56 protein-coding genes and 1 pseudogene (2 of these 57 only partly in view) are annotated in these 54,091 nt (G+C 72.1%); 28 read left to right on the top strand and 29 right to left on the bottom strand.

The annotated features are described in order from the left end of the window. The 3 genes in view from Aau02nite_RS37415 to Aau02nite_RS37405 are tightly spaced (at most 60 nt apart) and all read right to left on the bottom strand, a layout consistent with a single transcriptional unit that may run on beyond the window. On the bottom strand, window positions 1-892 hold the 5' portion of the coding sequence (locus tag Aau02nite_RS37415; RefSeq protein WP_212993355.1) for a glycosyltransferase. The gene continues 392 nt to the left of window position 1, outside the view; 892 of the gene's 1,284 nt are visible here — the first part of the coding sequence; the start codon lies at window positions 890-892; its stop codon lies off the left edge, out of view. Continuing rightward, window positions 889-2,976 carry a glycosyltransferase gene (locus Aau02nite_RS37410; RefSeq protein WP_212993354.1) on the bottom strand — a complete coding sequence of 696 codons (2,088 nt, stop codon included), beginning with the start codon at window positions 2,974-2,976 and terminating at the stop codon, window positions 889-891. The genes Aau02nite_RS37415 and Aau02nite_RS37410 overlap by 4 nt, the downstream gene beginning before the upstream one ends. A gap of 60 nt (window positions 2,977-3,036) precedes the next feature. After that, complete coding sequence (locus Aau02nite_RS37405) at window positions 3,037-3,723, bottom strand: cellulose binding domain-containing protein (RefSeq protein ID WP_212993353.1); 687 nt, start codon at window positions 3,721-3,723, stop codon at window positions 3,037-3,039. A gap of 80 nt (window positions 3,724-3,803) precedes the next feature. Here Aau02nite_RS37405 and Aau02nite_RS37400 point away from each other — a divergent pair, with 80 nt between their 5' ends. The 11 genes from Aau02nite_RS37400 to Aau02nite_RS37350 all read left to right on the top strand — a co-directional run bounded on the left by Aau02nite_RS37400 (window position 3,804) and on the right by Aau02nite_RS37350 (window position 18,772). Then, entirely contained in the window at window positions 3,804-4,592 is a 789-nt protein-coding gene (locus Aau02nite_RS37400) for a class I SAM-dependent methyltransferase (protein ID WP_212993352.1), read from the top strand. A 158-nt stretch (window positions 4,593-4,750) separates the two neighbouring features. Then, on the top strand, window positions 4,751-7,702 hold the full coding sequence (locus Aau02nite_RS37395) for a glycoside hydrolase family 3 protein (protein ID WP_212993351.1): 2,952 nt from the start codon (window positions 4,751-4,753) through the stop codon (window positions 7,700-7,702). Between the two features lie 90 nt (window positions 7,703-7,792). Continuing rightward, entirely contained in the window at window positions 7,793-8,797 is a 1,005-nt protein-coding gene (locus Aau02nite_RS37390) for a LacI family DNA-binding transcriptional regulator (protein ID WP_212993350.1), read from the top strand. Window positions 8,798-8,931: 134 nt separating this feature from the next. Beyond that, entirely contained in the window at window positions 8,932-10,239 is a 1,308-nt protein-coding gene (locus Aau02nite_RS37385; RefSeq protein ID WP_212993349.1) for an extracellular solute-binding protein, read from the top strand. Then, on the top strand, window positions 10,236-11,141 hold the full coding sequence (locus tag Aau02nite_RS37380) for a carbohydrate ABC transporter permease (RefSeq protein WP_212993348.1): 906 nt from the start codon (window positions 10,236-10,238) through the stop codon (window positions 11,139-11,141). Before Aau02nite_RS37385 ends, Aau02nite_RS37380 begins: the two co-directional genes overlap by 4 nt. Before the next feature lies 1 nt (window position 11,142). Beyond that, window positions 11,143-12,030, top strand: coding sequence for a carbohydrate ABC transporter permease (locus Aau02nite_RS37375; RefSeq protein WP_212993347.1), 888 nt, complete (start codon window positions 11,143-11,145; stop codon window positions 12,028-12,030). Between the two features lie 10 nt (window positions 12,031-12,040). Next, window positions 12,041-14,296 carry an alpha-xylosidase gene (gene yicI / locus Aau02nite_RS37370; RefSeq protein WP_212993346.1) on the top strand — a complete coding sequence of 752 codons (2,256 nt, stop codon included), beginning with the start codon at window positions 12,041-12,043 and terminating at the stop codon, window positions 14,294-14,296. A 256-nt stretch (window positions 14,297-14,552) separates the two neighbouring features. After that, the gene (locus Aau02nite_RS37365) at window positions 14,553-15,776 is read left to right on the top strand and encodes an ABC transporter substrate-binding protein (RefSeq protein ID WP_246595730.1); all 1,224 of its coding nucleotides are present in this window, start codon (window positions 14,553-14,555) and stop codon (window positions 15,774-15,776) included. After that, the gene (locus Aau02nite_RS37360; protein WP_281421133.1) at window positions 15,773-16,732 is read left to right on the top strand and encodes a carbohydrate ABC transporter permease; all 960 of its coding nucleotides are present in this window, start codon (window positions 15,773-15,775) and stop codon (window positions 16,730-16,732) included. Before Aau02nite_RS37365 ends, Aau02nite_RS37360 begins: the two co-directional genes overlap by 4 nt. A 2-nt stretch (window positions 16,733-16,734) precedes the next feature. Further along, complete coding sequence (locus Aau02nite_RS37355) at window positions 16,735-17,568, top strand: carbohydrate ABC transporter permease (RefSeq protein ID WP_212993345.1); 834 nt, start codon at window positions 16,735-16,737, stop codon at window positions 17,566-17,568. A gap of 34 nt (window positions 17,569-17,602) precedes the next feature. Next, window positions 17,603-18,772 (top strand): ABC transporter ATP-binding protein, encoded by a 1,170-nt coding sequence (locus Aau02nite_RS37350; protein WP_212993344.1) that lies wholly within the window; start codon window positions 17,603-17,605, stop codon window positions 18,770-18,772. 45 nt (window positions 18,773-18,817) lie between these two features. On the opposite strand, the gene Aau02nite_RS37345 is transcribed toward Aau02nite_RS37350, so the two are convergent. Beyond that, a complete protein-coding gene (locus Aau02nite_RS37345) occupies window positions 18,818-19,369 on the bottom strand; it encodes a TetR/AcrR family transcriptional regulator (protein WP_212993343.1) in 552 nt (183 codons plus the stop codon). Between the two features lie 102 nt (window positions 19,370-19,471). Here Aau02nite_RS37345 and Aau02nite_RS37340 point away from each other — a divergent pair, with 102 nt between their 5' ends. Both Aau02nite_RS37340 and Aau02nite_RS37335 read left to right on the top strand, forming a co-directional pair. After that, on the top strand, window positions 19,472-20,365 hold the full coding sequence (locus tag Aau02nite_RS37340; RefSeq protein ID WP_212993342.1) for an NmrA/HSCARG family protein: 894 nt from the start codon (window positions 19,472-19,474) through the stop codon (window positions 20,363-20,365). 47 nt (window positions 20,366-20,412) lie between these two features. Next, window positions 20,413-21,177: a dihydrodipicolinate synthase family protein gene (locus Aau02nite_RS37335; RefSeq protein WP_212993341.1), complete on the top strand. Its 765-nt coding sequence runs from the start codon at window positions 20,413-20,415 to the stop codon at window positions 21,175-21,177. Window positions 21,178-21,499: 322 nt separating this feature from the next. Here the strand turns inward: Aau02nite_RS37335 and Aau02nite_RS37330 are convergent, their stop codons facing one another. Continuing rightward, window positions 21,500-22,462 carry a DUF1963 domain-containing protein gene (locus Aau02nite_RS37330; protein WP_212993340.1) on the bottom strand — a complete coding sequence of 321 codons (963 nt, stop codon included), beginning with the start codon at window positions 22,460-22,462 and terminating at the stop codon, window positions 21,500-21,502. A gap of 82 nt (window positions 22,463-22,544) precedes the next feature. Beyond that, window positions 22,545-23,018: a DUF6194 family protein gene (locus Aau02nite_RS37325; RefSeq protein WP_212993339.1), complete on the bottom strand. Its 474-nt coding sequence runs from the start codon at window positions 23,016-23,018 to the stop codon at window positions 22,545-22,547. A 57-nt stretch (window positions 23,019-23,075) separates the two neighbouring features. Here Aau02nite_RS37325 and Aau02nite_RS37320 point away from each other — a divergent pair, with 57 nt between their 5' ends. Further along, window positions 23,076-23,825: a MerR family transcriptional regulator gene (locus Aau02nite_RS37320; protein ID WP_281421132.1), complete on the top strand. Its 750-nt coding sequence runs from the start codon at window positions 23,076-23,078 to the stop codon at window positions 23,823-23,825. Next, a pseudogene (locus tag Aau02nite_RS47580) lies at window positions 23,822-23,962 on the top strand (hypothetical protein); the annotation flags it as partial. The gene Aau02nite_RS37320 and the pseudogene Aau02nite_RS47580, both read left to right, overlap by 4 nt. 165 nt (window positions 23,963-24,127) lie before the next feature. Here the strand turns inward: Aau02nite_RS47580 and Aau02nite_RS37310 are convergent. Beyond that, on the bottom strand, window positions 24,128-25,552 hold the full coding sequence (locus Aau02nite_RS37310; protein WP_246595728.1) for an APC family permease: 1,425 nt from the start codon (window positions 25,550-25,552) through the stop codon (window positions 24,128-24,130). A 111-nt stretch (window positions 25,553-25,663) separates the two neighbouring features. Here Aau02nite_RS37310 and Aau02nite_RS37305 point away from each other — a divergent pair, with 111 nt between their 5' ends. Both Aau02nite_RS37305 and Aau02nite_RS37300 read left to right on the top strand, forming a co-directional pair. After that, a complete protein-coding gene (locus tag Aau02nite_RS37305; protein ID WP_212993338.1) occupies window positions 25,664-26,071 on the top strand; it encodes a universal stress protein in 408 nt (135 codons plus the stop codon). Then, complete coding sequence (locus Aau02nite_RS37300; RefSeq protein WP_246595727.1) at window positions 26,071-26,454, top strand: VOC family protein; 384 nt, start codon at window positions 26,071-26,073, stop codon at window positions 26,452-26,454. Before Aau02nite_RS37305 ends, Aau02nite_RS37300 begins: the two co-directional genes overlap by 1 nt. A 3-nt stretch (window positions 26,455-26,457) precedes the next feature. Here Aau02nite_RS37300 and Aau02nite_RS37295 read toward each other — a convergent pair whose 3' ends face one another. Then, a complete protein-coding gene (locus tag Aau02nite_RS37295; RefSeq protein ID WP_246595726.1) occupies window positions 26,458-28,335 on the bottom strand; it encodes an FtsX-like permease family protein in 1,878 nt (625 codons plus the stop codon). 10 nt (window positions 28,336-28,345) lie between these two features. After that, on the bottom strand, window positions 28,346-29,089 hold the full coding sequence (locus Aau02nite_RS37290) for an ABC transporter ATP-binding protein (RefSeq protein ID WP_212993336.1): 744 nt from the start codon (window positions 29,087-29,089) through the stop codon (window positions 28,346-28,348). A gap of 200 nt (window positions 29,090-29,289) precedes the next feature. On the opposite strand from Aau02nite_RS37290, the gene Aau02nite_RS37285 reads away from it, so the two are divergent. After that, window positions 29,290-29,661, top strand: coding sequence for a hypothetical protein (locus Aau02nite_RS37285; protein ID WP_212993335.1), 372 nt, complete (start codon window positions 29,290-29,292; stop codon window positions 29,659-29,661). Window positions 29,662-29,715: 54 nt separating this feature from the next. Here Aau02nite_RS37285 and Aau02nite_RS37280 read toward each other — a convergent pair whose 3' ends face one another. The 3 genes from Aau02nite_RS37280 to Aau02nite_RS47575 all read right to left on the bottom strand — a co-directional run bounded on the left by Aau02nite_RS37280 (window position 29,716) and on the right by Aau02nite_RS47575 (window position 30,463). Next, window positions 29,716-29,871, bottom strand: coding sequence for a hypothetical protein (locus tag Aau02nite_RS37280; RefSeq protein WP_212993334.1), 156 nt, complete (start codon window positions 29,869-29,871; stop codon window positions 29,716-29,718). Between the two features lie 78 nt (window positions 29,872-29,949). Continuing rightward, window positions 29,950-30,111 (bottom strand): hypothetical protein, encoded by a 162-nt coding sequence (locus Aau02nite_RS46935; RefSeq protein WP_246595725.1) that lies wholly within the window; start codon window positions 30,109-30,111, stop codon window positions 29,950-29,952. A gap of 220 nt (window positions 30,112-30,331) precedes the next feature. After that, the gene (locus Aau02nite_RS47575; RefSeq protein WP_281421130.1) at window positions 30,332-30,463 is read right to left on the bottom strand and encodes a hypothetical protein; all 132 of its coding nucleotides are present in this window, start codon (window positions 30,461-30,463) and stop codon (window positions 30,332-30,334) included. Between the two features lie 38 nt (window positions 30,464-30,501). Between Aau02nite_RS47575 and Aau02nite_RS37270 the strand changes: the two genes are divergently transcribed. Next, window positions 30,502-31,662, top strand: coding sequence for an LLM class flavin-dependent oxidoreductase (locus tag Aau02nite_RS37270; protein ID WP_212993333.1), 1,161 nt, complete (start codon window positions 30,502-30,504; stop codon window positions 31,660-31,662). 38 nt (window positions 31,663-31,700) lie between these two features. Here the strand turns inward: Aau02nite_RS37270 and Aau02nite_RS37265 are convergent, their stop codons facing one another. Further along, the gene (locus tag Aau02nite_RS37265) at window positions 31,701-32,633 is read right to left on the bottom strand and encodes a GNAT family N-acetyltransferase (protein ID WP_212993332.1); all 933 of its coding nucleotides are present in this window, start codon (window positions 32,631-32,633) and stop codon (window positions 31,701-31,703) included. 182 nt (window positions 32,634-32,815) lie between these two features. On the opposite strand from Aau02nite_RS37265, the gene Aau02nite_RS37260 reads away from it, so the two are divergent. Beyond that, window positions 32,816-33,931, top strand: coding sequence for a M20 family metallopeptidase (locus tag Aau02nite_RS37260; RefSeq protein ID WP_212993331.1), 1,116 nt, complete (start codon window positions 32,816-32,818; stop codon window positions 33,929-33,931). On the opposite strand, the gene Aau02nite_RS37255 is transcribed toward Aau02nite_RS37260, so the two are convergent. The 4 genes from Aau02nite_RS37255 to Aau02nite_RS37240 form a co-directional block, all read right to left on the bottom strand. Continuing rightward, a complete protein-coding gene (locus tag Aau02nite_RS37255) occupies window positions 33,873-35,147 on the bottom strand; it encodes a zinc-dependent alcohol dehydrogenase (protein WP_212993330.1) in 1,275 nt (424 codons plus the stop codon). The genes Aau02nite_RS37260 and Aau02nite_RS37255 overlap by 59 nt on opposite strands. Before the next feature lie 39 nt (window positions 35,148-35,186). Further along, entirely contained in the window at window positions 35,187-35,828 is a 642-nt protein-coding gene (locus Aau02nite_RS37250) for a cysteine hydrolase family protein (RefSeq protein ID WP_212993329.1), read from the bottom strand. Between the two features lie 66 nt (window positions 35,829-35,894). Then, window positions 35,895-36,335, bottom strand: coding sequence for an SRPBCC family protein (locus Aau02nite_RS37245; protein ID WP_212993328.1), 441 nt, complete (start codon window positions 36,333-36,335; stop codon window positions 35,895-35,897). A gap of 33 nt (window positions 36,336-36,368) precedes the next feature. Beyond that, entirely contained in the window at window positions 36,369-37,286 is a 918-nt protein-coding gene (locus tag Aau02nite_RS37240) for a nucleoside hydrolase (protein WP_212993327.1), read from the bottom strand. Between the two features lie 111 nt (window positions 37,287-37,397). Here Aau02nite_RS37240 and Aau02nite_RS37235 point away from each other — a divergent pair, with 111 nt between their 5' ends. Further along, window positions 37,398-38,354 (top strand): TIGR03885 family FMN-dependent LLM class oxidoreductase, encoded by a 957-nt coding sequence (locus tag Aau02nite_RS37235; RefSeq protein WP_212993326.1) that lies wholly within the window; start codon window positions 37,398-37,400, stop codon window positions 38,352-38,354. Window positions 38,355-38,357: 3 nt separating this feature from the next. On the opposite strand, the gene Aau02nite_RS37230 is transcribed toward Aau02nite_RS37235, so the two are convergent. Together Aau02nite_RS37230 and Aau02nite_RS37225 are read right to left on the bottom strand one after the other, a co-directional pair. Beyond that, a complete protein-coding gene (locus tag Aau02nite_RS37230) occupies window positions 38,358-39,020 on the bottom strand; it encodes a lysophospholipid acyltransferase family protein (protein ID WP_212993325.1) in 663 nt (220 codons plus the stop codon). 1 nt (window position 39,021) lies between these two features. Continuing rightward, window positions 39,022-39,579 carry a TetR/AcrR family transcriptional regulator gene (locus Aau02nite_RS37225; protein WP_212993324.1) on the bottom strand — a complete coding sequence of 186 codons (558 nt, stop codon included), beginning with the start codon at window positions 39,577-39,579 and terminating at the stop codon, window positions 39,022-39,024. 109 nt (window positions 39,580-39,688) lie between these two features. Between Aau02nite_RS37225 and Aau02nite_RS37220 the strand changes: the two genes are divergently transcribed. The 3 genes from Aau02nite_RS37220 to Aau02nite_RS37210 all read left to right on the top strand — a co-directional run bounded on the left by Aau02nite_RS37220 (window position 39,689) and on the right by Aau02nite_RS37210 (window position 43,629). Beyond that, on the top strand, window positions 39,689-40,015 hold the full coding sequence (locus Aau02nite_RS37220; RefSeq protein ID WP_212993323.1) for a YciI family protein: 327 nt from the start codon (window positions 39,689-39,691) through the stop codon (window positions 40,013-40,015). 193 nt (window positions 40,016-40,208) lie between these two features. Then, window positions 40,209-41,411, top strand: a complete 1,203-nt coding sequence (locus Aau02nite_RS37215) for an alginate lyase family protein (RefSeq protein ID WP_246595724.1) — start codon at window positions 40,209-40,211, stop codon at window positions 41,409-41,411. 16 nt (window positions 41,412-41,427) lie between these two features. Further along, window positions 41,428-43,629 (top strand): RICIN domain-containing protein, encoded by a 2,202-nt coding sequence (locus tag Aau02nite_RS37210; protein ID WP_212993322.1) that lies wholly within the window; start codon window positions 41,428-41,430, stop codon window positions 43,627-43,629. Window positions 43,630-43,688: 59 nt separating this feature from the next. Here Aau02nite_RS37210 and Aau02nite_RS37205 read toward each other — a convergent pair whose 3' ends face one another. The 4 genes from Aau02nite_RS37205 to Aau02nite_RS37190 are packed head-to-tail and all read right to left on the bottom strand — an operon-like array spanning window position 43,689 to window position 46,775. After that, window positions 43,689-44,462 carry an ABC transporter permease gene (locus Aau02nite_RS37205; protein ID WP_212993321.1) on the bottom strand — a complete coding sequence of 258 codons (774 nt, stop codon included), beginning with the start codon at window positions 44,460-44,462 and terminating at the stop codon, window positions 43,689-43,691. Beyond that, entirely contained in the window at window positions 44,459-45,379 is a 921-nt protein-coding gene (locus Aau02nite_RS37200) for an ABC transporter ATP-binding protein (protein ID WP_212993320.1), read from the bottom strand. Before Aau02nite_RS37200 ends, Aau02nite_RS37205 begins: the two co-directional genes overlap by 4 nt. After that, window positions 45,376-46,242 (bottom strand): DUF4097 family beta strand repeat-containing protein, encoded by an 867-nt coding sequence (locus Aau02nite_RS37195; protein ID WP_212993319.1) that lies wholly within the window; start codon window positions 46,240-46,242, stop codon window positions 45,376-45,378. Before Aau02nite_RS37195 ends, Aau02nite_RS37200 begins: the two co-directional genes overlap by 4 nt. A 32-nt stretch (window positions 46,243-46,274) precedes the next feature. After that, entirely contained in the window at window positions 46,275-46,775 is a 501-nt protein-coding gene (locus Aau02nite_RS37190) for a hypothetical protein (protein ID WP_212993318.1), read from the bottom strand. A gap of 392 nt (window positions 46,776-47,167) precedes the next feature. Here Aau02nite_RS37190 and Aau02nite_RS37185 point away from each other — a divergent pair, with 392 nt between their 5' ends. Together Aau02nite_RS37185 and Aau02nite_RS47570 are read left to right on the top strand one after the other, a co-directional pair. Beyond that, window positions 47,168-47,530, top strand: coding sequence for a PIG-L deacetylase family protein (locus tag Aau02nite_RS37185; RefSeq protein WP_246595723.1), 363 nt, complete (start codon window positions 47,168-47,170; stop codon window positions 47,528-47,530). Next, the gene (locus Aau02nite_RS47570; RefSeq protein ID WP_212993317.1) at window positions 47,527-48,135 is read left to right on the top strand and encodes a class I SAM-dependent DNA methyltransferase; all 609 of its coding nucleotides are present in this window, start codon (window positions 47,527-47,529) and stop codon (window positions 48,133-48,135) included. The genes Aau02nite_RS37185 and Aau02nite_RS47570 overlap by 4 nt, the downstream gene beginning before the upstream one ends. Window positions 48,136-48,212: 77 nt before the next feature. Here Aau02nite_RS47570 and Aau02nite_RS37175 read toward each other — a convergent pair whose 3' ends face one another. From Aau02nite_RS37175 to Aau02nite_RS37165, 3 genes are read right to left on the bottom strand one after another with little or no spacing between them, the layout of a single operon-like run. Beyond that, complete coding sequence (locus Aau02nite_RS37175) at window positions 48,213-48,398, bottom strand: hypothetical protein (RefSeq protein WP_212993316.1); 186 nt, start codon at window positions 48,396-48,398, stop codon at window positions 48,213-48,215. 14 nt (window positions 48,399-48,412) lie between these two features. Continuing rightward, window positions 48,413-49,192 (bottom strand): manganese catalase family protein, encoded by a 780-nt coding sequence (locus tag Aau02nite_RS37170; protein ID WP_212993315.1) that lies wholly within the window; start codon window positions 49,190-49,192, stop codon window positions 48,413-48,415. Between the two features lie 56 nt (window positions 49,193-49,248). Next, on the bottom strand, window positions 49,249-49,896 hold the full coding sequence (locus Aau02nite_RS37165) for an ATP-binding protein (RefSeq protein ID WP_246595722.1): 648 nt from the start codon (window positions 49,894-49,896) through the stop codon (window positions 49,249-49,251). 30 nt (window positions 49,897-49,926) lie between these two features. Between Aau02nite_RS37165 and Aau02nite_RS37160 the strand changes: the two genes are divergently transcribed. Then, window positions 49,927-50,565, top strand: coding sequence for a response regulator (locus tag Aau02nite_RS37160; protein ID WP_212993313.1), 639 nt, complete (start codon window positions 49,927-49,929; stop codon window positions 50,563-50,565). Between the two features lie 36 nt (window positions 50,566-50,601). On the opposite strand, the gene Aau02nite_RS37155 is transcribed toward Aau02nite_RS37160, so the two are convergent. The 3 genes from Aau02nite_RS37155 to Aau02nite_RS37145 form a co-directional block, all read right to left on the bottom strand. Then, on the bottom strand, window positions 50,602-51,864 hold the full coding sequence (locus tag Aau02nite_RS37155; protein WP_212993312.1) for an Nramp family divalent metal transporter: 1,263 nt from the start codon (window positions 51,862-51,864) through the stop codon (window positions 50,602-50,604). Window positions 51,865-51,928: 64 nt separating this feature from the next. Then, window positions 51,929-52,684 (bottom strand): cytochrome c oxidase assembly protein, encoded by a 756-nt coding sequence (locus Aau02nite_RS37150; protein WP_212993311.1) that lies wholly within the window; start codon window positions 52,682-52,684, stop codon window positions 51,929-51,931. Beyond that, window positions 52,681-53,175: a DUF2243 domain-containing protein gene (locus Aau02nite_RS37145; RefSeq protein ID WP_212993310.1), complete on the bottom strand. Its 495-nt coding sequence runs from the start codon at window positions 53,173-53,175 to the stop codon at window positions 52,681-52,683. The genes Aau02nite_RS37150 and Aau02nite_RS37145 overlap by 4 nt, the downstream gene beginning before the upstream one ends. Window positions 53,176-53,318: 143 nt before the next feature. On the opposite strand from Aau02nite_RS37145, the gene Aau02nite_RS37140 reads away from it, so the two are divergent. Further along, window positions 53,319-54,091: the 5' portion of a manganese catalase gene (locus tag Aau02nite_RS37140; RefSeq protein ID WP_212993309.1), read on the top strand. The gene runs 142 nt beyond the window's last position; 773 of the gene's 915 nt are visible here — the first part of the coding sequence; the start codon lies at window positions 53,319-53,321; its stop codon lies off the right edge, out of view.

Genomic DNA, 54,091 nt, shown 5'->3' with positions numbered 1-54,091 from the left:
CGAGGGAGCGCAGCGCCGTCAGCACCGTGGCCAGCACGTCGCCGCGGGCGGACAGGAAGCTGCCGAAGCTGACGTAGACCACCGGCCGGTCGTCCGCGTCGAGCCAGGCCCGGATGTCGTCGGGCACCGTCTCGGTCCGCACCGCCGAGCCGAGGAAGACGTGCGGCGGCAGCAGCGTGGTACGGGCCCGGTCGTGCAGCGCCTCCGGGTAGTTGAACAGCAGCCGGTGGCCGTGCTCGGCGAGCGCGTCGGACACCAGCGGTGCCGTGCGGGACAGGCTGCGCAGGGCCACGTTCCACTCGGCGGTGAACGCGGAACGTACGTCGCGGCAGGCCTTGTGCAGTTCGGCCAGTTCGGCGGGCGCCGGGGTGAACGCGGCCGGCCAGTCCGTCGGGAAGCCGTAGACCTCGCCGCCGACCGGGAGGGCCGACGGGTGCCCGAGGACCACGTCCGCGTGCGGCACCTTGTCGGCCGACAGCGCGAGGCGGGCGCTGAAGGCGAGGTGGTCGACGATGACGTGGTCCGGGCGTACCCGGGCGACGGCCTCACGGACGGCGTACGCGCGGCCCACCGGGTCCCAGAGCAGGTCCGCGCGCCGGGCCCGGGCCTGGTAGAGCAGGGTCTCCACCAGGCCGCGCCGGGTCGCGGCGAAGAAGCCGCGCAGTGCCTCGTCCTCGCCGGGCGGTTGCTGCTCGGCTCGGATGACTCTGGGGTTGGAACCGCGGCCCAGCGGCAGGTCGGTCCACTCGAAGCCGGCCGCCCGCACGATCGGCGCGGTCGCGGGGCCGGTCGCGACCACCACCCGCTCGCCGGCGTCGCGCCAGGCGGTCGCGAGGGTGACCAGCGGCAGCAGGTGTGAGGCGTAGTCCGGACTGATCACCAGCAGTGTCACGGCTTGCCGACCTCCTTGGTCACAGCGGTGTAGATCGTGCGCAGGGCGGTGGCCATCGCGCTGACCGTGAAGCCCGCGCGGATCCGCTCCCGGGCCCGGACCACCCGCGCAGCCTGGCCCGGTGCGGCGGCAAGATCAAGCCCGGCCGCCACGGCCGCGGCGAGGTGCTCAGGACTGCTGGTGTCGACGAGCAGCCCGGTGTGCCCGTTCTCGATGTAGGTGGGCGGTCCGCCGGCGTCCGGGCCGACGACCACCAGGCCGGCGGCGAGCGCCTCCAGCAGGGCCAGGCCGAACTCCTCCTTGAGGCTGGCACACACGTACACGCCGCCGGGGCCGATCGCCGGGGAGCCGCCGAGGCGGGCCAGCGTGAGCCAGCGGGCGACCTCGTCGTTGGGGCGGTGCCCGGGCAGCAGCAGGCCGTCCGCGGCGGAGGTGCCGGCGACGACCGCGGCGATCAGGTCGAGCTGCTCGCGTTCGTCCGGCGACGGCTCGCCCAGGTCACCGCCGACCAGCACCAGGTTGCTGCGCTGCCACAGCTCGGGGCGGCCGGCCCAGGCCCGTACCAGGGTCGCCATGCCCTTGACCCGGTGCAGCCGGCCGACGCTGAGCACCAGCGGCAGGCCCTGCCGGTGCGGCGGCAGGGCCGAGACCAGCGCGGTGAGCTCGGTGGGCTCGGCCGCCGTCTCGGCGGCCTCGATGACGGCGAGGTCGATGCCCTCGGGCACGACCGTGTAGCGGTCCGGCTCGGCGCCGACGTCGATGCCGATCAGGCGCCGCAGGTCGTCGCGGACCTGCGGCCGGGGGAAGAGCACGACGTGCGCCGCGTCGGCGGTCAGCCGCCGGACCAGCCGGGAACGGAACCAGAAGTGCTCGCGCTCGTCCATCGCGCCGAAGCCCTCGCGGTTCAGGGCGCCGCTGCGGTCGAGCGCGTCGATCGCGCCGTGCGGGTCCGGGGCCAGGGTGAACACGACGGGGATGCCGAGTTCGGTGGCCGCCTCGGCCGCCGCGAGGCTGCCGACGTCGGCCATCCGCAGGTGCAGCAGGTCGACCCGGTGGGCGCGCAGCAGCCGGCGGATGCCGCGGCGGGCCGCGACCCAGGTGGGCCAGGCCGCCGCCGCTCCCACGGCCGGGCTGAGCAGCGGTACGGCCGCGAGCTGGTGGCCGGGTCCGGGTCGCAGGGAGTGGAAGGCAGCCGTCGCCGTGCCCCGGGAGAGGGTCAGCGCGCGGGCGATACCCGGTTCGGTGGCCAGCGCGTCGCCGAGGCGGACCAGCAGCGTGGCGATGCCGCCGTTGTCGCCCGCTCCGGCCCGGCTGAGCTGCCGGTCCAGGTCGGCGTGCAGGAACAGCTGGGCGACGGTCAGGCCGTTGTCCGGTACGCCGCCCGCCCCGGCCGACACGAGTCCCAGGTCGAAGGCCGCGAGCCGGGCCACGGCGCCGAGCTCACCACCGGCCGCGAGCAATTCGCCGACGGTCCGCGCCGCGGCCAGCTCGCCCAGGCGATCACCGAGCGCGGCCGTGGCGGCGACCCGCACCGGCGGTGCCTCGGCCGGGTCCAGCGCGATCTCGCCCACTGCCCGCCCAGCGTGCTCCCCGCCGAGCAGTCCGAGCGTCTCGACCAGCCGGGTACGGGCCGGTGGTTCGCGCTCGCCGGCCAGCGCCACCAGCACCGCGCTCAGGATCGCGACATCACCCGGCCCGCACGTGGCACCCCAGCGGGCAAGGGTCCGCTGGGCCAGCATCCCGCCGAAGCCACCGGCCGCGACGGCCGCGACCAGCGGGTCCAGCGCGTCACCGCGCGGCGGCTGGGTCATCAGCGCCCACGAGGCATGTTCCCGCAGGAAGCCACGGGGGTGGCTGAGCAGCTGGGTCAGGACCGAGCCGGCGTTGTCGTCACCCACCGCGCCCAGCGCGTGCACGGCGGCCACCGCCGTGAGCTCGTCCGGGCCGGCGATCGCCGCCCGGAGCATCTCGACCGTGCCGGGACCACCGGCCGCGGCGGCGGCGCGGACGCCGTCGCCCAGCACTTCCACCAGGCGGGGAGCCTGTCGCACCTGCTGCAGGGCCGAGACCAGAGTCGGGGGCATGTCCGGTCTTCGGTGCCGGGCCCGCCCGCGGATGCACCCGGGGGAGTGGTGAGAGCGGGGTCACCGCACGCCGGTGCAGCTCCCACCGTTGACGGTGCAGGCCGACGGCAGGTTGCCGGAACCGGTGCGGGAGAAGTGGAAACGCAGCGCGACCTGCCCGCGGGCGGGGACCGGCGCGCCGGAGGTCCAGATGTAGCGGTCGCCCGAGCGGCGCAGGGTCGCCTGGGGCGCCGACTCGACCCAGGACGTGATCAGGTCGCCGACGGCCGCCGGGAACCGCAGCTCGACCCGCCAGCCGCTGTCCCGCCCGGACGAGTTGGTGACCAGCACCTCCCCGATGAACGCGTTGTCGTACGAGTCGGCCACCCGGTACCGGCCGGTCACCGGGCCGGGGGAGGGCGCCGGTGCGGTGGTGGTGGCCCGGCCGGAGGTGCGCGCCGGGCGCGGCGACGCGGGGACGGTCGCCGGTCTCATCTGCCGGCCGGGCTGCGTGCCCGGCGCGGCCGAAGCCGGCGCGGACGGCCGGGCCGGTTCGGACGGGGTCTGGATGGGGCCGGGCAGGAACGGCGCGGGCGGCGGCGCTGCCCGCACGTCCGGTGCCGTGGTGAACCTGGTCGCGGCGATGATCAGCAGGGCGATCAGCGCGCACACGCCGAGCAGCGTCGGCAGCCAGGGCAGCAACTGGCGCAGCGCCGGGCCGCCGGGGGCTCGCCCACGCTGCTGGTGTTCTCCCCGGATCTCCCGCATCGAGGGTGAACACTATCGAGATTCCGGCATCCGGCAACCGGTGCGTGACGGGCGTGCGGGCCGGTCGTAAGGTCGTCGCCATGGGCCACGAGGTGTGGGCGGTCGGCGACGCGTACGAGGCGTACGTCGGCCGGTGGAGCCGCCCGGTGGCCCGCGAGTTCGTCGGCTGGCTCGCCGTGGACGCCGGCCGGACCTGGCTGGACGTGGGCTGCGGGCCGGGTGCCCTCACCGCCGCCGCGCTGGGCACCGCACCGGCCCGGGTCACCGGGGTCGACCGCTCGCCGGGCTTCCTGGCCGATGCCCGTTTCCGGGCGGGCGGCCCGCGGACCGGGTTCGCCGCCGGTGACGCCCGCGCGCTGCCGGTGCCGGACGGCCGCTTCGACGTCGTGGTCAGCGGGCTCTGCCTGAACTTCGTGCCCGAGCCGCGGCTCGCCGCCGCCGAGTTCGCCCGGGTCACCGCGAGCGGGGGAATCGCCGCCGCGTACGTCTGGGACTACGGCGACGGCATGGCGATGATGCGGCACTTCTGGGAGGCCGCCGCGGCGCTCGACCCCGGCGCCGTGGCATTCGACGAGGGCCGCCGTTTCCCGCTGTGCGCGCCCGGACCGCTCGCCGAGCTGTGGTCCGGCGCGGGCTTCGCCGCGGTCACGACCAGGGCCATCGAGGTGCCGACGGTCTTCACCGGCTTCGCCGACTTCTGGCAGCCGTTCCTCGGCGGACAGGGCGCCGCCCCCGGTTATGTCGCCTCCCTGACCGAGCAGCAGCGCACCGCCCTGCGCGAGCGCCTGCGCTCCCGGCTGCCGGCCGGGCCCGACGGGTCCATCCGGCTCACCGCCCGGGCCTGGGCCGTGCGGGGCACCCTCCCCTGAGGAACGGTTTCGGCGGCGTTTCCGCCGGGCGGCATCCGATGGTTGCCCCGCCATCGCCCGGCCTCTATGGTCGGTATTCATTCCCGTCATTGCCGATCGGTACCGCCGGGATCATCGTCGAAGCGCTTCGACGAGCCGCGCACGGCCAGGAGACAGACATGCGAAAACAACCCCTTCGGCGCGCTCTCGCCGTGGTCGCGCTCGCGGTGCTCACACTGCCGGCAGTTCCCGCCGCGGCCGCCGCCGAGCCGTCCCACCCGTTCCGGAACCCGCACCTGGCCCTCGACGCCCGGGTGGGTGATCTGCTCGGCCGGCTCACCCTGGACGAGAAGATCGCCATGCTGCACCAGTACCAGCCGGCCGTGCCGCGGCTGGGCATCGAGATGTTCAAGGCCGGCACCGAGGCGCTGCACGGGGTGGCCTGGTCCAACGACATCGACGCCGGGGGAGCGGTGGTGACCGCCCAGGGCACCGCCTTCCCGCAGGCCGTCGGCCTGGCCAGCACCTGGGACCCGGCCCTGCTGCGCCGGGTCGGCGCGGTGGTGGGTGACGAGGCCCGCGGCTACCACGCGCAGAACCCGCGGGTGTTCGGGCTCAACCTGTGGGCGCCGGTGGTGAACCCGCTGCGCGACCCACGCTGGGGCCGCAACGAGGAGGGCTACTCCGAGGACCCGCTGCTGACCGGCGCGATCGCGACCGCGTACGGGCGGGGACTGCAGGGCGACGACCCGGACCACCTGCGGACCGCGCCCACGCTCAAGCACTACGCGGCCTACAACAACGAGACCGGCCGCGACGTGACGTCGGCCAACGTGCCGCAGCGGGTGCTCAACGAGTACGAGCGCCCGGCGTACCGGATCCCGCTGCAGGCGGATGCCGCGACCGGGGTGATGGCCTCCTACAACCTGGTCAACGGCCGTCCGGCCACTGTGGACCCCGATTTCTCGGACCTGATCCGGGGCTGGAGCGACCGGCCCCTGTTCAACGTCAGCGATGCCGGTGCGCCGTACAACCTGACCCGCTCGCAGGCGTACTTCGCCACCCAGCCCGAGGCGAACGCGGCGGTGCTCGAGGCCGGGCTGGACAGCTTCACCGTGGACGACGGCAACGGCGGGCCGACGGTGGCCGCGATCAAGGACGCCCTGGCCCAGGGGCTGCTCAGCGAGGCGGACATCGATGAGGCGGCCGGGCACGCGCTGAGCATCCGGTTCCGGCTCGGCGAGTTCGACCCGGACGGCGGCCCGTACGCGTCGATCACCCCCGCCGTCATCGACAGCCCGGCCCACCGTGCGCTGGCCCGCGAGACCGCCGGCAAGGCCGCGGTGCTGCTCAAGAACTCCCGCGGCGCGCTGCCGCTGCGGCCCGGCGGCAAGGTCGCCGTCGTCGGCCCGCTGGCCGACACCCTCTACACCGACTGGTACGGCGGCAAGCTGCCCTACGAGGTCACCACCCTCGACGGCATCCGCGAGCGCGCCGCCAGCGTGACCACCAGCAACGGTGCCGACCGGATCGCCCTGCGGGACAACGCCACCGGCCGGTACGTCACCGCGACGGGCACTACCGACGCCGACGCGGTCACTGCCACGGGCACCACGGCCGGGCCCGCCGCGCAGTTCGACCTGGTCGACTGGGGCGAGGGTGTCGCCACACTGCGCAGCGTGGCGACCGGCAGGCTGCTCGGCTATAACTGGGGCCCGCTGGTGACCCGCGACGAGCAGCCCGGAGGCTGGTTCGTGCAGCAGCAGTTCCAGCCGCAGCGCCAGGCCGACGGCAGCTACGTGCTGCGCTACACCGGGTACGAGACCCGGGAGAGCTGGTTCGGGCCGAACACCTACGTCACGGTCGGTGCCGACGGCCGGTTGACGCTGGGTTCGGCCACCGCCGAGGGTGCCGCGCACTTCACCCGCGAGGTCGTCCGCAGCGGGGTCGAGGACGCTGTCGCCGCCGTGCGGGACGCCGACGACGCGGTGGTCGTGGTGGGCAGCAACCCGTTCATCAACGGCCGGGAGATCCGCGACCGGACCACGACCGCGCTGAGTTCGAGCCAGCACGCGCTGGTCGCCGCGGTGCTCGAGGCCAACCCCCGCACGACGGTGGTGCTGCAGACCAGCTACCCGGACTCGATCACGTGGGAGCAGGAGCACGTACCGGCGATCCTGTGGACCACCCACGCCGGGGCCGAGACCGGGCACGCCGTCGCCGACGTGCTCTTCGGTGACGTCAACCCGGCCGGCCGGGTCACCCAGACCTGGCCCCGCTCGGACGGCCAGCTCCCCGCCGACCTGCTCGACTACGACATCATCACCTCCGAACAGACCTACCTCTACAGCCGGCAGCGGCCGCTCTACGCGTTCGGGCACGGCCTGTCCTACACGAAGTTCCGCTACTCGCCGCTGCGCACCCGCAGCGCCGGTGGCACCGTGACGGTGCGCGTCGACGTGACGAACACCGGCCCCCGCGCCGGGGACGAGGTCGTGCAGCTCTACAGCCACCAGCGCACCTCGCGGGACAAGCTGCCGGTCAAGCAGCTGCGGGCGTTCCAGCGGGTGAGCCTCGCGCCCGGCGCGACGAAGACCGTGACGCTGCGTTTCGCGCTCGCCGACCTCGCGCACTGGGACGTCACCCGGAGCCGCTGGGTGCAGGAGTCGTCCGTGCACGACCTGCTCGCCGGGTCCTCGTCGGCGGACATCCGGCAGCGCGGCTCGCTGCGGGTGCGGGGCGAGACCATCCCGGCCCGGGACCTGACCCGCAGCACCCGGGCGGAGAGCTTCGACGCGTACGGCGGGGCGCAGCTGGTCGACGAGAGCAAGCCGCGCGGCACCGCGGTGGGCGCCACGAAGGCCGGCGACTGGATCGCGTTCAAGGACTCGCGGCTCGGCCCGGTCTTCACCGCCCGGGTGGCCAAGGCGAGCCCGGGCCCGGGCACCGTCGAGGTCCGGCTCGGTTCGCCGACCGGCCGGTTGCTCGGTACGGCCACTGTGGCGAGCACCGGCGACAAGTACACCTATGCCACGGTCACCGCGCGGCTGGAACGGATCCGGGGCCGCCACGACGTGTACCTGGTCCTCGGCGACGGGGTCCGGCTGGCCACCTTCCGGGCCGCCGGGTGATCACGGGCACCCCGGCGCGGCGGTGCCGGGGGCCACGTGGTGACGGTCAGTAGGATCGGCAGGCCGACAGCGAGCAGAACGGGGAGGGCGATGCCGACGATCAGCGACGTCGCCCGGGCGGCGGGCGTCTCGATGAGCACGGTCTCGTACGTGCTCAGCGGGCGCCGGCCGATCTCCGCCGAGACCCAGGCCCGGGTCAAGGCGGCCATCGCCGAGCTGGGTTACCACCCGCACGCCGGGGCCCGCGCCCTGGCCAGCAGCCGGACCAGCGTGCTGGCCCTGGTGGTGCCGTTGCGGGTGGACGTGAGCGTCCCGGTCATCATGCAGTTCGTGACGGCGGTGGTGACCGCGGCCCGCACCTACAACCACGACGTGCTGCTGCTCACCAAGGACGAGGGCACGGCGGGCCTGGAACGGGTCGCCGGCGCCACCATGGTCGACGCGCTGATCGTGATGGACGTCGAGCGCGACGATGTCCGGATCCCGGCGCTGGGCCGGCTCAAGCAGCCGTCGGTGCTGATCGGGCTGCCCGACGACGCGGCCGGCATCGCCTGCGTCGACCTGGACTTCGCGGCCACCGCCGCCGAGTGCCTGCGGCACCTGGCCGGGCACGGGCACCGCAGGATCGCCCTCGTCGGCCCCTCGCCGGCGGTGTACGAGCGCGGCACTACGTACGCCTCGCGGTTCCTGACCGGCTTCACCGACGCCGCCGCCGAGCTGGGGCTGGACACGGTGGCGCATCCCTGCGGGCCGGGCGCCGCGGGTGTGCGCGAGTGCCTCGCCGAGATCGACGCCGAGCTGCCGGAAGTCTCGGCCCTGGTGGTGCACAACGAGGAGGCGCTGGTGCCGCTGCTGGAGGAGTTGCGGGCCAGCGGCCGCCGGGTGCCGGAGGACCTGTCCATCGTCGCGGTGTGCCCGCGCGACGTCGCGGTGGGCCTGCCAGTGCGGCTGACCTCGGCCGACATCCCCGCCCACGACGTCGGGACGCTGGCCGTGGAGACGGCGATGAACCTGCTGGACGGCCGCCGTACGCCGGGGACCCGGTTGCTGGCGCCGACCATCGTCGAGCGGGACAGCTGCTCTTCCCGCGACTGAGGAAATCTCCCCGTCACACTGTTGACATAGCGGTGAGCGGTTCCCTAGCGTCTGCCCAAGCCCCATCGTCGAAGCGCTTCGACGACCGCTTGTCGAAGCGCTTCGACGGACATGGTTTCCCCTGGGAGGACGGCATGGTCAGATCCCGAATGAGCCTCGCCGCGGGAGCGCTGCTGATGGCGGCGTCCCTCGGCCTCACCGCATGCAGTGATTCCGGCTCCGGCGACGAAGGCGCCGACGCCAAGTCTTTGACCCTGTGGCACTACGAGGGTCCCACCAGCGCCATGGGCGTCGCCTGGGCCAAGGCGATCGAGCTGTTCAAGGCGAGCCACCCCGGCGTGGAGGTGAAGTTCGAGGAGAAGAGCTTCGAGCAGATCCAGCAGAACGCCGGGATGATCCTCAACTCCGACAGCACCCCGGACATCCTCGAATACAACAAGGGCAACGCCACCGCCGGCCTGCTGTCCAAGCAGGGGCTGCTGACCGACCTCACCGAGGAGTCGGAGAAGCGGGGGTGGGAGAAGAAGCTCAGCCCGAGCCTGCAGACCACCACCAAGTACGACGACGACGGCATCATGGGCAGCGGCAAGACGTTCGGGGTGCCCAACTACGGCGAGTACGTGATGGTCTACTACAACAAGGACCTGTTCACGAAGCACAAGGTCGCCGTGCCCACCACGCTGGCGGAGTTCGAGGCCGCCATGGACACCTTCGTCAAGGCCGAGGTCACGCCGCTGTCGGTCGGCGGCGCCGAGTATCCGGCTCAGCAGATCTTCTACGAGCTGGCGCTGTCCAAGGCCAACCGGGCCTTCGTGGACGACTACCAGCTCTACAAGAACAAGGTCGATTTCCAGGGCCCGGAGTTCACCTTCGGCGCGCAGACCTTCGCCGACTGGGTCAGGAAGGGCTACATCGCCAAGAACTCGGCCGGCATCAAGGCCGAGGACATGGGCGTCGCCTTCACCCAGGGCAAGTTCCCGATCATGATCTCGGGCAGCTGGTGGTACGGCCGGTTCGCCTCGGAGATCAAGAACTTCGAGTGGGGCACGTTCCTGTTCCCCGGCAACACGCTGCACCCCGGCTCCAGCGGCAACCTGTGGGTGGTGCCGGCCAAGAGCAAGGCCAAGAGCCTGGCGTACGACTTCATCGACATCACCATGCAGCCCGAGGTGCAGAACCTGCTCGGCAACAACGGTGGTGTCCCGGTCGCGGCGGACACCGCGGGGATCACCGACGCTAAGAACAAGGAGCTCATCGACAACTTCGCCAAGATCTCCTCCAGTGACGGGCTGGCGTTCTACCCGGACTGGCCCGCGCCCGGCTACTACGACGTCATGGTCGGTGGCGTGCAGGGGCTGATCAACGGCTCGAAGACCCCGCAGCAGATGCTCGACGAGGTCGCCAAGCCGTACCAGGACAACCTCACCGACCTCGGCAAATGAGCCGGCAGGGAGGCCGGTCCACCGCCGGGTTCGGTTGGTACCTCGTCCCGGGGGTGCTGGCCTCCCTCGCGGTGATCGTGGTGCCGCTGGTGATGACCGTCGGCATCAGCTTCACCCGCTGGTCCGGCATCGGCAGTCCGGTGTGGGTCGGCTTCGAGAACTACACCCGGCTGTTCCACGACGAGCGGTTCTGGGCCTCGTTCGGGCACATCCTGCTGCTGATCCTGGCCATGGCGGTGGTGCCGACGCTGCTCGGCCTGCTGCTGGCGGCGGTGCTGTTCGACTACATCGCCAAGATCTTCGGGCCCCGCTGGGCCAGCGTGTTCCGCTCCGGCTTCTACCTGCCGCAGGTGCTGCCGGTCGCGGTGACCGGCATCGTCTGGGGCTGGATCCTGCACCCGAGCTACGGCGCGCTGAACCGGATCCTGGACTCCGTGGGGCTCTCCTCGCTGAGCCGCAACTGGCTCGGCGACCCGAAGTACGCGCTCTACAGCGTGATGGCGGTGATGGTCTGGTTCCAGCTCGGCTACCCGATCGTCATGTTCATGTCCGGCCTGCAACGCATCGACCCCGAGCTGTACGAGGCGGCCGACCTGGACGGGGCCGGCTGGTGGCAGCGCTTCCGGCACATCACCGTCTATCTGATCAAGCCGGAGTTCTACGTGGTGCTGGTGACCACCACCATCGCCGCGCTGAAGATCTTCGGGCAGATCTTCGTGTTGACCCGGGGCGGGCCGAGCAACGCGACGCTGGTGCCGTCGTACTTCGCTTGGCAGAACTTCTTCCAGAAGGCCCAGGTCGGCTACGGCTCGGCGATCTCCACCGTGCTGACGGTCCTGATCGTGGTGCTGGCGTTCGTCTTCCTGCGCTTGCAGACCCGCGACGAGCGCAAGGGAGTGTGAGATGACTGCCCTGGCCACTGCCCCGGACACCAGGACCGAGAGCAAGACCTCGCCGGGGGTCAACCGGCGGCGGTACCCGGCTCGCTACATCGTGCTGGGCGTGCTGCTCGTCCTGCTGCTGCTCGTCGTGGCGCCGCTGCTGGTCGTCGCGCTCAACGCGGTCAAGAGCCCGTCGGACTACGCGAGCAACGGGCCGCTGTCCATCCCGAAGTCGCTGCACTGGGACGGCATCGTCGACTTCTGGCAGCGGGTGGACTTCAGCCGCAAGCTGCTCAACAGCTTCATCACCAGCGCCGTCGTGTCGGTGCTGGCCGTGATCCTGTCGGTCCTCAACGCGTACGCGCTGGGCATCGGCCGGGTCCGCGGCCGGGTCTGGTTCCTGGTGTTCTTCCTGGTCGCCAACCTGCTGCCGCAGGAGGTGCTGGTCTACCCGCTGTACTACCTGTCCAAGAGCCTGCACCTGTACGACAGCCTGTTCTCGATCATCATCATCTTCACGGTGATCCAGAGCGCGTTCGGCACGTACCTGCTCTCCTCGGTCTACGCCGAGTTCCCGACCGAGCTGCTCGACGCGGCCGCGGTCGACGGGGCCGGCCGCTTCCGCACGCTGTGGCGGGTCGTCGTGCCGGTCAGCCGGCCGACCCTGGCGGTGCTGTTCACGTTCTTCTTCATCTGGACGTGGAACGAGTTCTTCCTGCCGCTGGTCTTCCTGATCTCCAACGCCAACCAGACCGTCCCGGTCGCGCTCGGCGTGCTCCAGGGCGACCGGCAGATGGACGCCACCACCACCAGCGCCTCGGCGCTGATCGGCATCCTGCCCGCGATGCTGTTCTTCCTCATCTTCCAGCGCACCCTCACCCGCGGCATCACCGCCGGCGCGATCAAGTAAAGGATTGTGCATGAAGTTCACCGACGGTTACTGGCGTAAGCGTGACGGCCTGACGGTCCTGCATCCGGTGCAGCTGCAGGACACGGCGGCCGGCGCGGGCACGCTGACCGCCTTCGCCACCGCCAAGCGGGTGCAGGGACGCGGGGACACCCTGGACGCCCCGATCATCACGGTCACCTGCACCGCGCCGCTGCCCGACGTCATCCGGGTGTCGATCAGCCATTTCGCCGGCTACCGCCCGCGCCGGCCGGACTTCGAGATCGCCGCGGACCCGGACTTCCGCGCGGAGGTGCACGGCAACGAGCTCACCTCGGGGGCGCTCACCGCCCGGTTCGCCGACGGCGACGCCTGGCGGCTGGACTTCCTGGCCGGCGGCCGGCGCCTGACCGGCAGCGGCTCGAAGGGCATGGGGGTCGTCGACACCGCCGAGGGCGAGCACTACGTGCACGAGCAGCTCGACCTCGGCGTGGGGGAGGCGGTCTACGGGCTCGGCGAGCGCTTCGGGCCGCTGGTCAAGAACGGCCAGACCGTCGACATCTGGAACGAGGACGGCGGCACCAGCAGCGAGCAGGCGTACAAGAACGTGCCGTTCTACCTGACCAACCGCGGCTACGGCGTGCTGGTCGACCACCCCGGCCGGGTGTCCTTCGAGGTCGGTTCCGAGCTGGTCTCGCGCACCCAGTTCAGCGTGGCCGGGCAGTCGCTGTCCTATCTGGTCATCTACGGTCCCACCCCGGCCGACATCCTGCGCAAGTACACCGCGCTGACCGGCCGCCCGGCCCTGCCGCCGGCCTGGTCCTTCGGACTGTGGCTGACCACCTCGTTCACCACCTCCTACGACGAGGAGACGGTGACCGGCTTCGTCGACGGGATGGCCGAGCGGGACCTGCCGCTGAGCGTCTTCCACTTCGACACGTTCTGGATGCGCGAGTTCAGCTGGTGCGACTTCGAGTGGGACGCGCGGATCTTCCCCGACCCGCCGGGCATGCTCAAACGGCTCTCCGACCGGGGGCTGCGGACCTGCGTGTGGATCAACCCGTACATCGCGCAGCGCTCGTCGCTGTTCGCCGAGGGGATGGCCGCGGGTTACCTGGTGCGCAAGCCCGACGGTGACGTCTGGCAGTGGGACCGCTGGCAGGCCGGCATGGCCCTGGTCGACTTCACCAACCCGGACGCCTGCGAGTGGTACGCGGGCAAGCTGCGGGCGCTGCTGGAGATGGGCGTCGACGCGTTCAAGTCCGACTTCGGCGAGCGCATCCCGCTCGACGTCGTGTGGCACGACGGCTCGGACCCGGAGCGGATGCACAACTACTACACCCAGCTCTACAACCGGGTGGTCTTCGACGTGCTGCGCGAGCACCGCGGTGAGGGCGACGCCGTGGTGTACGCCCGCTCCGCGACCGTCGGCGGCCAGCAGTTCCCGGTGCACTGGGGCGGCGACAACTCCTCGACGTACGAGTCGATGGCGGAGAGCCTGCGCGGCGGGCTGTCGCTGGCGGCCTCGGGCTTCGGCTTCTGGAGCCACGACATCGGCGGCTTCGAGGGCCTGCCGGACCCGGCGGTGTTCAAGCGCTGGATCCCGTTCGGCCTGCTCTCCTCGCACAGCCGGCTGCACGGCAACCAGACGTACCGGGTGCCGTGGCTGTTCGACGAGGAGGCCGTCGACGTGCTGCGCTCGTTCACCCGGCTGAAGCTCTCGCTGATGCCGTACCTGTTCGAAGCGGCCGGGCGCGCGCACCGCGAGGGCCTGCCGGTGATGCGGCCGATGATCTTCGGCTTCCCGGACGACCCAGCCGTCACGCATGTGGACCGGCAGTACCTGCTCGGCGACAACCTGCTGGTCGCGCCGGTGTTCAGCGAGGCCGGGGACACGTCGTACTACGTGCCGGCCGGGCGCTGGACCCGGTTCGGCACCGCGGAGATCGTCGAGGGACCGGGCTGGGTGCACGAGACGCACAGCTTCGCGAGCGTGCCGCTGCTGGTGCGCCCGGACTCGGTACTGGCGATCGGGGCCCGCACGGACCGGCCGGACTACGACTACCGCGACGGCATCACCCTGCAGCTCTACGAGCTGGCCGAGGGCACCCGGACGACGACCGTGCCGGGGCCGGCGGGGGAGCCGGCGACGACCTTCGCGGTGACCCGGTCGGGCGGCAGCGTGCGGGTGGTCCGGACCGGGGCGGCGGCACCGTGGCGGGTGCGGGCCGGTGACGTGGTCGCCGAGGTGGCCGCCGACGTGGCGACCTGCGAGCTGCGTCTGCCGTAAAGGTCGGACATCAGGCCGGTGGGGCGGGCAATTCCCGCCTCACCGCCGCGTTTCGGGCGTGCTGCCACGTAGTCACCGTCCATGAACACGTCGTTACAGAAGATTGCTCTCCTCCACTCGCGCCTGCCAGCGATATCTGGCAATGTCGTGGTCAGGGCTGTGAGCTGGGCCACAAGTGCCAGCGGTTTGCCCGGACGGAGGATCGATGATGATTCCACGACCGACGACGCCCCGGCGGCCGTCACGGTGGGCCGCGATGATCGGGGTGACGGCCCTCTTCGCCTCGCTCGCGGCCTGTTCGAGCGGGCCCGAGGGCACCGTGGTCAACCTCTACGGCGGAGCCAGTGGCACCGGCTTCGACAAGATCATCGCCGACTGCAACCAACAGGCAGCCGGCCGTTACACCATCGTCGGCAACCTGCTCCCCAGCGACGCCGACGGCCAGCGCGACCAGTTCGTCCGGCGGCTCGCCGCCAAGGACGACGGCATGGACCTGCTCGGCATGGACGTCACCTGGACCGCGGAGTTCGCCGAGGCCAAGTGGATCCGGGAGCTGACCGGCGACCAGAAGGCCCAGGCGACCAAGGACACCCTGCAACCACCGATCGACACGGCCACCTGGAAGGACAAGCTCTACGGCGTACCGCGCACGACCAACGTGCAGCTGCTGTGGTACCGCAAGTCGCTGGTGCCCACCCCGCCGAAGACCTTCGACGAGATGATCGCGATGGCCCAGCAGCTCAAGGCCCAGGGCAAGCCCTACGAGATCGGGCTCACCGCGGCCCAGTACGAGGGCTACGTGGTCAACGTCAACAACCTGATCACCGCGTACGGCGGCACGCTGGTCAACGAGGACAGCTCCCAGCCCACCATCGACGACAAGACCGTGCAGGCGCTGACCCTGCTGCGCAAGCTCGCCACCTCCGGGGTCACCAGCGCGTCGCTGTCCAACGCCCAGGAGCCGGAGGTCTTCGCGGACCTGCAGGCCGGACGCTCCGCCTTCTCGCTCAACTGGCCGTACGTGCTCAGCGCCATGCGCGAGGCCAACCCGGACCTGGTCGACGACCTCGGTTTCGCGCCCTATCCGTCGGTCGACGGCGGGCCGCCCAGGGTGACGCTGGGCGGGATGAACTACGCCATCAGCACCTACAGCAAGCACCCGGACGAGTCGTTCGAGGCCGCCATGTGCCTGCGCAACGAGAAGAACGCACTCAGCGCCGCCCTCGACGCCGGTGACGTGCCGGCGCTCGCCACGGTCTTCGAGCTCCCTGAGTTCAAGGAGGCGTACCCGATGGCCGACGTCATGCGGACCGAGCTGGAGGCCGCCGTGCCCCGCCCGGTGTCGCCGGTGTACCAGAACATCTCGACCCTGGTTTCCACCACGCTGTCCCCGCCGCAGAGCATCGATCCGCAGGCGGCGGCCGACGAACTCCGCGAGTCCATCCAGGACGCCATCGACGGCAAGGGGATCGTGCCATGACCGCCACCCCGACCGCGGCGGCCGCTGAGGCGGCCGAGGACCGCATGGACGACGGCACCACCGAGATCGCCCGGCAGCGGCACACCGACGCCAAACGGGCCGAGCGCAAGCTGGGGCTGATGCTCGTCGGCCCGGCCGTCTTCATCATGCTGGCGGTGGCCGCCTACCCGATCATCTACGCGTTCTGGCTGTCGCTGAACAAGGCGGACCTGCGCCAGCCGGACGCCAACGAGTTCATCTGGTTCGACAACTACGTCACCGTGCTGTCCAGTCCGATCTGGTGGACCGCGTTCGGCGTCACCATGCTGATCACGATCGTCGGCGCCACCCTGGAGCTGATCCTCGGGATGCTGCTGGCGATCGTCATGCACCGCACGATCGTCGGGCGCGGGCTGGTGCGGACCTCGGCGCTGGTGCCGTACGCGATCGTCACCGTGGTCGCGGCGTTCTCCTGGCGCTTCGCCTGGACCCAGGGACTGGGCTGGCTGGCCCCGGAGAATTCCGCGCCACTGACCGAGTTCTGGCCCTCGATCGGGATCATCATCCTGGCCGAGGTCTGGAAGACGGTCCCGTTCATGGCCCTGCTGCTGATGGCCGGGCTGGCGCTGGTGCCCGAGGACCTGCTCAAGGCCGCGTCGATGGACGGCGCCAACGCCTGGAAGCGGTTCTGGATGGTGACCGTGCCGCTGATCAAGCCGGCCATCCTGGTGGCGCTGCTGTTCCGCACCCTGGACGCGTTCCGGGTGTTCGACAACATCTTCATCCTCACCAGCGGGTCCAACCAGACCAGCTCGGTGTCGATGGTGGCCTACAGCAACCTGATCCGAGGGCTCAACCTGGGCATCGGGTCGGCGATGTCGGTGCTCATCTTCATCACCACCGGGATCATCGCGTTCGCGTTCATCAAGTTCTTCGGGGCGGCAGCGCCCGGGTCCGACGCTGAGGGGAAGCGGTAGTCATGCAGCCGGAGACCACGAACCGCAAGCTCATGTGGTGGGGCGTCAACGCGATCGTCCTGCTGTACGCCTTCGTCCCGGTGCTCTGGATCGTGTCGCTGTCGCTGAAGGACGACGCCACGCTCAACGACGGGAACTACATCCCCACCTCGCCCAGCAACGACAGCTACACCGCGATCTTCAACAATCCCGACTTCCTCCGGGCGCTGATGAACTCGATCGGCATCTGCATCATCGCCACCCTCATCGCCATCGCGTTCGGCACCATGGCCGCGTACGCCATCGCCCGGCTGGACTTCCCGGGCAAGCGGACGATCGTGGCGATGGCCCTGCTCGTGTCGATGTTCCCGCAGATCGCGCTGGTCACGCCGCTGTTCAAGATCGAGACGGCGATCGGGCTGTTCGACACCTGGCCCGGGCTGATCATCCCGTACATCGCCTTCGCGCTCCCGCTGGCGATCTACACGCTGTCGGCGTTCTTCCGGGAGATCCCGTGGGACCTGGAGAAGGCCGCGAAGATGGACGGCGCCACGCCGTACCAGGCCTTCCGCCGGGTGATCACCCCGCTGGCCATGCCCGGCATCTTCACCACGGCCATCCTGGTCTTCATCTCGTGCTGGAACGACTTCCTGTTCGCCCTCTCGCTCACCTCGACCTCGAACGCGCGGACCGTCCCGGCGGCGATGAGCTACTTCACCGGCGCCACCACGTTCGAGAAGCCGACCGGACCGATCGCGGCCGCCGCCGTGGTCATCACCATCCCCATCGTGATCTTCGTGCTGGTCTTCCAGCGGCGGATCGTCGCGGGGCTGACCTCGGGCGCCGTCAAGGGCTGACCCATCCCACGTACCGATACACCGAGGAGCTGACGTGGCCGAGATCGTTCTGGACCATGTGGTCAAGCGTTACCCCGACGGCGCCCTGGCCGTGGACGACTTCAACCTCGAGATCGCCGACGGCGAGTTCATCATCCTGGTCGGCCCGTCGGGGTGCGGCAAGTCGACCACACTGAACATGGTGGCCGGCCTGGAGGACATCACCGCGGGCAAGCTGATCATCGACGGTCAGGTGGTCAACGACAAAGCCCCCAAGGACCGCGACATCGCCATGGTGTTCCAGTCCTACGCGCTCTACCCGCACATGACGGTCGGCGACAACATGGGCTTCCCGCTGCGGCTGGCCGGGATGGACAAGGCGACCATCCGCAAGAAGGTGGAGCAGGCGGCCGAGATGCTGGAACTGACCCAGCACCTGGACCGCAAGCCGGCCAACCTGTCCGGTGGCCAGCGCCAGCGGGTGGCGATGGGCCGGGCCATCGTCCGGTCGCCCAAGGCGTTCCTGATGGACGAGCCACTGTCCAACCTGGACGCCAAGCTCCGAGTGCAGATGCGCACCCAGATCTCGCGGATCCAGAAGAACCTGGGCACGACGACGCTCTACGTCACCCACGACCAGACCGAGGCGATGACCCTGGGCGACCGCGTCGTGGTCATGCGCAGCGGCGTGGTCCAGCAGGTCGGTTCGCCGGCCCACCTGTACGCCCATCCGGCGAACCTGTTCGTGGCCGGCTTCATCGGCAGCCCGTCGATGAACTTCTTCCCCGGCCGCCTGCGCCCCGACGGCGTGGTGACGGCCCTGGGCGAGGCCAAACTGCCCGACCAGATCCGGCAGGCCCTCGACGGCTCGACCGCCGAGCGAGAGGTGATCGTCGGCATCCGCCCGGAGCACTTCGAGGAAGCGTCCCTGGTCGGCGACAAGCCGGGCGCCACCTTCGACGCGCCGATCGACATCGTCGAGGCGATGGGCTCGGACGTCTACGCCTACTTCACCATGAAGGGCGACCAGGCCCGGTCCAAGGATCTGGAGGACCTGGCCAAGGACACCGGCAACGACCTGCACAGCGGCGGCGTCGAGGTGACGGCCCGGCTGGACGCGGCGGCCAACGTCCAGCGCGGCAGGACCGCCCGGCTCTGGTACGACACCTCGAAGATCCAGGTGTTCGACGGGGCCTCCGGCAAGAACCTGGTGACCACGGACTGACCGCCGGACGATGAGCGCTGCCGGCGGCCGGTCAGCCGCCGGCAGCTACCCCGCGGGCCGCGGGTGGATGCCGTCGATGGCCAGGCCGAGCAGGCGTTCCGCCTCGCTGCCGTTCTCGCCGGGGCTGTGCTCGACGGCCATCGAGATGGCGGTCACCAGGGTCAGGAGGTCGTCGATCGACACCTCCGGGCGGACCGCGTCCGCCGCGCGGGCCCGGGTGAGCAGCTCGTCGCCGGCCCGCACGATCATGTGGTGACATTCGTTGTCGGTGCTCGGCACCAGCGACGATGCCAGCCCGCGCGTCGAGGCGACGTAGGCCCCGAGCGCGCGCAGCCAGATCGTCAGTGCGGGGCCGGGGTCCGCGCCCTCGGCGAGCTCGTGGGCCTGCTGGCACAGTGCCTCGACCCGGCCGTGGAAGACCGCGTTGAGCAGGGCCTGCCGGGACGGGAAGTGCCGGTGCAGCGTGGCCGAGCCGACGCCGGCCTGCCGGGCGATCTCCTCCAGGGAGGCGTCGGCGCCCTCGCGGGCGAACGCCGCCGAGGCCGCGGCGATCAGCTGGTCGTAGTTGCGCCGGGCGTCCGCGCGTCTGGGTCGCATGCTCACCGTCCCGACGGGGGTGGGTTGTGGAAGTGGGGTGGCCCTCCGTATCGTAGCGGACGACAAACGGGGGGCCGCCCCGTTTCTGCGGAAGGGCATGTCATGACACCGGTTCTGGTCACTGGAGGCACCGGCAAGCAGGGTGGGGCTGTCGCGCGGGCGTTGCTCGCCGGGGGCGTCGCCGTCCGGGCACTCGTCCGGGATCCGCAGGCCGACGCGGCCAAGGCGCTCGAGGCGCTCGGCGCCGAGCTGGTCGTGGGTGACCTCAACCAGCCCGCCTCGCTGGTGCCCGCGGCGACCGGGGTCCGCGGCGTGTTCTCGGTCCAGACGCCCGATGTCACCGATCTGGGCTCGGACGCCGAGGTGGTGCGCGGCCGCAATCTGGTCGCGGCGGCGCTGGCGGCCGGGGTGCCGCAGTTCGTGCACACGTCGGTGGCCGGCGCGGGGGAGTTCGCCCGCAGCGCACCGGGCTGGCACGAGGGCCGGTGGAACACCCACTACTGGGAGAGCAAGGCCGCCATCGACGAGGCCGTCCGGGCGGCGGGGTTCGCGTCCTGGACGGTCCTCAAGCCCGCGACGTTCATGGAGAACCTGATCGGCTGGTCGTTCATGTTCGGCAACTGGGCGCAGGACGGCTTCGTCACCACCTTCGGGCCGGACACGAAGCTGAGCTGGGTGGCCGTCGACGACATCGGCACCGCCGCCGCGGCCGCCTTCGCCGATCCCGCGCGCTGGCACGGCGTCGACCTGGACCTGGCCGGCGAGCGCCTGACGATGACCGAGGTCGCCGCCACCCTGACCGAGGTGCTCGGGCGGCCGGTCCCGGCGCCGGTGCTGACCGCCGGCGAGGCGGTGGCGCGCGGGCTGCCGGAGATGATGGTGCCGATGCACGAATGGACCGAGGTCGTGGGCAGCCCGGCACGCCCTGAGCAGACTCACGCATACGGCCTGCCCATGACGGACTTCCGCACCTGGGCCGTGTCCCACCTGGGTTGAGCGCAGTTCGGGTGGCCGCCGGGCCGCGAGTCGGGGAGGGTGGAGGCATGACTGAGCCGCTCTGGACCGGGCCCGCCGTCGCCCTGGTCACCCTGTTCGACGCCGATGCCGCGGTCGACGCGAAAGGCACCGCCGAGCACGCCGCCCGGCTCGTGGACGCCGGGATCCGGGCGGTGCTGGTCAACGGCAGCACCGGCGAGGCCGCCACGGTCTCCGACGCCGAACGGGTGGAGCTGGTCGCAGCGGTCCGCGCGGCCTGCCCCGGGGTGCCGGTGATCGCCGGTGCCTCCGGGGAGTGGTGGCAGCCCGCCGCGGCCCGCGTCACCGCGGCGATCGACGCCGGGGCCGACGCCGTGCTGGTCGCGCCGCCGCGGCTGGGCGGGGCCCTGGGCAGTTACTTCGCGCACGTGGTGGAGGCCGCCGGCGCGGTGCCGGTGCTGGCCTATCACTACCCGGGCGTCGCGGGCGGGCCGGTGCCGGTCGAGGCCCTGGGTGACCTGGGCCTGGCCGGGATCAAGGACTCCAGCGGTGACCCGGCGCGGCTCGGGCACGAGCTCGGCCTCGGCGGGGACCTGGCCGTCTACAGCGGCGCCTCCGCCCTGCTGGGCTACGCGAGCTGGCTGGGCGCGGCCGGGGGCATTGTGGCGGCGGCGAACCTCGTACCGCAGCAGTGCCTGGCCGCCTGGGAGCGCGACGCCGCCGCGCAGCACGTCGTGCTGCGCACCGAGCGGGAGGCCAAGGCCCTGCCGGGCGGCCTCAAGGAGGCCATGGCCCGGCAGTACGGCACCTCACCGGTACGCCGGCTGGGCTGACCCGCTACTGGCATGCGGGCCAGTGCTCCGGTCTTCAGGCCGGGGTGAGGGTCTGCGCTGGGAGGGCCGCCAGGCCCGAGCAGTGCCTTCAGCAGTAACTGGGTTGGCATGATCCGTGCACTCCCTCGGCAGTTCAGCACGTCGGGTGTCCGAGACTTCGCGATGATCTACCGTTCGCCGGTGCGCGGCACCGGCGCGATCCCGGTCAATTCGACCGCGGCGTACAGGTGCCGGCGTGGTGATGCCAGCCGGTGGCAGTGTGCGGCGGAGGGTGGACTCCCGCAGGGTGTAGCCGGTGTCCGTGCCGGCATGCGGGAAGTCGTTATTCGGTGAATGCGGTCCAGGAGGTGGCTCGGTCGAATCTGCGGGCGGTGAGGTCATCGACGCGGATCAGGAAACGGCCGAAGTAGACCTCGTCACCGGGATCGAATTGTACGAGTGGGATCCACTCCTGCCGGACCCGTTGCAACTCCTCCTCCACCAGAACGTTCTCCTGCTCCCGATCGGCGACCGGGTCACCGGCCTTCGGCCGAGCCCGGAAGTTCTCCTCCGCGATCGTCAGCTCGGGGTCGTCGTACAGATGGCCTCGGGAAATGCCGCCGGTGTTCCACGAGTAGCCGCCGAACTGGAAGGTGGCGGAGTTCCCCGCCGGCCACAGCCGGTCGACCAGGGCGCAGAGTTCGCGGCGGTGTGGCAGGTCGCGTGCCAGCCGTTTCTGGAATGACGACAGGTCCTCCTCCTCGGAGTCCAGCCACTCCGGGAGGTCGGCATGGACGACGGCGAAGAGGTCCTGCTCCGGGCCGATGAAATCACGACCCGAGACGAACAGGTAAGGCAAATGGTTCTCCGGGGCCTGCACCACGGTGTCCGTGCCGACCGGAACGTAGACGATGCGCGCGTACTGCTGCTCCTTGTCATGATCGAAGGTGTCGTAGGCGTCCTCGTGATGCAGGAAGACGAGAAGCGAGCCGTCCGGCGGCAACGGCAGACTGTCGACCCCCGGAAGCGCGGCACAGTCGAAGGACGCGACGAACGGCAGCGGGTAATCCTCCGAGTCAGTAGGCCATGGCATGCCCGCCGGGAGATGGGGCAGCCCGCCGCCCCGACCGACGAGAAGGTCGGCGGACTGCCCGGGCGGCAGGCCCCGGGGATGCGCCACGATCTCGCCGTTGTGCCGCTCGTTCGCCCAGATGGCGAAGCGGAGAAGCTCGGCGAACTTCGCCGTCTCGTCCTCGGGGAAACCCTCTTCGATCGCCGCGCGATGGAAGCTCTCGTAGTAATCCACGGTACGCATATTGGCAGATACGGATCTTGTGGCAAGCACACCCGCGACTGGGGGTGCCGCTTCGGGCCAGTCTTGAGCTGCGCTAGCCGGCGTTGTTATTCGTGGGTCGTCGCTGATGCCGGTCGCGGGCAGCCTTGTGAGCGGCGCCGAGCAGGCTCAGCGCCTCCGGGAGCGTTGTGTCGGGGTTGACGACGGACAGCCAGCCCGCCCTGCCGTAGACCGGATGGGGGAACCAGGTGTCGCGGAGGTGGGCGTCGTGGTTGGCGTTCATGGCATCTCGAGGCGATGAGCCGATGACTCGCGCGAAGTCCGCCTTGGGCGCGGCGATGTTGAGCCGGAAGGTGCCTGGCTGGTCCAGGCCAGAAGGAGGCTCGTCGGGGTAGTCCTTTGTCACGATCGTGGCGAAGGGTTGTGTTGCCGGGATTACACCGTCGGGCGCGTAGTAGATGAACGCGTCGCCCCAGCTGACTTCGGGCGACGTGTCGCCGGGTTGTGGTTGCAGGATGAGTACGGCGTCCAGTGTCTTCGCGTGATTGATGATGTCGTCCATGTCCATGTGTTCTAGCGTCACATTGAACTGCTTGTGGAGACTTTCGATCGGGGGGCCTCGGCGATGACCACGGTAACTCTCCACCGCCCGTTGCGAACCGCCGACGTGGCCCGACGTGCTGGCTGCTCCGTCCAGCAGGTGCGCAACCTCGAACGTGACGGGGTATTGGAATCGCCGACGCGTACTCCATCGGGTTATCGCGCGTGGACCGAGATGCATGCGCTAGCGGCAGCGACCTACGTCGTCCTCGCCGCGGGCGTCGGGCCTGCCGAGGCGAAGAAGCTCATCCGCGTCGCACGCGCCGGCACGGAAAATGACGTCCTGGCGATCGTCGACAAGGCGCATGCCCGCCTGCACACCGAGCGGCGGGACGTCGAGCTAGCCAGAGATGCTGTCGTCGCGATCACCGCCGAACCCATTGACGACGTCCGGCCCAACGACGCCATGACCATCTCCGAACTTGCAGCCGCCCTAGCAGTGCCCACCTCGACGCTGCGGTACTGGGACCGGCAAGGCCTGCTCACCCCCGCTCGAGCAGTTCGCGGACGTGCACGCATCTACACCCCCGCCGATGTCCGGGACGCGCGGATCGTGCACCAGTTACGCCTTGCCGGCTATCGCATCCCACCGCTGCGCGCGCTCATGCCGGTCCTGCGGCAACGCGGCCGCACGTCTGACATCACCGCCGCCCTCCGGGCACGGGACCGACACATCAACTCGCGTTCGCGAGCCCTTCTCCAAGCGGCGTCTGGACTCTTGACTCTGACATCTTCCGTGGAGCCCCAATCAGGTCCGTCGGAAAACGACGAGTGACGCTCGGCGGACTACACCGTCAACCGGTCCACCCCGGCGAACGTACGCCCTGCGGCCGGAGCAACGACAAGATGGCCTTGACCATCCGGGAGTGGGACTGCCCCTGCGGCAGTCACCACGACCGTGACATCAACGCCGCCAGGAACATCGAGGCCGCCGGACAGGCGGACTTCAACGACCGTGGAGCGCAGATGAGACCGGGACTCGTCCCGGCACCGCGCAGCGAAGCGGTGACCCACCCGGACGCCGCGGGTTCCACGCGCAGCGTGGAGGGATTTCCGCACACTAGGGCGGAGAGGATGTCACTTGTCCAGCTTGGCCGGGTCGATGGTGGTGTCCTGGTGCAGGATGAACCGGTTGGTCGCGTAGGTGATGGCCCAGAGCACGACGCCGATGATCAGCAGTACCCCGGCCACCCGGTAGTCGGCGGCCGCCCGGCCGGAGAGCGGGCTGGCCAGGTAGGCACAGCTGATCGCCCCGATGATCGGGATGACCGTCGGCGCCTTGAAGTGCTTGTGCTCCACCGTGTCGCGGCGCAGCACCAGCACCGCGACGTTCACCACGGTGAAGACGCAGAGCAGCAGCAGCGCGGTGGTGCCGCCGAGGGCGGTCAGGTCGGCGAACCAGATCAGTCCGAAGGCGATCAGCGTGGTGAAGACGATGCCGACCCACGGCGTACGCCGGGTGCGGTGCACCGTGCCGAGCACCTTGGGCAGCACCCGCTCGTTGGCCATGCCGTAGAGCAGCCGGCTGGCCATCAGCATGTTGATCAGTGCCGAGTTGGCCACCGCGAACATCGTGATGAAGGCGAAGACGGTCAGCGGGAACGCCGGCGCCCCGGCCGCCACCACCTTGAGCAGCGGCGCGTCGCCCTCGTTGAGGTCGGCCGGGGAGACCAGCGCCACGGCGGAGATGGCCACCAGGACGTAGATCACGCCGGTGATGCACAGGCCGGTCAGCATCACCTTGGGGAAGATCCGTACCGGGTCCTTGGTCTCCTCGGCCATGTTGACCGAGTCCTCGAAGCCGACCATGGCGAAGAACGCCAGCGCGGTGGCCGCGGTGACCGAGAAGAACGCGTGCTCGCCGGGCGGCGAGTCGAACTCCACCAGGCGTGACAGGTCACCGTTGCCGCCGCCCAGTGCCCAGGCGCCGATGGCGATGACGATCAGCAGGCCGGTCAGCTCGACACAGGTCAGCACCACGTTGGCCTTGACGCTCTCGCCGACGCCGCGGAAGTTGACCAGCGCGATCAGGGTCATGAAGCCGACTGCCACCGCGGTCAGTCCCAGGCCCTCGCCGAGGGACAGGCCGAACGCCTCGGCGAAGTTGCCGGCGAACGCCTTCGACGCGCTGGACGCCGAGGTCAGGCCCGAGCACATCACCGCGAAGGTGACCATGAAGGTGAAGAAGTGGATGCCGAAGGCCTTGTGGGTGTACAGCGCCGCGCCGGCTGCCCGCGGATACTTGGTCACCAGCTCCAGATAGCTGAACGCGGTCAGCAGCGCCACCACGAAGGCGATGAGGAACGGCAGCCAGACCGCCCCGCCGACCTCGCCCGCGACCTTGCCGGTGAGGGCGTAGACCCCGGTGCCGAGGATGTCCCCGACGACGAAGAGCAGCAGGAGCCCGGGGCCGATGACCCGGTTGAGAGAGGGTTGTTCGCGTGCTTCGGTGCTGTCCCGTGTTCCCGCGTCCGCCATAGCCGCGTACCTCCACATCGACATGCCTGGCCTCACGGTAAGGGATCAGCGGCCAACGCGCCGCCGCTGAGGCTTGTTCCGGCGCGGCGCACGGGTGAGGATCGACCCACGTGATCCCATCTGCCGGAGGACGACATGCACATCGTGCTGGCTGCCAAGCCCGACGCCGACCAGCCCTGGATCACCGACGCGGTGGCCCGGCTGGCCAAACAGACCGGCGCCACGGTCACCGTGGTCGCGGTCGACGAGGTGGAGCTGGAGCGGTTCTCCCCGGCGCCGCGCAGCGTCTTCGTCCAGGGCGCGCGGGAGGCGGTCGACACGGCGATCCGGCGGCTGGCCGACGTGGGGGTCGAGGCGCAGGGGGCGGTGCTGCCCGGCCGCCCGCTGGAACGCATCATCGAGTTCGCGGCCCAGCAGGAGGCCGACGTGATCGTGGTCGGGGCCAGCTCCCGGCCGGCGCTGGCGGAACGACTCCTCGGCAGCGTCCCCCTGCAGCTGATCGAGAAAGCGTCCCGCCCGGTCCTCGTGGTGACCCACCCCTGATGGCGGTGTTCGCGCAGATCTCCCTGGGCGTGCAGGACTGCGAGCGGGCCGGCGCCTTCTGGAGCGCGGCCCTCGGCTACGTCCGGCGCCCGCCGCGCTACCCGGGTGACGACTGGATCGTCATCGAGCCGCCGGTGGGCGTCCCGGGCGCGGCGATCGCGATGGACGCGAGCGAGACCCCGGTGCAGGAACAGCCGCGGATCCACTTCGACCTCGACGCCGGTGACCGCTCCCTCGACGAGGAGGTCGCCCGGCTCCTCGCCCTCGGTGCCCAGCGCGTGGACTGGCCGTACTACCCGGAGCAGCTGGAGCCGGGCGCGCCGCCGTACGTGGTGCTCGCCGACCCGGAGGGCAACCGCTTCTGCGTGGCCGGCCGGCGCTGATCCCTACTCCCAGGCGCCCAGCAGGGAGACCGGCGCGACCCGGGTCGCCGACCAGGAGGTCAGCAGGCTGGTCAGGCCGGTGACCACGAACGCCACCACCGCGAGCACCGCCATCAGCGTCCAGGGCAGGTCCAGGGTCGCGGTGCCCGTCACGGCCGAGGTCGTGGCCAGCACCGCGACGTAGGTGCCGGCCGCGGCCAGCGCGCCCAGGAAGACGCCGATCATGGTGACCGCCGACGACTCCAGCAGGGCCGCGCGCAGCACCTGGAGCCGGGTCAGGCCGGTCGCGCGGGCCGCGGCGAACTCCCGGCCCCGGGCGGCCGCGGCGATCACGACCGCGTTGACCACGCCGATCAGGGCGTACAGGCCGCCGAGGCCGAGCACGATCAGCATGATGTCGTCGCTCGTGCTGGTCCGGGCCTCGGCGTCGGCCCGGAGCCAGTCGTCCACGCCGGTCACGGTGCCCACGGTGGACAGTTCCGCGGTGACCCGGGCGGGGTCGGCACCGGGGGCGAGCGTGACGAACGTCCGGGTCGGTGCGCCGGCGAGCTGGTCCGCCGGGAGCAGACCGGCCGGTACGAGCAGGGCCGCGCCGCCGCCGATGGTGGTCGGCACCTCGGCGACGACCGGCAGCGAGTGGTCGGTGCCGGCGAAGTGGGCCGTCACGGTGTCGCCCCGGGAGAAGCCCTCCCGGCCCGGGCCGCCCGCCACGGCGTTGCCCCGCAGCGCCTGCAGGTAGCCGCTGCCGGGGTGGGCCCGTGCGAAGGCCGCCGGCTCGACGACCAGGGCGGATTGGATCAGGGTGTCCGCCGTGTCGCCCCGGCCCGTGGTGATGCGGAGCGGGGTCTCGGTCTCCGACGAGAAGGACGCTACTCCGGCCACGGCCGGGAAACCCGGTCCGGTGGTCTCGACGACCAGGTCGGCGGCCGTGCCGCGGCGTTGCTCGGCCACGCCGGCGGCGGCGAACGAGGCGGACGCCCCGACCTGCCCGAAGACGACGCCGATCAGCACGATGAGCGGGGCCGCGGTGGCCGCGCTACGGCGGACCTCGTCGCGCAGGTTGGCCCGGGCCAGCATGCCGGTCACCCCAGCGGCCGGGATCAGCCGGGCGACCCCGGGGACCAGCACCGGCGCCAGCAGCGACAGGGCGACCGCCGCGCACAGCGACACGTTCATCGTCAGGGCCTGACCGCCGGCCGGCCCGCCCACCGGGGCCAGGATGATCAGGGCCACCGCCCCGGCGGCGAAGAACAGCCCGGTGAGCCAGCGCCCGGCGGTCATCACCCGGCCCGCGTCGGGATCGCGCAGCGCGTCCAGCGGGCGGACCCGGGCGGCCCGCCGGGCGGCGACCAGCACCCCGGCCAGCGCCAGGCCCAGGCCGACCCCGGCGGAGGCGCCGAGGATCCAGTCGCGCCACTGCCCGGTGAACCCGCCCGGCACGAAGCCGAAGCCGACCAGCAGCCGGGTCTGCAGGGCCATCACCGCCAGCCCGGCCGGTACGCCGGTGACGGTCCCGATCAGCCCGAGCAGCAGCGCCTCGCCCATCAGCAGCCGGCGCACGTGCCGGCGACCGCCGCCGACCAGCCGCAGCAGCGCCAGGTCGCGCCGGCGTTGGGCCACGGTGAAGGCGAACGTGGAACTGATGATGAACACGGCCAGGAACGCCGAGAAGCCCAGCGTCACGCCGAGCAGCGCCACCGACGCCTCGGCGCTGTCGCTGAAACGCAGCCGCTCGGCCGGGGACAGGCCGGCCGGCGGGTCCAGGGTCGCCGCCGAGATCAGCAGCAGCAGCGAGGACTGCACCAGCGCGACGCCCAGGCACACCGACAGGGTGGCGCCGACGAACAGCTGCCAGCGCTCGGCCAGTCCGGAGATACTCATCCGCAGCATGTCAGCGCTCCAGGGCGACGAGGCGGTCGGCGACCTCGCGGGCGCTCGCACCGGCGAGGTGGTCGACCAGCCGGCCGTCGCGCAGGAACAGCACGCCGTCGGCGCGGGCGGCGGCGGCCGGGTCGTGGGTCACCATCACGATGCTCTGGCCGCGGTCGGCCATGGCCCGCAACAGATCCAGGACGGTACGGGCGGCCGTCGAGTCCAGCGCCCCGGTCGGCTCGTCGGCGAAGAGCACCTCGGGCGCGGTGACCATGGCCCGGGCGATCGCCACCCGTTGCTGCTGGCCGCCGGAGAGCTCGCGCGGGCGGTGCCGGGCCCGGTCGCCGAGCCCGACGTCGTCGAGGGCCTGCCGGACCTGCGCGCGTCCCGGGCGCCGGCGGGCCAGGCGCAGCGGCAGGGCCACGTTCTGCTCGGCGCTCAGCGATCCGATCAGGTTGAAGCTCTGGAAGACGAAGCCGATCCGGGTGCGGCGCAGGGCGGTCAGCTCGTTGTCGCTCGCAGCGGTGATGTCGGTGTCACCGAGCAGCACCCGGCCGCTGTCGGCCCGTTCCAGGCCGGCGGCCAGGTGCAGCAGGGTGGACTTGCCGGAGCCGGAGGGACCCATCACGGCGGTCCAGGTGCCGCGCCGGAACTCGACGTCGACGTCGTCGACGGCCCGGACGGCGGTGGCGCCGCGGCCGTAGCCGCGGCTCACGCCGCGCAGGGCGACCGCGGTCGTGGTGGGGGTGGAAGTCGTCGTCATCGTCACTGCTCGAACGTATGGCGACGGCCCGCCGATAGCGTTGCGGTGGTCCCCCGGATCCGGGGTAGGGCTAACCCTACGGCCGGAACGGCCACCGGTGGGACGTCATCGATGAGGGGCCGAAATGCGGCGGCGCGTGCGGCCCCGCCTGGCGTAGGGTCGGCCATCCGAGCATGCCGGGGATGCGGGAGGGACGACGGATGGCAGTGACACGGGAGCGATCGCGGCCGATCACGGTCGGCGGGACGGCGTACCGCTGGACGGTCCGGCGGCGGGCGGCCTACCACCAGGGCGACAGCTGGACCCTGTTGCCGTTCGTGGTGGAGCAGGCCACCGGCAACGGTGCCCTGCTGATGGTCACGTTGCCGGAGCGCTCCGTGCCGGCCGACCGGCCCGGGTCCTCGTCGACGGTCGCCGAGAGCGTCGACCGGGCGCTGACGGCCGGCTGGCGTCCGGACTGGCGGGGGCCGGCGTTCCGCTCCCGGCCGAAGACGTCCCGCTGGGGTGCCGAGCTCCGCGGCGGCCGGCCCGTGCACCCGGTGCGGCACGCCGGCCCTCGCCGGGACACCTGAGAAGACCGGGGAACGCGTCCGGCCCGACCCGGCCGGACGCTCCTTCCGCGGGCGTCAGTTGCGGGCGAGCGGCACCCCCAGCCGGTCCAGCAGCCGGCGCCGCAGGGGTCCGAAGCCCGCGTCGTCCGGGGCCCGCGCCACAGCAGCAGGATCACCACCGGGCTGACGATCCGCTGCCAGCGCAGGCGCCGGGTCTTCTTCACCGGGCACGGCCGCACCGCCACGTCCGGCGCCGTGGCGACGGCGGTCATTGCAGCTCCGCGGTGAACTGGTCGTCGATCCGGGCCTTCATGTCGACACTCCCGGGATGAGCTTCAGGTCGGTGCAGCCGCCCGCGATGGCCTGCAGCTCGGCGCCGACCTCCGGGGTCAGCGGGGCCAGCGGCTCGGCCGCGCGGGCCAGGGCCCGGGCGGTCACCGCCTCGTCGATCTTCAGCTCCGGGGCCAGCACCTCGGCGCGTTCCTCCGGGTGGGCGAGCCCCCAGGTCGTGGTCTTCTGGTACGTGTCGAGGAAGGTCCGGATCTGCGGCGCCTTGTCCTTGACCGCGTCCGGATGGACCAGGATGTACTCGCGGTTGTTGGCCAGCCGCCGGGCCGCTCTCGAAGAGCGACCACTGCGCGTCCGGGGCGGCGGCCCGGGCCTTGACCAGACTCAGCCCGCCGAACCGCTGCTAGCCGGTCCGCAGGGGACCGTTGTCGGCCGGGCCGGTGCCGGCGTCGTAGCCGGCGCACCCGCCGAGCGCCACGGACACGGTCAGGGCCGGCAGGGCGGCGATCGCACTCCGTCTGTGCGAGGCCGTCACTCTATCTGCTCGATAGGAGATGTGGGTACCCTGAGCCCATGACGTCGCTCGACTTCCACTGGTTCCTGCCCACCAACGGCGACAGCCGCGACATCGTCGGCGGCGGGCACGGTGTCCCGGTCGGTGCCGCCGGCGGAGTCCGGCCGCTGACCGTCGGCTATCTCGGGCAGATCGCCCGCAGCGCCGAACAGCTCGGTTTCGTCGGCGCGCTCACGCCGACCGGCGCCTGGTGCGAGGACGCCTGGCTCGCCACCGCGATGCTCACCGAGGTGACCGATCGGCTGAAGTTCCTGGTCGCGTTCCGGCCGGGACTGATCTCGCCGACCCTCGCCGCCCAGATGGCCTCCACCTTCCAGCGGCTGTCCGGCAACCGTCTCCGGCTCAACGTGGTGACCGGCGGGGAGTCGAGCGAGCAGCGCGGCTACGGCGACTTCCTGGACAAGGACGCCCGGTACGCCCGCACCGACGAATTCCTCGGCATCATCAAGGCCCTGTGGCGCGGGGAGACGGTCGACCACGTCGGCGAGCACCTGCGCGTCGAGGGCGCCCGGCTGAGCCGCCTGCCCGACCCGGCGCCGGAGATCTACTTCGGCGGCTCCTCGGCCGCGGCCGGCCCGGTGGCGGCCCGGCACACCGACGTCTACCTCACCTGGGGTGAGCCGCCGGCCCAGGTCGCGGAGAAGATCGCGTGGATCCGCGGCCTGAACCCGGCCCTGCGTTTCGGCATTCGGCTGCACGTCATCGCCCGCGACACGGCCGGGGCGGCCTGGGCCGAGGCGGACCGGCTGCTGCAGGGCGTCTCGCCGGCCGACATCGAGGCGGTGCAGGCCGGCCTGCGGCGCAGCGAGTCCGAGGGCCAGCGCCGGATGCTCGACCTGCACGGCGGCAGCCGCGACGGCCTGGTCGTCTCGCCGAACCTGTGGGCGGGCGTCGGCCTGGTCCGCGGCGGCGCGGGGACGGCCCTGATCGGCAGCCACACCGAGATCGCCGACCGGATCGCCGAGTACGCCGGCCTGGGCATCACCGAGTTCATCCTGTCCGGCTACCCGCACCTGGAGGAGGCGTACTGGTTCGGCGAGGGCGTCCTGCCGGAGCTGCGCCGGCGTGGCCTCTGGCGGCACCCGGACGGCGACGGCAACACCGGAGCGACGAGCATCCCGTTCGCGGGCGTGGCCACCGCCGGGGGCACCTCCAGCTGATCACGCGCCGGGCCCGGACGGGCCCGGCGCGCCCCCGATCAGCGCCAGGTCATGTCGAGCTGGTGTTCGACGGTGACGTAGCCGGCCCGGGCGAAGGCCCGGGCCATCGGCTGGTTGCCCACGTCGGTGGAGGCCCGGATCCGGGGTACGCCCTCATCCGCCAGCAGCCGCGTGCCCGCCGCCAGCACCTCGTCGATGTAGCCGTGGCCGCGGTGCTCCGGCACCACCCCGATGTAGGCGATGATCGGGTTGTAGCCGTTGTGTGCCGGGACGACGAAGCCGACCGGCTCCCCGTCCGGCAGCGTCGCCACCCGCCACCACTCGTGCGGGCTGGCGTACCCCGCCAGCTCGTCGCGGTACTGCTCCTCGGCGGCCTGCCGGGGGCTCATCCGGCTCAGGTCGTCGCGGCTGTGCGCGTCCAGGGTGCCCTCCAGCACCCGGGTCATCAGTCCGATGAGCTCCTCGGCCCCGCGGACCGGGCGGAACGTGAGGCGGCCGGCCGGCTCCGGCACCGGCGTACCGGGCTGCCACTCCAGGCGCAGCCGCTCGACGAAGAGCTCGGCGCCGAGGCGTTCCAGCACGCCCATCCGCTGCTCGACGCCGCGGCGGATCTCGGGCTGTTCGCGCCAGTCGCCCGGGACGTAACGCAGGTAGTCGGGCGGATCGCCGTCCGGAGCGACCAAGGTGGACAGTGCTGTCCGGACGAGTTCCACGGCGTCGTCGGGGTCGCCGTCGAGGTCGAGGATGTCCATCAGGAACGGGTGCTCGGCGCCGGGGCGGGACCACCAGGCGGCCCGGGCGACGAGGCGCTCGCCGCGCAGGGCCAGCCACAGCCACCGCGGGTGGCGGCGGCCGGCTTCCAGGTCCTTGGCGAGCTCGCCGTTGAGGATGTACGGGAAGGTGGTGAACAGGTCCAGCTCATCAGGCCCGGTGATCGGGCGCAGGGTCAGGTCGTGGTGGTGCAGAGTCAAGGCAGTCTCCGTGGCGGAGGGGCCCTGTCCCACCGGGATCAGCTCGGCTGGTGGCCCCGGGAGGACATGAGCGCGGTGTGCGTGGCATACATGGCCCGGTCCTCCTTCCTTCGTCGGTCCGGCCGCCAGTTCTATCCGCCGCCCGGCCCGGCCGCAACCGATTTACTCGATAGGGTCGGGGTATGGACCTGCCGGCCCGCGCCGCCGAGCTGATCGCCGTGCCCTCCACCGCGGACCGTCCCGGGGAGCTGCACCGCGCGCTGGAGCTCGTGCTCGATGTCGTCGGGCCCGGCTTCACGGTGGAACGCTTCACCTCGCGGGGCAAGCCGAGCGCCCTGGTGCACCTGCCCGGCCCGCGTCCCGACTTCCGGGTGCTGCTGAACGCCCATCTCGACGTGGTGCCCGCCGACAGCTATGCGGCCCGGCGTGACGGCGACCGGCTCTACGGCCGCGGCGCGCAGGACATGAAGGTGGCGGCGCTCGTACTGGCCGAGGTCTTCCGCTCGCTGGCGCCGTCGCTGCCGTACCCGTTGGGTCTGCAGCTGGTCACCGACGAGGAGGTCGGCGGCTTCGACGGCACCGCGCACCAGCTCACCGCCGGCGTCACCGCCGGCTTCGTGCTCATCGGCGAGCAGAGCGGCCTGCGCGTGGTCACCGATTCCAAGGGCATCCTCCAGGTACGCCTGCACGCCACCGGCACTGCCGCCCACGCCGCCTACCCGTGGCTCGGCGACAACGCTCTGCTCACGCTGACCGGTGCGGTCGACGCCGTGCTGCGCCGATGGCCGGTGCCGCCGGGCGAGCAGTGGCGCACGACGGTCAACGTGGCCCGGATCGAGACCACCAACCGCGCCGTCAACCAGGTGCCGGCCGAGGCCACCGCCTGGCTCGACATCCGCTTCCCGCCGCAGGACACCGCCTTCGCGGGCCGGAGCCGCGAGGAGATCGCTGCCCTGCTGCGCTCGGTCAGCGGCGTGCCGGTCACGGTGGACAGCCTCGGCGCGCCGCACCACGCGGATCCGCACAGCCACGAGGTCACGCTGCTGCGCGCGGCCGCGCGCTCGGCCGGTTACAGCGGAGAGCTGCTGCGCAAGCACGGGGCCGCCGACGGCCGGTTCTACTCCGCCCGCGGCATCGACGCGGTGATCTTCGGCCCGGGCGGCGACGGGCAGCACGGCCCGGACGAGTACGCCGACCTGCGCACCGTCGGCCCGTACCGGGAGGCGCTGACCACGTTCCTCACCGGGCTGGCCCGGGACCCGGCACCAGCGGGACACCCGGGTTCGGCCGCAGGGTGACCTTGACGGCGTAGGCCCGGGCCGCGGCCGACGCGGTCCGCAGCGCGAGCCGCCAGTCGTCCAGCGCGAACGTGTGCGTCACCAGCGCATCCACCGGGTACGCCGGATCGGCGAGCCACTCCAGCACCTCGGCCATCGTCGTGCGCCCGGCGAGCGCGGGCTCCGGACCCGAGTTGACGGTGCCCTGCACGGTGAGCTGGCGGTTCCAGACCAGCGACCAGTCGACCCGCTGCCGGCCGGCTCCGCCCACCAGCACCAGCATGCCGGTCGGCCGCAGCAGGTGCAGGCCGAGGTCGATCGACTCGCTGCGGCCCACGCAGTCGAAGACCACGTCCACGCCCTGCTCCAGGATCGGCGTCCGGGTCAGGCGCGGCCGGACGACCCGGCCGCCGTGCACGCGGGCGAGCGACTCCACCACCTGCGGTCCCGGCTCCAGCGCGCGGCTCGCTCCCGTGCGCACGGCCGCGGCCCGGCTGAACTCACCCGGGCCCACGACGGTGAGGTCCAGATCCGGGTGCAGCCGGCGCAGGGCAGCCGTCACGAGCAGCCCGATGGTCCCCGGGCCGATGACCACGGCGCGGTCACCACGGCGCTGCCAGTGCAGCGCCGCGTGCAGGGCGACGGCAGCGGGCTCGGCGAGGACCGCACGGTACGACGGCAGCGCCCCGACCCGGTGCAGCTGGCTCTCGTGGGCGGCGACGTACTCACCCCAGCCCCCGCCCAGCGCCGCGTCGAAGCCCTGGGTGGGGGACCGGCAACCGGACACGCCGGGCTCGTCGAAGCGCTCGCAGACGTACGGGAAGCCCTCCCGGCACGACCGGCACAGGTCGAAACCCCGGTGCGCGCAGGACAGGACCGGGTCGACGACCACCCGGTCACCCGCGGACACCGACGTGACACCCGGCCCGGCCGACGCCACCACGGCGACGATCTCGTGCCCGAGGATCTGCCGCCGCGCGGTGTAATAGGCGCTGAGCACCAGCGACGACTTGGCCTGGGCGACCGCCGTGTCGCTGCCGCAGATGCCGGACAGCTCCGGCCGCAGCAACACCCAGCCGGGAGCGCGGGGCAGCACCGGCACGGGGACGTCCTCACGCAGGCCGAGCAGACCGGCCACGCCCCGGCCGGCGTCACCGCCGAGACCCCGGGGCAGCGCCCGGGCGGCCGCGGTGGCCAGATACCGGGGGATCGACAAGTCGGCCAGAACGGCTCGCATGGTGCTCCCTTCCGGCCGTTGCACCGGCCGCGCCCGGTCTCAACCGGGCGTGGTGACCCGGGCGACGATCTCCGCGGTGGGCACGAGCACGACGCCGATCCCGGCGACCTCCCGGAAGCCCTGCTCACTGGCCTGGGAGATGGCGTCGGTGGCCAGCACGACCCGGTAGTCCCGCTCGACGGCCCCGAACATGCTGGCCCGCGGGCAGTTGGGCAGGTTGCAGCCGGCGAAGACCACGGTGTCGATGCCGTGCCCGCGCAGCAGCTCGTCGAGCGGGGTGCGGTAGAACGCGCCCCAGCGCGGCTTGAACAGGGCGTACTCGTCGCGGCCGAGCACCTGCGCCCGCCCGTCCAGCAGCAGTTTGTCGTCCAGGTCGGGCCCTTCGCCGGGCAGCAGCCCGGGCGCGAGCAACCGGCCGTCGGTGCCGGGGCGCACGAGCTCGCCGCCGCCGTCGATGAGCGTGCGCCGGACCCGGTCGACGTCGTCACCCTGGTAGAGGCGGACGATGTGGACGATCGGCCGGCGCGCGGCCCGGAAGGCGTCGATCAGCGAGCGCAGCGACGGGATGATCTCGGTGGTGCCGGCCAGCCCGTACGGCCGCCCGGACAGGAAGTCGCGCTGCATGTCGATGGTGACCAGCGCGGACGACTCCCAGTGCGGGGCCACGTGCGGATCGGTCATGCGGACCCTCCGGTGCGGTGGGACGACGCCCGCAGCATATCGGCGGTCCTCACCCCCGCGGTGCCCTCAGCCGGTGGACATCCGCCGGGTCAGCTCGGCCGCCCGGGCCCGCTGCACCTTGCGGGCCTGGCCGAGCACGAGCGGCCGCAGCAGCGCCGGGAACGTGACCCGGACGGTCTCGGTGACCTGTGTCCGGTCGCCGTCGGGAACCAGGTCGACGGTGGCGGTCAGGCGTACCCGGCCGGGGCTGACCACGTCGCTGACCACCCGGCGGCCGGGCCGGGGGAAAGACATGGTCACGGCGATGAGGTTGTCGTACTTGACCGGCCCGGCGGCGAACCGCTCCACGGCGACGTACGAGACGGTGTCGCCGGCCCGGCGGACGTCGCGGACGGCGACGACCAGCGGGGACAGGCCGACGTAGCTCTCCGGCTCGGCGAGGTGGGCGTAGATCCGCTCGGGCGGGGCCGGCACAGCGAAGCGATGACGGAACTCGGTGGTCGGCACGCGGGCGATGATCGCACGCCCGCCGGCCGGAGCTCAGCCCGCGGACGCCGCGAGGACGGTCCGGAGAATGACGGGTGCGGCGTCCGCGGTCAGGGTGAGGACCACCCGGGTCCTGCGCGCCGCGGTGTGGTCCTCGACGAGGTGTCCGTCCGGCTCGACGTGCAGCCCGACCAGCGGCGCGTCCGCCGGTTGCAGGAGGCCGACGGCGATTCCGGCGGCCAGCGGATCGTGCAGCGGCACCCGTCGCTCGCCCAGCACCGGCTCGTAGTAGTCGAAGTAGCCGGTCAGCATCGCGGCCAGCGCCGCCGTGAGCGGCGGGCCCGCCGCCAGCGCGGCCCGGTCGGACTCGGCGAAGCGGTGCCGCATGGTGACGTCCAGCGGCACCACCGTCACCGGCCAGGCCGCGGCGAACACGGCGGCCGCCGCCGCGGGGTCGCCGGCGACGTTGGCCTCGGCGCGCCCGGTCACGTTGCCCGGCACCCGGACCGCCCCGCCCATGACGGTGACGTCGCGGATCAGCCCGGGCAGGTCCGGGTCGCGGCGCAGCGCCAATGCCAGGTTGGTCAGCGGTCCGGTCGCCACGATCCGCAGCTCACCGGCGTGCCGCCGGGCCAGTGCGAGCAGCAGCTCGGTGGCAACCTCGGGCTGCGGGGCCCGGGTCGCGGCGGGCAGCTCGATCCCGCCGATGCCGTTGCCACCGTGCACCCGGTCCGCGCCGCCGCGGAAGTCACCGGCCAGCGGGTGGTGGGCCCCGACGGCCACCGGGATGTCGTCGTGGCCGGCCAGGGCGAGCAGCTCCAGGGTGTTGCGGGCGGCCTGGCCGGCGGTCGTGTTGCCGCTGACCGTGCCGACGCCGGCCAGGACGGATCCGCGCCGGGCGAGCAGCAGGGCGAGAGCCAGAGCGTCGTCGACGCCGGTGTCGCAGTCGAGGTAGATCGGCGTGGCGGTCATGCCGCAGTTTCGGGCGGAACGCGGCCGGACAACCCACGGTTCATGGCCTCAGGCTAAGCCGTCCGGGTCAGTGGTGGTTGTCCCCGGGCCGGGCTGGGTACGACCTGCGGCATGACGGACTACGGCATCCATGCCTCGCACGAGCAGATCCCGCCCGCCGAGCTCCTCGCCGCCGTGGTCGCCGCCGAACGCGCCGGTTTCGACGCCGCGATGTGTTCCGACCACTTCTCGCCGTGGAGCGCCCGGCAGGGCCAGTCGGCGTTCGCCTGGTCCTGGCTCGGCGCCGCGCTGCAGGCCACGAATCTGCCCTTCGGCGTGGTCAACGCGCCCGGCCAGCGCTACCACCCGGCGATCATCGCCCAGGCCATCGGCACCCTCGGTGCCATGTACCCGGGCCGGTTCTGGGCGGCCCTGGGCAGCGGGGAGTACAGCAACGAGCACATCACCGGCGAGCCCTGGCCGCGCAAGGAGGTGCGCGAGGCCCGGCTGCTCGAGTGCGTCGGCGTCATCCGCGACATGCTCGCCGGCGAGGAGGTCACCCGCGACGGCCTGGTCAAGGTCGACCGGGCCCGGCTGTGGACCCGGCCGGAGACGACCCCGGCACTGATCGGCGCGGCGGTCAGTACGAAGACGGCCGCCTGGTGTGCCGGCTGGGCCGACGGCCTGGTCACCGTGAACGCGCCCGAGGAGCAGCTGCGCAAGATGATCGCGGCGTACCGGGACGCGGGCGGCCGCGGGCCGATCAGCCTGCAGGTCCACCTGAGCTGGGCGCCGACCGAGGCGGAGGCCGAGAAGATCGCCCACGACCAGTGGCGCAGCAACATCTTCCCGCCGCCGGTCTGCTGGGACCTGGAGACGGTCGACCACTTCGACGTCGTCTCCAAGAACGTGACCGTCGATCAGGTCCGCGAGGTCGTCAACATCTCGGCCGACCTGGAACGCCACATCGAGTGGCTGCGCGGGTACGCGGCGCTCGGCTTCGACCGGATCTACCTGCACCACGTGGGCCAGGATCTGCTGCCGTTCGTGGAGACCTTCGGCGCGAAGGTGCTGCCGGCCCTGCGCTGAGCCTCACTGCCCGGCGGACAGCTCGTTGTAGCAGCCGGCGTACTCCTGGCCGGACAGTTTCCCGATCTCGGCCATGATGGCGTCGGTCGCCGCCCGCCGGGCCCGGGCCGCGCTGCCCGCCGGGGTCTCGAAGCGCAGCGGCGCGCCGAAGCGCACCGTGACCCGGCCGGGCCGCGGGAACCGGGCGCCGACGGGCTGGACGCGGTCGGTGCCGAGCACGGCCACCGGTACGACCGGCGCCCCCGAGGCCATCGCGAGCCATGCCACGCCCGTTCGCCCGCGGTAGAGCCGGCCGTCGCGGGAGCGGCTGCCCTCGGGGTGGATGCCGAACGCGCGGCCCTCACGCAGCACGCCCAGCGCTGTCTCCAGGGCGGCCTGCGCCGCCCGGTGCTCGCCGCGCGGCACGGCCACCGCGCCCAGGCCCAGCAGCGTGGAACCCGTCAGCCGGCCCAGCACGCCGGGGCGGGTGAAGTACTCCGCCTTGGCCAGGAACGCCACCCGCCGCGGCGACACCAGCGGGATCAGGAAGCTGTCCAGGAACGACAGGTGGTTGGCGGCCAGGATCACCGGGCCTTCGCGGGGGACGTGCTCGCGGCCCTCGACCACCGTCCGGAAGGCCAGCCGGGCCACCGGGACGAGCAGAGCGCGGGTGAGCTGCGGCAGCATGTCAGGTCTCCCCGTAGGCGTCGATCACCGTGCGCAGCAGCGCGTCGGCGTCCTCGGTCTGCACCGCCATCTGCAGGCTGCCCCAGGACCACAGCTGCGCGATGCCGTGCAGGTTGGCCCACAAGGCCCCGGCGGCTACGGCTGCGTCGTCGCGGCCGGGGCGGGCCCGGTCGACCAGTCCGACCAGGACGGCGAACAGCGGTTTGCTGGCCTCCCGCAGCCCTTCCTGGTTACCGCGCAGCAGCTCGTGGCGGAACATCAACTCGAACATGCCGCGGTCGGTGCGCGCGAAGTCCAGGTAGAGCCGGCCGAGCGCGAGCAGCCCGGCCCGCGGGTCGCTCTGCTCGCCGAGGGCGGCGACCCGCTCGGACAGCCGGTCGTAGCCGACCCGGGCCACGGCGGCCAGCAACTCGCGGTGGGTCGGGAAGTAGCGGCGGGGGGCGCCGTGGGAGACCCCGGCGCGGCGGGCGATCTCGCGCAGGGTCAGCGCTTCGGTGCCCTCGGCGGTGACCAGCTCGACGCCGGTGGCGACGAGGTGCGTCCGCAGGTCATCGGGCATAGACACTGTCTACCAGGTCACGTAGACAGTGTCTATCACCGCGCCGCGGTGCGTCGCCCGCGAGCCGGGTGGCATGTCGAGAACGGCCGGCCCGCCCCGACCCGCTGGTATGACGAAGTTTCTGCTGATCCAGCACCACACTGCGATGGGCACCTGGGCGCCGGCCGACGTGCGCCGCCATTTCGACTACCAGCGGGACCTGGACGCCGAGCTGGCCGCGGCCGGTGAGCTGGTCGAGGCGCAAGGACTCGGCGGCCGGGCGCATCAGGTGGCGGGGGAGCGGGGTGTCCTGCCGGAACTGGCCGGCTACCGCGTGGTGGACGTGGAGTCCGAGGAGCGTGCGCTGCAGATCGCGGCCCGGGTCTCCGCCGCGCCGGGACCGGGCGGTGTGCCGCTGCGCCAGCGCATCGACGTCCGGCAGCTGCTGACCCCGTGAGAGCGCTTTCTCGCCGTAACCGGTTCCGGAGGCCGGAGCATGGTGGCTGGCAAGGGAAAGCGCTCTCCGTCCTCCGAACCTTTCGTCATCCTTAAGTCCGTCGATGTCTCCTTGACCGCGTCCCGTTCGTCACGGTTGAGTGCGGAACTGTTAAGTCACCTTCCGGTTCCCCGTTCCCCATCCGGAGTCCGCAGTGCCTCACTCCCCGCGCCGGCTGCTGCTCGCCGCCGGCACCGTGCTCGTCGCCCTCGTGGCCACCACCGGCGTCCGCTTCGTGGCGAACGCGGACGCGGCCCCCGTCCGCGCCACGGCCGCCGCCTTCTCCCACCCCGGCGTGCTGCTCAGCCGGGCCCAGCTCGACTTCGTCAAGGCCGAGGTCGCGGCCCGGGCCCAGCCCTGGGCCAGCGCCTACAACCAGATGGCCGCGAGCCGGTACGCCTCCCTGACGCGTACGCCGAAGCCCCGCGCGACCGTCGAGTGCGGCTCGTACTCCAACCCGAACAACGGCTGCACCGACGAGCGCGAGGACGCGATCGCCGCGTACACCGCCGCGCTGACCTGGTACATCAGCGGGAACACGGCGTACGCGACCAAGGCCATCGAGCTGATGGACGCCTGGTCGGCCACGCTGCGGACGCACACCGGCAGCAACGGCCCGCTGCAGACCGCCTGGGCCGGGTCGGTCTGGCCGCGGGCGGCGGAGATCATCCAGCACGCGTACGGGAACTGGCCCGGCCAGGCCCGGTTCGCCACCATGCTGCGCACCGTCTACCTGCCCGTGGTGCTGGCCGGCAGCGCCAGCAACGGCAACTGGGAACTGTCGATGATGGAGGCGGCCGTCGGCATCGCCGTCCACCTCGACGACCGGGCGAGCTACGACCGGGCCGTCGCCCGCTTCAAGCTGCGCGCCGCCTCCTACCTCTACGTCACCGCCGACGGCGCCCAGCCGAAGTACCCGCCGGCCGGTGGCATCGACACCCGCGCCGAGCTGATCGGCTACTGGCAGGGCCAGAGCACCTTCGTCGACGGCCTCTCCCAGGAGACCTGCCGCGACTTCGTGCACACCGGCTACGGCATCTCCGCGATCGCGCACGTCGCCGAGACCACCCGCATCCAGGGCGGCGATCTCTACCCCGAGCTGCAGGACCGGCTGCGGCACGCACTCGGCCTGCACACCCGGATCGAGAACGGCGCCGCGGTGCCGGCGTCGATCTGCGGTGGCTCGGTGACCCGGGGTCTCGGCCCGATCAGCGAGGTCGCCTACAACGCCCTGCACCACCGGCTCGGCGTCGCGATGGCCAACACCGGCACCTACACCGAGGCCCGGCGCCCGCAGGGCAGCAACAACCTGTTCGTGGCGTGGGAGACGCTCACCCACGCCGGCAACCCCGCCTGATCCCCGAAGGAAATCGATGACCCCCATCCCCCGCAAGCGACGGCGTGTCCTGGCCGTCTCCGTCACCGCCCTGGTCGTCGGCGTGCTCGGCGTCGTCGGCGTCACCAACGCCCTGGCGGCCACCACCGGTTCCGTGGTGAGCAGCGCCAACGGCAAGTGCCTGGACGTCACCAACGGCTCCACCACCAACGGCAACCTGCCGCAGATGTGGGCCTGCGCGAGCGGTCCCAACCAGACCTGGACCTACGGCGACGACAAGTCGCTCAAGGGCCTCGGTAAGTGCCTGGACGTGGCCGGCGGTGCCACCACCGACGGCGCGGCCGTGCACATGTGGGACTGCTTCGCCGGGCTGACCAGCCAGCAGTGGACCTACACGGCCGGTCGGGACCTGGTCAACGTCAAGGCCGGCAAGTGCCTCGACATCAAGGACAACAACCTCGCCGACGGCGCGAAACTGCAGCTGTGGACCTGCGGCGGCGGCGCCAACCAGAAGTGGACGGTCAACGGTGCCTCGACGCCCCCGACCACCCCGCCGGTGACCCCGCCGACGGTCCCGCCCGGCACCGGCAACCCCGACCTGGGCCCGAACGTGACGATCTTCGACCCGTCGATGTCGCAGGCGACCGTCCAGAACCGCCTGAACACCGTCTTCAACCAGCAGGTCCGCAACCAGTTCGGCAACGCCCGCTACGCGCTGCTGTTCAAGCCCGGGTCGTACAACGTGGACGCCAACGTCGGCTTCTTCACCCAGGTCGCCGGGCTCGGGCTGAGCCCGGACGCGGTGAACATCAACGGTGCCGTGCACACCGAGGCGGACTGGTGGCCGGACGGCTCGCAGAACGCCACCCAGAACTTCTGGCGCGCGGCCGAGGGCCTGTCGGTGACCCCGAACGGCGGCCTCGACCGCTGGGCCGTGTCGCAGGCGGCGCCGTACCGGCGGATGCACGTCCGCGGCAATCTGGCGCTCTCCGACGGCGGCTGGTCGTCCGGCGGCTTCATGGCCGACACCAAGATCGACGGGCAGATCCAGTCCGGCTCGCAGCAGCAGTGGATCACCCGCAACTCGCAGATGGGCAGCTGGAGCGGCTCCAACTGGAACCAGGTCTTCGTCGGCGCCCAGGGTGCCCCGGCGAACAGCTTCCCGACGCCGCCGTACACGACCGTCGGCCAGACGCCGGTGGTGGCCGAGAAGCCGTACCTCTACGTCGACTCCGCGGGTGCGTACCAGGTGTTCGTCCCTGCCCTGCGCAGCAACTCGGCCGGCACCACGTGGGCCAACGGCAACCCGGCCGGCCGGTCGCTGCCGATCGGCACGTTCTTCATCGTCAAGCCCGGTGAGACGGCGGCGAACATCAACGCGGCCCTCGCCGCGGGCAGGAACCTGCTCGTCACCCCCGGTGTCTACAACCTGAACCAGACCCTCGCGGTGACCCGGCCCGACACGGTCGTGCTCGGCCTGGGCCTGGCCACCTTCGTCCCGCAGAACGGCATCACCGCGATGACCGTCGCCGACGTCGACGGCGTACGGGTCGCCGGCGTGCTCTTCGACGCCGGTACCACCAACTCGTCGGTGCTGATGGAGGTCGGCCCGGCCGGCTCGTCGGCCAACCATGCGGCCAACCCGACCGTGCTGTCCGACGTGTTCTTCCGCATCGGTGGCGCAATCGCCGGTAAGGCCTCGGTCAGCCTGCGGATCAACAGCGACAACGTGATCGGTGACCACGCCTGGATCTGGCGCGCCGACCACAGCGACAACGGCACCCACGGCTGGACCGTCAACCCGGCCGCCAACGGCCTGACCGTCAACGGCGACAACGTGACCTTCTACGGCCTGTTCGTCGAGCACTACCAGCAGTACCAGACCATCTGGAACGGCGAGAACGGGCGCACGTACTTCTACCAGAACGAGATGCCCTACGACCCGCCGAACCAGGCCGCCTACATGAACGGCTCGACCCAGGGCTGGGCGGCGTACAAGGTGGCCGACTCGGTGAACAACCACGAGGCGTGGGGCCTGGGTTCATACGCGTTCTTCAACGTCAACCCCAGCGTGGTCAACGCCCGCGCCTTCGAGGTGCCGGTGAAGCCGGGCATCAAGTTCCACAACATGGTGACGGTCTCGCTGGGTGGCACCGGCACGATCTCGCACGTCATCAACAACACGGGCGCCGCCGTCAACAGCGGTCACCAGGTGACCAACCTGGTCAGCGGCCCCTGATCTGAGGCACCGCACGTCACGACGGCCCGCCGGTCCTCCGGCGGGCCGTCCGCGTCCGCTCAGCGGGCGTTGTAGCGCTTACGCGCCCAGAGGTAGCCGGCCAGGGCGATGGCGGCGCACCAGGCGGTCGCCCACCAGATCGAGTCGCCGACCGGGCCGCCGGTCAGCAGGGCCCGGATCGTCTCCATGATCGGGGTGAAGGGCTGGTACTCGGCGAACTGCCGCAGCCCGGCCGGCATCGAATCGGTCGGGACGAAGCCGCTGCCGATGAAGGGGAGCAGGGTCAGCAGCAGCGGCGTGTTGCTCGCCTCCTCCACGGTCTTGGCCACCAGTCCCAGCGCCGTGGCCAGCCAGGTGATGGCGAACGAGGTCATCGTCAGCACCCCGAGCACGCCCAGCCACTCCGCCGGTCCGGCGGTGGGCCGGAAACCGATCGCGAGGGCCACGGCCAGCACGATGGCCAGGCTGACCAGGGTCTGGATCATGCTGCCGATCACGTGCCCGGTCAGGACCGACACCCGGGCGATCGCCATGGTGCGGAACCGGGCCACAATGCCCTCGGTCATGTCGGTGGCGACCGAGACCGCGGTGCCGGCCGCCGCCCCGCCGACGGCCATCAGCAGGATGCCCGGCACCACGTACGCCAGGTATTCGGTGCGGCCCCCGCCCAGGCCGGCGCCGAGCGTGCCGCCGAAGACGAAGACGAACAGCAGCAGGAAGATCACCGGCATCCCGGCCAGGTAGAAGATCATCGCCGGATAGCGCTGCATGTGCCGCAGATTGCGCCGCAGCATGGTGTTCGAGTCGCGGACGGCGAGGCTCAGGGAGGTCATCGCACGGGCTCCTTCGCGGTCAGGGCCAGGAAGACGTCGTCGAGGTCGGGTGTGTGCACGGTCAGGCTCTCCACCTCGGCGTGGGCCTCGTCCAGGGTGGTCAGCAGGGCGCGCAGCGTGCGCACACTGCCGTCGCCGGGCACCTGGATGGTGAGCTGGGCGGAGTCGACGTCGGCGGCGTCGAGGGCCACCGCGGCCGCCCGCAGCGCCGGTCCGTCGGCGAAGCGCAGGGTGATGTGCCCGCCCGGGACCAGCCGCTTGAGCTCGTCGGCCGTGCCCTCGGCGACCAGCCGCCCGCCGTCGAGCACCGCGATCCGGTCGGCGAGCTGGTCCGCCTCCTCCAGGTACTGGGTGGTCAGGAAGATCGTCACGCCGTCGGCCACCAGCCGCCGGACGGTCTGCCACATCGCCTGCCGGCTGCGCGGGTCGAGCCCGGCGGTCGGTTCGTCGAGGAACACCAGCCGCGGCTCGCCGACCAGGCCCATCGCGATGTCCAGCCGCCGCCGCATGCCCCCCGAGTACGCCGACGCCTGCTTGCCGGCCGCGTCGGTCAGGTCGAACTGCTCCAGCAGCTCGTCCGCCCGGCGCCGGCCCCGGGCCCGGCCCAGGTGGTGCAGATCGGCCATGAGGATGAGGTTCTCCCGGCCGGTGAGCAGCCCGTCGACGGCGGCGAACTGACCGGTGACCCCGATCGCCGCCCGGACCGCGTCCGGCTCGGTCGCCGGGTCGTGGCCGGCCACCCGGATCTCGCCGGCGTCGGCGTCGATCAGCGTGGAGAGGATCTGGACGGTGGTGGTCTTGCCGGCGCCGTTCGGGCCCAGCAGAGCGAAGATCGAGCCCGCCGGGACGTGCAGGTCGATGCCGTCGAGGACGGTGTGGTCGCCGTACGCCTTGCGCAGGCCGGTCACGGTGATCATCGGAGCTCCTCGGTGTCGCCGCGGCGCACGATGATGTCGCCGAAGGAGGTGCGGGCACGCACCTGCACGTTGTCCTCGCCGGGCTCCGGGGCTGCGGTGCCGTCGAGCTGGTTGAGTACCTTGCCGAACTGGGTGTGCAGGTCGAGGTAGGCGGCCGTACCGGCGGCGACGCCGACCTCCAGCTCGCCCATCGAGGTGCGGACCTCGACGGTGCCGCGGTGCACGGCGCCGATCCGGATGCTGCCGTTGGCGGTCGTGGCGTCCACCGAGCCCCGCACGTGCCCGGCCGCGACGTCGCCGTTGGCCGCTTTGGCGTGCAGGTCACCGCCGACGGAGTCGACCCGGCTGTCGCCGTTGGAGTTCTTCAGCGTCACGGCACCGGTGACCGTGCCGAGCCGGATCGTCCCGCTGCCGGTCGTGGCGCGGGCGGCACCGGACACCGAGCGGGCGACGACGGAACCGGCGCTGGTGGTGGCCTCCAGCGGCCCGGTGTGCTGTAGCTCGATGTCGCCGGTGGCGGTACGGAGCGCGGTGTCGCCGAGCGTGCCGGTGCAGTGGAACGCGGCGAGGGCCGCGTCGGCGCGTACCTGTGAACCGGTGGGCAGGGCGATCTCGACCTCGACTGATCCGCTCCGGCGCAGGATCCCCAGGGTCTTGAGCGTCTTCGGGGTCTTGACCAGCAGCTGACCGTCGGCGAACTGGACCTGGGTCTGCTCGGCGGCGCGCAGGTCGGCGGCGGCGGAGGGGTCGCTGGGCCGGACCTCGACGACGGTGTCCACGCGGTCGGTGGCGGTGATCCGGACGTCGGCGACGAGCAGCTCGAGGGTCGCCCGGATCGGCGCGGGGGTGTCGAAAGTGGGCATGTCCTGGTCCTTTCGCGGGATGACGGGCACGGTCAGCGCGCCCAACCGGTGTAGCGCTGCCCGCTGAGCGGGGCGCGGGAGGTGCGCGGCCGGTCGCCGGCCTGGACGGCGGCGGTGCTGGCCCGGACCAGCCAGGCGTTCACCGAGAGGCCCTCGCGGCCGGCCGCCTCCTCGATGCGGGTCTTGAGCTGGTCCGGCAGCCGGAAGTTGATCCGCGAGACCGCGCCGTCGTCCGCGAAGTCGGCGGTGTCGACCGGCTCCGGCGCCGCGGTCTCGGCCGCGTGCTCGGCGGGCGGCGGCGTCACCACGAAACCGGGTGAGCCACCGCGCAGCCGCAACTCGACGGAGCCGGGGGCGAGGTCCTGGGTGATCTCGTCCGCCGCGGCGGACAGGGCGTCGAGCAGAGCGAGCCGGAAGGCCGACTCCATCGGTGCGGTGAGCCGGTCGGCCAGCTCCCGGGCGTCGGGGCCACCGAGCTCCGCGGCCCCGGCCAGCTCCTCCCGGAGCCGTGCGACATATGACGTGAGGTCCATGACGCCATCATGGCATCATCGTGGCGCCATGTAAAGCCAACATGGCGACACTGCGGCGCCATGCGAGTTGCGTCGTTTGCTGCGTCGTTTGTCGCCGGGCCGGTCCGGGTAGGGAAGCGTCGTGCTCGACGTCGCTGATCTCCCGTTACCCGGGTCCGGCCGAACCCTGGAACGGTTCGAGCGGCTCGCCACCCTCGCCCGCCACGACCCGGTGCTGGCCCGGCTGAGCGAGGGACACGCGGACGCCGCGGCGATCCGCGCGGAGCTCGGCGATGCCGGCCCGCCCGCCCCGGACCAGATCTGGGGGGTCTGGGCCGCAGCGCCGGCGTCGGTGACCGCCCGCGACAAGGACGGCGAGTGGGCGCTCAGCGGCGACCGCCCGTGGTGCTCCGGTGCCGGCACCCGCGCGGCTCACGCCCGGCCGCTGGTGCCTGGCGACCTGGCGCGGCGACGGGCACCCGGACCACGAGAGCGTCGGCCGGGCCGCCGCGGCCGCCTGCGCGGCGACCGGGGCGCGGCTGCTGGAGTATCCGATCTGGGCCTGGCACTGGGCCCGGCCCGGTGACGACCGGGTGCCCTGGGACCGGGCCCGGCGGATCGATCTGCCGGGCGCCGCGCGGCAGGCCAAGGAGGCGGCGATCCAGGCCTTCCCGAGCCAGATCGCGGACCTGGGGCCGGATCCGGCCGACGCGGCGATCCTGCCGCCGCACGTGCTCGCCCGCTTCCGCCGCCCGTTCGAGGTGGTGTTCGCGTGAGCACACCGCTGGGCTACTTCCAGCAGATGTACGCCGACAGCCCCGACCCCTGGAGCTTCGATTCCCGCTGGTACGACAACCGCAAGCACGGTCTCACCGTGGCCGCCCTGCCCCACGCCCGCTACCGTTCCGCCTTCGAGCCGGGCTGCTCGACGGGCGCGCTGACCGCCCGGCTGGCACCACGCTGCGCCGCGTTGCTCGCCGTCGACGCGGTCGAGTCCGCGGTGGCCACCGCCGCGCACCGGTTGGCGGCCCAGCCGCACGTCACGGTCGCCCAGGCCCGGATGCCCTACGAGTGGCCCCGCCAGACCTTCGACCTGATCGTGCTCTCCGAGCTCGGCTACTACTTCGACGACACCGACCTGGACGCGCTCATCGCCCAGACCGTCGCCGCGCTGGAGCCCGGCGGTGATCTCGTCGCGGTGCACTGGCGGCGGCCGGTCGCTGAGCACGCCCGGCCCGGCGAGGAGGTCCACGCCCGCCTCGACGCCACCCCGGGCCTGGCGCTGACGGCCCAGCACGTGGAGGCCGACTTCCTGCTGGAGGTCTACGCGCGCACACCCCCGGCGCCCCGGTCGGTCGCCGAGCGCGAGGGTCTGTGCTGAGCCGGATCGCCGTTGTCGTGCCCGCCCACGACGGCCGGGCTGTGGCCGCCCCCCTGGCCCCGGTGGCCGGCGAGGTGTCAGCGGGCCGACGCGGCGCGGACCGCGCCACGGTTGCGCCGGGCGTCGCGGATCACCGGCACGGCCCACACCGCCAGCACGGCCAGGGCCAGCCCCGCGGTGCGGCCGTCCCAGCGGCCGTGCAGCACCAGGGCCAGCAGATACGCGCACGCGACGAACGTGCGGAAGAAGGGGGCGTTGCGCACGACGGGCACTCCTTTCACGAGCAGTACAGGCGGGGATCGGCCGGGGGCAGGACGGGTGACTGGCCCTCGGGTGCGGGGGAGGATTCGTACGGCACCCCGTCCGCCCACCCGCCGGCCGCGGCGTCCTCGCCGTCGGAGAAGCTGAGGTAGGTACGGGCGTACGCGTCGTCGGGCACGGCGTCGGGGAACGCCTCCGGCACCGGCATGTGCTCGATGCCGTCGTCGCGCAGTTCCTGGATGGCGGCCAGCCACACCTTCTGGTGCATCGTGTCGCGGGCCAGCAGATAACGCAGCATCTGCTTGACGCCGGGGTCGCCGGTCATGTGGAACAGCCGGGCCAGCCGCAGCCGGCTCTGTGCCTCGGCGCTCACGTTGAGGTGGAAGTCGGCCAGCAGGCTGCCGCTGGCGGTCACGTACGAGCCGCTCCAGGGCACCCCGTTGCTGTCGGCCAGCAGCGGCCCGGCCCCGGCCTGCACCAGGTGGGCGGAGTAGATCTCGGCGCACTGCGCCGGGTTGTCCTCGTTCTCGTTCGCGGTGAGCGGCGCGTCCTGCAGCAGCCGGGTGATCATGGTGCTCAGCATCTCCACGTGGGCCAGTTCCTCGGTGCCCATGTCGAGCAGCAGGTCGCGGTACTTGCCCGGCAGCCGGCAGGTCCAGCCCTGCATCAGGTACTGGTTCGCGACGGTCAGTGCCCCCCACCGGCCTCCCAGGGCGTCCTGGAGGCGCCGCGCGAAGGCGGCGTCCGGGCCGTCCGGCCGGGCTTCGAACCGCAGTTGCTTGACGTGGTTGAACACGATGGCAAAGTGCCCGTCCGGGCGTCCTCTCCAGGCCAGTGGGTGGCCCGAACGGGTCAACGTCGGCGGCGCGGCAGGGTGACCTCCAGAGCCACCCCGCGCGGGGACAGGGCGCGGGCCCGCAAGCTCCCGCGCTGGGCGTCGATGAGATGACGCACGACCCACAGGCCCAGGCCCTTCGTACCCTCCGGGGGTGTGCGCCGGTGCAGCGCGTGCCGCAGGTCGTCGGTCAGCGCGCCTTGGTCGGCCACCGTCAGCCGCAGTCGGCGCCGCCGGACCGCGGCGGTCAGTCTGATCTCGCCGGGGGAGTAACGGGCGGCGTTGGACAGCAGGTTCAGCAGGATCTGCCGGGTGTGCCGGCCGGAGACCAGGCAGCGGCCCGCGCCGGCGCTGACCGAAACGGCCAGGCGGTCGGCCGGCACGGCCGCGGCGACGACCGGCAGGACCCGGTCCAGCGGTACGGCGGTGTCGGAAGCCTCGGCCAGACCGGCAGCGGCGGCGGCCGCCTGCTTCAGCACCGCCTCGGCGTGAGAGGCGTGCTCGCCGGCCAGCCGGGCGAGTTCGCCCCGGCGGATCTCGGACGGCTGCGACTCCAGGGCGCGGACCAGCGAGGTGAGGGTGGCGACCGGCGGGCGCAGCTCGTGGCAGACGCTGCGCAGCAACAGGAGCGACGGGTCGGGTCGTGGCGTTCGCCTCAGACGCATGAGTGGACCTCGCTCGGGCATACGCGCCTCATGCAGAAGGACATTCGTGTCATCGTCGTCGACGACCATCCTCTGTTCGTCCGGGGTCTTGAGCTGCTGTTGCCCGAGGTCAGCGGGGGCCGGGCCGAGGTGGTGGCGGCGACCGGGGACGCCGCCTCGGCCGCGAGCCTGGTCCGGCGTACGGTGCCCGACCTGGTCCTGGTCGATCTGCACATGCCGCCGCCGGGCGGGGTCCGGGCGATAGCCGCCATCCGGCGGTCCAGCCCGCGGGTGCGGATCGTGGCGATGTCCGGCGACGAGGACCCGGCCCCGGCGCTGGAGGCGCTGCGGGCCGGCGCCGAGGGCTTCCTGCCGAAGACCAGTGAGGTCGCCGACGTGCTGCAGCCACTGCTGTCGATTCTCGACGGCTGGGCCGTGCTGCCGGCCGAACTGCTCGGCGCCCTGCTGGGGCCGGGCCGCGGCAACCGGCCCGCGCCGGTGGATCTGGACGCCCCGGAGCGGCAGCTGCTCCAGCTCATCGCGGCCGGGGCCACGACCACCGAGATCGCTCTGCAGTTGCACGTCTCCGAGCGCACCGTGAAACGGCTGACGGCGACCCTGCTCCGCAAGCTGCGGGTGTCGAGCCGCACCGAGGCGGCGGCGCTGGCCGGTAGTGCCGGGATCCTCTGACGCACTGGCATGGCGAGCGGTTGCCCGACCCGGTCGTCATGAAACGGCGAATGTCCGGATCAGCAGGAAGACGTTGAGCGCGACGATCAGCGCCGCAACGACCGCCGCCACCACGGTGGTGGTGGGCCGGTTGACGTGCTCGCCCAGGATGTCGCGCCGCCGGGTCAGCCAGACGAGCGGGATCAGCGCGAACGGCACCCCGAAGCTGAGCACCACCTGCGACCAGACCAGCGCGGAGGTCGGGTCGATGCCGAGCACCAGCACCAGCAGGGCGGGGGCCATGGTCAGCGCCCGGCGCAGGGTGAGCGGGATGCTGCGGCCGATGAAGCCCTGCATGACCACCTGGCCGGCGTAGGTCCCGACGCTGGACGAGGCGAAGCCCGAGGCGAGCAGCGCGAGGGCGAAGGCCAGCGCGGCGTAGTTGTCGAGGGTCAGGCCGAGCCCGGCGTGGATGCCCTCGAGGGTGTCGGTGCCCGGGATGCCGGAACCGAAGAACAGCCGCGCGGCGATCACCAGCATCGCGAGGTTCACCAGCCCGGCCAGGCCCAGCGCCACGAGCGTGTCGACACGCTGGTAGCGCAATGCCTGCCGGAGCCGTCCCGGGGCGGCGGTGGCCGCGTCCGACCGGGTCTTGGTCAGCGCCGAGTGCAGGTAGATCACGTGGGGCATCACCGTGGCGCCCAGGATGCCGGTGGCCAGCAGCAGGCTGTCGACGCCGGCGAAGGACGGCACCATGCCTCCGGCGACACCGGCCGGGTCGGCCCCGGCCCGCCAGGCGTTGTAGAGGAAGCCCAGCAGGATCACGCCGAGCAGCCCGGCGATCACCGTCTCGAAGCGCCGTACCCCGCGCTGCTGCAAGCCCAGCAGGGCGAAGGCGACCACGCAGGTGATCAGGCCGCCCACCGGCAGCGGTATCCCGAAGAGCAGGTACAGCGCCAGCGCCCCACCGATGATCTCCGCGATGTCGGTCGCCATGGCCACCAGCTCGGCCTGGACCCACAACCCGCGCGACACCGGGCGGGGCAGGTGCTCGCGGCACAGCTCGGCCAGGTCGCGGCCGGTCACCAGGCCCAGCTTGGCCGACAGCGACTGGATCAGCATGGCCATCAGGTTGGCCGCGACGATCACCCAGACGAGCAGGTAGCCGAACGTGGCGCCGCCGGTGAAGTTCGTGGCGAAGTTACCGGGGTCGGCGTAGGCGATGGCGGCCACGAACGCGGGGCCGAACCAGGGAGCCACCCGCGCGGCACGCCGGCGCAGCGGCAGCATGAGCTGAGCGGCGGAATCCAGGACGACCATGGCCCGTCACCTTCCCCGTGCGGCGGCACAGCCGGGCCAGCTGCTGACCCGCAGGGGCCAGGCGTCACCGGGCCGGGACGGCGGGCCGGTGCATCCGTCCGGTGACCTTGCGGGTCGCCGCACGGGACTGCACCACGGCGAAGGCGAGCAGCAGCTCGGCCACGTCGCCGCCGTAGTACATGAGGTCGGCCCCCGCCTGCCGGTCCGCGGCGGTCGCCGGGACCTGGACGTACGCGCCGGCGTAGAGCAGCTGCGAGAGGGTGGCGTGGGCCGCGATCGCCACCCCGAGCAGCACCAGCCGCGCCGGTACGGACGGTCGGTGCGGGGCCGGGTCCGCGCCCGCGACCACCCACGCGAACAGGAAACCGGACAGGACGAAGTGGATCGTGACCACCTGGTGCAGCGCCGGGTCGGTGAGCATCCGGGCGTACAGCGGGGTCAGGTAGAGGGCCACCAGGCCGCCCGTGGTCAGCACCAGTGCGGTGACCGGATGGGCCAGGGCCCGGGCCGGGCGGCTGCGCAACAGGCGGGTCAGGCGACGGGCCGTCCGGACCGGAAGGGTACGCAGCAGCAGCGTCACCGGCGCACCCAGCACCAGGCCGAGCGGCGCCACCATGGCCACCAGCAGATGCTGCGACGCGTGCCCGGTGAAGTCGTGCACCGGCAGGGCCAGCCCCACGATCAGAACCGCAGCGCCGGTCTGGAACGCGACACCCCGCCAGGGGCTCCACCCGGCCACCCGCAGACTCCGCCACTCATAGCCGAGGGCGATCAACGCCACGAGGACGGGCAGTCCCAGGCTGGGGACGTGCCCGGTCACCGGACCGGTACGCGCTCGTCCGCACCGCGCTGCAGGGCCCAGCCGGCAACCATCAGGACCGCGCCCAGCGCCAGGAAGCCGAGGTCCCACCACAGCTGGTCAGCGCCCTCGCGGACGTGGTGCACGCCCAGGATCTGGTGGTCGATGAGGCCCTCGACCAGGTTGAACAGGCCCCACCCGGCGAGCATCCAGCCCCACAGCGCCCGCGACGTCCAGGCGGCCCGCCGGTCGCGGGTCACCCGCGAGTAGAGCAGGCCGATCCCGCCGAGCACGAACAGCCAGGTCACCACGTGGAAGAGCCCGTCGAAGAGGGTGTTCATCCGCAGGCCCTCGACCGTGTCCGGGGAGTAGTACCGCACGCCGATGCGGTCGGAGTCGGTGCCGGTCAGCAGGTGGTGCCACTGCAGCACCTGGTGCAACAGGATGCCGTCGACGAAGCCGCCGAGGCCGATGCCGAGCAGGAGCCCGGGAGCGCGCAGGAGTCTCGCCATGATCTGCGCCTACCCGCGCGGCGGCGGTTCATGTGTCGGTGACGGGCCACCGGTCGGCCCCGAAGGGCCGGGGGCGGGCCCGGCCGGGCCATCGGGCCGGGTAGCTGAGTCGTCGTGCCGTTCCCACCGCTATGGAGGTTCTGATGTTCAAGCACGTCGACTACCTGCAGTTCCAGGCCAAGCCGGAGAAGCCGGACGCCCTGCTCGCGGCGAAGATGCAGGAGCTGGTCGGTGGCCAGTTCGGTGAGATGACCGTGATGATGCAGTACCTGTGGCAGGGCTGGTCCTGCCGGGTGCCGGGCAAGTACAAGGACATGATCATGGACATCGCGACCGAGGAGATCGGTCACGTGGAGATGCTCACGACCATGCTGGCCCGGCTGCTCGAGGGTGCGCCGTCCGTGGCGACCGAGAAGGCCGCGGCGGCGAACCCGCTGCTGGCCGCGGTGCTCGGTGGGCAGAGCCCGCAGCACGCGATCGTCAGCGGCGGCAGTGCGCTGCCCCGGGACTCGCAGGGTGTGCCGTGGAACGCCGGCTACATCGCCGCCAGCGGCAACCTGCTGACCGACTTCCGGTCCAACGTGGCCGCCGAGGCGCAGAGCCGGCTGATGACCAGCCGGGTCTACAACATGACCGACGACCGCGGGGTCAAGGACATGCTGCAGTTCAACCTGGCCCGCGACACGTACCACCAGCAGCAGTGGCTGCTCGGCATCGAGAACCTGATCGCCGACGGTCTGGTCGAGGACGAGATCGAGGGCTCGAACCGCGGGGACGAGAAGGAGTTCGCCCGCCGCACGTTCTACAGCTTCGACCCGGAGAGCACCGCCGGTGAGGGCCGCTGGGCGCAGGGCCAGTCGCTGCTCGGCGAGCAGCTCGAGTACGTGCCGGACGCGCAGCCGCTGACCGACGACAA

This window comes from Actinoplanes auranticolor (assembly GCF_018332655.1).
Classification (GTDB): Bacteria; Actinomycetota; Actinomycetes; order Mycobacteriales; family Micromonosporaceae; genus Actinoplanes; species Actinoplanes auranticolor.
The sequence above is the reverse complement of the archived record's forward strand: the minus strand, read 5'-3'. Positions and strand labels throughout refer to the sequence as shown.

What these genes read in the sequence shown, in the direction of transcription:
- Aau02nite_RS37410 (WP_212993354.1), bottom strand. Translation starts at nt 2,976, where the DNA reads ATGCCCCCGACTCTGGTCTCGGCCCTGCAGCAGGTGCGACAGGCTCCC.
- Aau02nite_RS37405 (WP_212993353.1), bottom strand. Translation starts at nt 3,723, where the DNA reads ATGCGGGAGATCCGGGGAGAACACCAGCAGCGTGGGCGAGCCCCCGGC.
- Aau02nite_RS37400 (WP_212993352.1), top strand. Translation starts at nt 3,804, where the DNA reads ATGGGCCACGAGGTGTGGGCGGTCGGCGACGCGTACGAGGCGTACGTC.
- Aau02nite_RS37395 (WP_212993351.1), top strand. Translation starts at nt 4,751, where the DNA reads ATGCGAAAACAACCCCTTCGGCGCGCTCTCGCCGTGGTCGCGCTCGCG.
- Aau02nite_RS37390 (WP_212993350.1), top strand. Translation starts at nt 7,793, where the DNA reads ATGCCGACGATCAGCGACGTCGCCCGGGCGGCGGGCGTCTCGATGAGC.
- Aau02nite_RS37385 (WP_212993349.1), top strand. Translation starts at nt 8,932, where the DNA reads ATGGTCAGATCCCGAATGAGCCTCGCCGCGGGAGCGCTGCTGATGGCG.
- Aau02nite_RS37380 (WP_212993348.1), top strand. Translation starts at nt 10,236, where the DNA reads ATGAGCCGGCAGGGAGGCCGGTCCACCGCCGGGTTCGGTTGGTACCTC.
- Aau02nite_RS37375 (WP_212993347.1), top strand. Translation starts at nt 11,143, where the DNA reads ATGACTGCCCTGGCCACTGCCCCGGACACCAGGACCGAGAGCAAGACC.
- yicI (WP_212993346.1), top strand. Translation starts at nt 12,041, where the DNA reads ATGAAGTTCACCGACGGTTACTGGCGTAAGCGTGACGGCCTGACGGTC.
- Aau02nite_RS37365 (WP_246595730.1), top strand. Translation starts at nt 14,553, where the DNA reads ATGATCGGGGTGACGGCCCTCTTCGCCTCGCTCGCGGCCTGTTCGAGC.
- Aau02nite_RS37360 (WP_281421133.1), top strand. Translation starts at nt 15,773, where the DNA reads ATGACCGCCACCCCGACCGCGGCGGCCGCTGAGGCGGCCGAGGACCGC.
- Aau02nite_RS37355 (WP_212993345.1), top strand. Translation starts at nt 16,735, where the DNA reads ATGCAGCCGGAGACCACGAACCGCAAGCTCATGTGGTGGGGCGTCAAC.
- Aau02nite_RS37345 (WP_212993343.1), bottom strand. Translation starts at nt 19,369, where the DNA reads ATGCGACCCAGACGCGCGGACGCCCGGCGCAACTACGACCAGCTGATC.
- Aau02nite_RS37340 (WP_212993342.1), top strand. Translation starts at nt 19,472, where the DNA reads ATGACACCGGTTCTGGTCACTGGAGGCACCGGCAAGCAGGGTGGGGCT.
- Aau02nite_RS37335 (WP_212993341.1), top strand. Translation starts at nt 20,413, where the DNA reads ATGACTGAGCCGCTCTGGACCGGGCCCGCCGTCGCCCTGGTCACCCTG.
- Aau02nite_RS37325 (WP_212993339.1), bottom strand. Translation starts at nt 23,018, where the DNA reads ATGGACATGGACGACATCATCAATCACGCGAAGACACTGGACGCCGTA.
- Aau02nite_RS37320 (WP_281421132.1), top strand. Translation starts at nt 23,076, where the DNA reads ATGACCACGGTAACTCTCCACCGCCCGTTGCGAACCGCCGACGTGGCC.
- Aau02nite_RS37310 (WP_246595728.1), bottom strand. Translation starts at nt 25,552, where the DNA reads ATGTCGATGTGGAGGTACGCGGCTATGGCGGACGCGGGAACACGGGAC.
- Aau02nite_RS37305 (WP_212993338.1), top strand. Translation starts at nt 25,664, where the DNA reads ATGCACATCGTGCTGGCTGCCAAGCCCGACGCCGACCAGCCCTGGATC.
- Aau02nite_RS37300 (WP_246595727.1), top strand. Translation starts at nt 26,071, where the DNA reads ATGGCGGTGTTCGCGCAGATCTCCCTGGGCGTGCAGGACTGCGAGCGG.
- Aau02nite_RS37295 (WP_246595726.1), bottom strand. Translation starts at nt 28,335, where the DNA reads ATGAGTATCTCCGGACTGGCCGAGCGCTGGCAGCTGTTCGTCGGCGCC.
- Aau02nite_RS37290 (WP_212993336.1), bottom strand. Translation starts at nt 29,089, where the DNA reads ATGACGACGACTTCCACCCCCACCACGACCGCGGTCGCCCTGCGCGGC.
- Aau02nite_RS37285 (WP_212993335.1), top strand. Translation starts at nt 29,290, where the DNA reads ATGGCAGTGACACGGGAGCGATCGCGGCCGATCACGGTCGGCGGGACG.
- Aau02nite_RS37270 (WP_212993333.1), top strand. Translation starts at nt 30,502, where the DNA reads ATGACGTCGCTCGACTTCCACTGGTTCCTGCCCACCAACGGCGACAGC.
- Aau02nite_RS37260 (WP_212993331.1), top strand. Translation starts at nt 32,816, where the DNA reads ATGGACCTGCCGGCCCGCGCCGCCGAGCTGATCGCCGTGCCCTCCACC.
- Aau02nite_RS37255 (WP_212993330.1), bottom strand. Translation starts at nt 35,147, where the DNA reads ATGCGAGCCGTTCTGGCCGACTTGTCGATCCCCCGGTATCTGGCCACC.
- Aau02nite_RS37250 (WP_212993329.1), bottom strand. Translation starts at nt 35,828, where the DNA reads ATGACCGATCCGCACGTGGCCCCGCACTGGGAGTCGTCCGCGCTGGTC.
- Aau02nite_RS37240 (WP_212993327.1), bottom strand. Translation starts at nt 37,286, where the DNA reads ATGACCGCCACGCCGATCTACCTCGACTGCGACACCGGCGTCGACGAC.
- Aau02nite_RS37235 (WP_212993326.1), top strand. Translation starts at nt 37,398, where the DNA reads ATGACGGACTACGGCATCCATGCCTCGCACGAGCAGATCCCGCCCGCC.
- Aau02nite_RS37230 (WP_212993325.1), bottom strand. Translation starts at nt 39,020, where the DNA reads ATGCTGCCGCAGCTCACCCGCGCTCTGCTCGTCCCGGTGGCCCGGCTG.
- Aau02nite_RS37225 (WP_212993324.1), bottom strand. Translation starts at nt 39,579, where the DNA reads ATGCCCGATGACCTGCGGACGCACCTCGTCGCCACCGGCGTCGAGCTG.
- Aau02nite_RS37220 (WP_212993323.1), top strand. Translation starts at nt 39,689, where the DNA reads ATGACGAAGTTTCTGCTGATCCAGCACCACACTGCGATGGGCACCTGG.
- Aau02nite_RS37210 (WP_212993322.1), top strand. Translation starts at nt 41,428, where the DNA reads ATGACCCCCATCCCCCGCAAGCGACGGCGTGTCCTGGCCGTCTCCGTC.
- Aau02nite_RS37205 (WP_212993321.1), bottom strand. Translation starts at nt 44,462, where the DNA reads ATGACCTCCCTGAGCCTCGCCGTCCGCGACTCGAACACCATGCTGCGG.
- Aau02nite_RS37200 (WP_212993320.1), bottom strand. Translation starts at nt 45,379, where the DNA reads ATGATCACCGTGACCGGCCTGCGCAAGGCGTACGGCGACCACACCGTC.
- Aau02nite_RS37195 (WP_212993319.1), bottom strand. Translation starts at nt 46,242, where the DNA reads ATGCCCACTTTCGACACCCCCGCGCCGATCCGGGCGACCCTCGAGCTG.
- Aau02nite_RS37190 (WP_212993318.1), bottom strand. Translation starts at nt 46,775, where the DNA reads ATGGACCTCACGTCATATGTCGCACGGCTCCGGGAGGAGCTGGCCGGG.
- Aau02nite_RS37165 (WP_246595722.1), bottom strand. Translation starts at nt 49,896, where the DNA reads ATGCGTCTGAGGCGAACGCCACGACCCGACCCGTCGCTCCTGTTGCTG.
- Aau02nite_RS37160 (WP_212993313.1), top strand. Translation starts at nt 49,927, where the DNA reads ATGCAGAAGGACATTCGTGTCATCGTCGTCGACGACCATCCTCTGTTC.
- Aau02nite_RS37155 (WP_212993312.1), bottom strand. Translation starts at nt 51,864, where the DNA reads ATGGTCGTCCTGGATTCCGCCGCTCAGCTCATGCTGCCGCTGCGCCGG.
- Aau02nite_RS37145 (WP_212993310.1), bottom strand. Translation starts at nt 53,175, where the DNA reads ATGGCGAGACTCCTGCGCGCTCCCGGGCTCCTGCTCGGCATCGGCCTC.